The sequence below is a fragment of the Gordonia sp. WA4-43 genome (assembly GCF_020520305.1).
Taxonomy (GTDB): Bacteria; Actinomycetota; Actinomycetes; order Mycobacteriales; family Mycobacteriaceae; genus Gordonia; species Gordonia hongkongensis.
The window spans coordinates 1,267,121-1,324,791 of sequence record NZ_CP084736.1 but is presented as its reverse complement, the minus strand read 5'-3'; the positions used below and the strand labels follow the sequence as shown (position 1 = coordinate 1,324,791).

General features: G+C 69.7%; 49 protein-coding genes (2 of these 49 running past the window's edge). 37 read left to right on the top strand and 12 right to left on the bottom strand.

Annotation, left to right across the window (positions count from 1 at the left end):
• On the bottom strand, nt 1-1,560 hold the 5' portion of the coding sequence (locus LEL84_RS05910; protein ID WP_319005273.1) for a glycosyltransferase 87 family protein. The gene continues 12 nt to the left of window position 1, outside the view; 1,560 of the gene's 1,572 nt are visible here — the first part of the coding sequence; its start codon is at nt 1,558-1,560; its stop codon lies beyond the left edge, outside the window.
• Nucleotides 1,561-1,663: 103 nt separating this feature from the next.
• Here LEL84_RS05910 and LEL84_RS05905 point away from each other — a divergent pair, with 103 nt between their 5' ends.
• Complete coding sequence (locus tag LEL84_RS05905; protein WP_058251695.1) at nt 1,664-2,146, top strand: polyadenylate-specific 3'-exoribonuclease AS; 483 nt, start codon at nt 1,664-1,666, stop codon at nt 2,144-2,146.
• Nucleotides 2,147-2,189: 43 nt separating this feature from the next.
• Nucleotides 2,190-3,581, top strand: coding sequence for a class II 3-deoxy-7-phosphoheptulonate synthase (locus tag LEL84_RS05900; RefSeq protein WP_068970557.1), 1,392 nt, complete (start codon nt 2,190-2,192; stop codon nt 3,579-3,581).
• A 12-nt stretch (nt 3,582-3,593) separates the two neighbouring features.
• Here the strand turns inward: LEL84_RS05900 and LEL84_RS05895 are convergent, their stop codons facing one another.
• On the bottom strand, nt 3,594-4,790 hold the full coding sequence (locus tag LEL84_RS05895; RefSeq protein WP_226513549.1) for a protein kinase domain-containing protein: 1,197 nt from the start codon (nt 4,788-4,790) through the stop codon (nt 3,594-3,596).
• Nucleotides 4,791-4,942: 152 nt separating this feature from the next.
• Between LEL84_RS05895 and LEL84_RS05890 the strand changes: the two genes are divergently transcribed.
• Nucleotides 4,943-5,308, top strand: a complete 366-nt coding sequence (locus tag LEL84_RS05890; RefSeq protein ID WP_058251861.1) for an Rv2175c family DNA-binding protein — start codon at nt 4,943-4,945, stop codon at nt 5,306-5,308.
• Here LEL84_RS05890 and LEL84_RS05885 read toward each other — a convergent pair.
• Together LEL84_RS05885 and LEL84_RS05880 are read right to left on the bottom strand one after the other, a co-directional pair.
• On the bottom strand, nt 5,277-6,920 hold the full coding sequence (locus LEL84_RS05885; protein WP_065632285.1) for an alpha-(1->6)-mannopyranosyltransferase A: 1,644 nt from the start codon (nt 6,918-6,920) through the stop codon (nt 5,277-5,279). The two genes, LEL84_RS05890 and LEL84_RS05885, sit on opposite strands and share 32 nt — an antisense overlap.
• Nucleotides 6,917-8,131, bottom strand: coding sequence for a polyprenyl synthetase family protein (locus LEL84_RS05880; protein WP_226513548.1), 1,215 nt, complete (start codon nt 8,129-8,131; stop codon nt 6,917-6,919). The genes LEL84_RS05885 and LEL84_RS05880 overlap by 4 nt, the downstream gene beginning before the upstream one ends.
• An 11-nt stretch (nt 8,132-8,142) precedes the next feature.
• Here LEL84_RS05880 and LEL84_RS05875 point away from each other — a divergent pair, with 11 nt between their 5' ends.
• On the top strand, nt 8,143-9,120 hold the full coding sequence (locus tag LEL84_RS05875; protein WP_058251700.1) for a methylenetetrahydrofolate reductase: 978 nt from the start codon (nt 8,143-8,145) through the stop codon (nt 9,118-9,120).
• 51 nt (nt 9,121-9,171) lie between these two features.
• On the opposite strand, the gene LEL84_RS05870 is transcribed toward LEL84_RS05875, so the two are convergent.
• From LEL84_RS05870 to LEL84_RS05860, 3 genes are all read right to left on the bottom strand, one after another.
• The gene (locus LEL84_RS05870) at nt 9,172-10,137 is read right to left on the bottom strand and encodes an LppM family (lipo)protein (RefSeq protein ID WP_065632288.1); all 966 of its coding nucleotides are present in this window, start codon (nt 10,135-10,137) and stop codon (nt 9,172-9,174) included.
• 65 nt (nt 10,138-10,202) lie between these two features.
• Nucleotides 10,203-11,822, bottom strand: a complete 1,620-nt coding sequence (locus LEL84_RS05865; RefSeq protein ID WP_226514256.1) for a phytoene desaturase family protein — start codon at nt 11,820-11,822, stop codon at nt 10,203-10,205.
• Between the two features lie 2 nt (nt 11,823-11,824).
• Nucleotides 11,825-12,499 carry a GNAT family N-acetyltransferase gene (locus LEL84_RS05860; protein WP_058251703.1) on the bottom strand — a complete coding sequence of 225 codons (675 nt, stop codon included), beginning with the start codon at nt 12,497-12,499 and terminating at the stop codon, nt 11,825-11,827.
• A 365-nt stretch (nt 12,500-12,864) separates the two neighbouring features.
• Between LEL84_RS05860 and LEL84_RS05855 the strand changes: the two genes are divergently transcribed.
• The 23 genes from LEL84_RS05855 (at nt 12,865) to LEL84_RS05745 (ending at nt 40,915) form a co-directional block, all read left to right on the top strand.
• Nucleotides 12,865-13,338 (top strand): SAV_6107 family HEPN domain-containing protein, encoded by a 474-nt coding sequence (locus LEL84_RS05855; protein ID WP_058251704.1) that lies wholly within the window; start codon nt 12,865-12,867, stop codon nt 13,336-13,338.
• 166 nt (nt 13,339-13,504) lie between these two features.
• Nucleotides 13,505-13,906, top strand: coding sequence for a DUF3040 domain-containing protein (locus tag LEL84_RS05850; protein ID WP_068970560.1), 402 nt, complete (start codon nt 13,505-13,507; stop codon nt 13,904-13,906).
• A gap of 520 nt (nt 13,907-14,426) precedes the next feature.
• Complete coding sequence (gene mraZ / locus LEL84_RS05845) at nt 14,427-14,867, top strand: division/cell wall cluster transcriptional repressor MraZ (protein WP_058251706.1); 441 nt, start codon at nt 14,427-14,429, stop codon at nt 14,865-14,867.
• Nucleotides 14,868-15,141: 274 nt separating this feature from the next.
• Nucleotides 15,142-16,128: a 16S rRNA (cytosine(1402)-N(4))-methyltransferase RsmH gene (rsmH, locus tag LEL84_RS05840; RefSeq protein WP_226513547.1), complete on the top strand. Its 987-nt coding sequence runs from the start codon at nt 15,142-15,144 to the stop codon at nt 16,126-16,128.
• Nucleotides 16,129-16,130: 2 nt separating this feature from the next.
• On the top strand, nt 16,131-16,982 hold the full coding sequence (locus tag LEL84_RS05835) for a hypothetical protein (RefSeq protein ID WP_226513546.1): 852 nt from the start codon (nt 16,131-16,133) through the stop codon (nt 16,980-16,982).
• Nucleotides 16,983-17,091: 109 nt separating this feature from the next.
• Nucleotides 17,092-19,017, top strand: coding sequence for a peptidoglycan D,D-transpeptidase FtsI family protein (locus tag LEL84_RS05830; protein WP_068970563.1), 1,926 nt, complete (start codon nt 17,092-17,094; stop codon nt 19,015-19,017).
• Between the two features lie 276 nt (nt 19,018-19,293).
• Complete coding sequence (locus tag LEL84_RS05825) at nt 19,294-20,940, top strand: UDP-N-acetylmuramoyl-L-alanyl-D-glutamate--2,6-diaminopimelate ligase (RefSeq protein WP_226513545.1); 1,647 nt, start codon at nt 19,294-19,296, stop codon at nt 20,938-20,940.
• Nucleotides 20,937-21,422 carry a UDP-N-acetylmuramoyl-tripeptide--D-alanyl-D-alanine ligase gene (locus LEL84_RS05820; RefSeq protein ID WP_137808486.1) on the top strand — a complete coding sequence of 162 codons (486 nt, stop codon included), beginning with the start codon at nt 20,937-20,939 and terminating at the stop codon, nt 21,420-21,422. The genes LEL84_RS05825 and LEL84_RS05820 overlap by 4 nt, the downstream gene beginning before the upstream one ends.
• Nucleotides 21,423-21,543: 121 nt before the next feature.
• Nucleotides 21,544-22,641 (top strand): phospho-N-acetylmuramoyl-pentapeptide-transferase, encoded by a 1,098-nt coding sequence (gene mraY, locus LEL84_RS05815; RefSeq protein ID WP_058251712.1) that lies wholly within the window; start codon nt 21,544-21,546, stop codon nt 22,639-22,641.
• Nucleotides 22,634-24,217: a UDP-N-acetylmuramoyl-L-alanine--D-glutamate ligase gene (gene murD / locus LEL84_RS05810; RefSeq protein WP_226513544.1), complete on the top strand. Its 1,584-nt coding sequence runs from the start codon at nt 22,634-22,636 to the stop codon at nt 24,215-24,217. The genes mraY and murD overlap by 8 nt, the downstream gene beginning before the upstream one ends.
• Before the next feature lie 5 nt (nt 24,218-24,222).
• Nucleotides 24,223-26,223 (top strand): putative lipid II flippase FtsW, encoded by a 2,001-nt coding sequence (ftsW, locus tag LEL84_RS05805; RefSeq protein WP_226513543.1) that lies wholly within the window; start codon nt 24,223-24,225, stop codon nt 26,221-26,223.
• A 99-nt stretch (nt 26,224-26,322) separates the two neighbouring features.
• A complete protein-coding gene (gene murG / locus LEL84_RS05800) occupies nt 26,323-27,513 on the top strand; it encodes an undecaprenyldiphospho-muramoylpentapeptide beta-N-acetylglucosaminyltransferase (protein ID WP_226513542.1) in 1,191 nt (396 codons plus the stop codon).
• Nucleotides 27,514-27,592: 79 nt separating this feature from the next.
• Complete coding sequence (gene murC / locus LEL84_RS05795; RefSeq protein ID WP_226514255.1) at nt 27,593-29,164, top strand: UDP-N-acetylmuramate--L-alanine ligase; 1,572 nt, start codon at nt 27,593-27,595, stop codon at nt 29,162-29,164.
• Nucleotides 29,161-29,862: a cell division protein FtsQ/DivIB gene (locus tag LEL84_RS05790; protein ID WP_065632300.1), complete on the top strand. Its 702-nt coding sequence runs from the start codon at nt 29,161-29,163 to the stop codon at nt 29,860-29,862. Before murC ends, LEL84_RS05790 begins: the two co-directional genes overlap by 4 nt.
• Before the next feature lie 326 nt (nt 29,863-30,188).
• Nucleotides 30,189-31,355: a cell division protein FtsZ gene (gene ftsZ / locus LEL84_RS05785; protein ID WP_058251716.1), complete on the top strand. Its 1,167-nt coding sequence runs from the start codon at nt 30,189-30,191 to the stop codon at nt 31,353-31,355.
• Between the two features lie 8 nt (nt 31,356-31,363).
• On the top strand, nt 31,364-32,137 hold the full coding sequence (gene pgeF, locus LEL84_RS05780) for a peptidoglycan editing factor PgeF (protein ID WP_137808489.1): 774 nt from the start codon (nt 31,364-31,366) through the stop codon (nt 32,135-32,137).
• Between the two features lie 24 nt (nt 32,138-32,161).
• Nucleotides 32,162-32,914: a YggS family pyridoxal phosphate-dependent enzyme gene (locus tag LEL84_RS05775; RefSeq protein ID WP_137808490.1), complete on the top strand. Its 753-nt coding sequence runs from the start codon at nt 32,162-32,164 to the stop codon at nt 32,912-32,914.
• Nucleotides 32,915-33,027: 113 nt separating this feature from the next.
• On the top strand, nt 33,028-33,744 hold the full coding sequence (locus LEL84_RS05770; RefSeq protein WP_065632303.1) for a cell division protein SepF: 717 nt from the start codon (nt 33,028-33,030) through the stop codon (nt 33,742-33,744).
• 56 nt (nt 33,745-33,800) lie between these two features.
• On the top strand, nt 33,801-34,142 hold the full coding sequence (locus LEL84_RS05765) for a YggT family protein (RefSeq protein WP_068970573.1): 342 nt from the start codon (nt 33,801-33,803) through the stop codon (nt 34,140-34,142).
• Nucleotides 34,143-34,479: 337 nt separating this feature from the next.
• On the top strand, nt 34,480-35,295 hold the full coding sequence (locus LEL84_RS05760; RefSeq protein ID WP_058251721.1) for a DivIVA domain-containing protein: 816 nt from the start codon (nt 34,480-34,482) through the stop codon (nt 35,293-35,295).
• A 33-nt stretch (nt 35,296-35,328) separates the two neighbouring features.
• Complete coding sequence (locus LEL84_RS05755) at nt 35,329-36,204, top strand: hypothetical protein (protein ID WP_226513541.1); 876 nt, start codon at nt 35,329-35,331, stop codon at nt 36,202-36,204.
• Between the two features lie 332 nt (nt 36,205-36,536).
• The gene (ileS, locus tag LEL84_RS05750) at nt 36,537-39,749 is read left to right on the top strand and encodes an isoleucine--tRNA ligase (RefSeq protein WP_226513540.1); all 3,213 of its coding nucleotides are present in this window, start codon (nt 36,537-36,539) and stop codon (nt 39,747-39,749) included.
• Nucleotides 39,750-40,003: 254 nt separating this feature from the next.
• Nucleotides 40,004-40,915, top strand: a complete 912-nt coding sequence (locus LEL84_RS05745; protein ID WP_226513539.1) for a nuclear transport factor 2 family protein — start codon at nt 40,004-40,006, stop codon at nt 40,913-40,915.
• A 67-nt stretch (nt 40,916-40,982) separates the two neighbouring features.
• Here LEL84_RS05745 and LEL84_RS05740 read toward each other — a convergent pair whose 3' ends face one another.
• A complete protein-coding gene (locus LEL84_RS05740; RefSeq protein ID WP_226513538.1) occupies nt 40,983-41,675 on the bottom strand; it encodes a TetR/AcrR family transcriptional regulator in 693 nt (230 codons plus the stop codon).
• A gap of 115 nt (nt 41,676-41,790) precedes the next feature.
• Between LEL84_RS05740 and LEL84_RS05735 the strand changes: the two genes are divergently transcribed.
• Together LEL84_RS05735 and LEL84_RS05730 are read left to right on the top strand one after the other, a co-directional pair.
• Nucleotides 41,791-42,246: a nitroreductase/quinone reductase family protein gene (locus tag LEL84_RS05735; RefSeq protein ID WP_226513537.1), complete on the top strand. Its 456-nt coding sequence runs from the start codon at nt 41,791-41,793 to the stop codon at nt 42,244-42,246.
• Nucleotides 42,247-42,337: 91 nt separating this feature from the next.
• On the top strand, nt 42,338-43,783 hold the full coding sequence (locus tag LEL84_RS05730; protein WP_226514254.1) for a DNA polymerase IV: 1,446 nt from the start codon (nt 42,338-42,340) through the stop codon (nt 43,781-43,783).
• 60 nt (nt 43,784-43,843) lie between these two features.
• Here LEL84_RS05730 and LEL84_RS05725 read toward each other — a convergent pair whose 3' ends face one another.
• On the bottom strand, nt 43,844-44,887 hold the full coding sequence (locus LEL84_RS05725; RefSeq protein WP_226513536.1) for an asparaginase: 1,044 nt from the start codon (nt 44,885-44,887) through the stop codon (nt 43,844-43,846).
• A 336-nt stretch (nt 44,888-45,223) separates the two neighbouring features.
• Between LEL84_RS05725 and LEL84_RS05720 the strand changes: the two genes are divergently transcribed.
• Nucleotides 45,224-45,703 carry a hypothetical protein gene (locus LEL84_RS05720; protein ID WP_175401191.1) on the top strand — a complete coding sequence of 160 codons (480 nt, stop codon included), beginning with the start codon at nt 45,224-45,226 and terminating at the stop codon, nt 45,701-45,703.
• A gap of 71 nt (nt 45,704-45,774) precedes the next feature.
• Here LEL84_RS05720 and LEL84_RS05715 read toward each other — a convergent pair whose 3' ends face one another.
• Nucleotides 45,775-46,722 (bottom strand): hypothetical protein, encoded by a 948-nt coding sequence (locus LEL84_RS05715; RefSeq protein WP_226513535.1) that lies wholly within the window; start codon nt 46,720-46,722, stop codon nt 45,775-45,777.
• Nucleotides 46,723-46,762: 40 nt separating this feature from the next.
• On the opposite strand from LEL84_RS05715, the gene lspA reads away from it, so the two are divergent.
• The 5 genes from lspA (at nt 46,763) to LEL84_RS05690 (ending at nt 54,141) form a co-directional block, all read left to right on the top strand.
• The gene (gene lspA, locus LEL84_RS05710) at nt 46,763-47,416 is read left to right on the top strand and encodes a signal peptidase II (protein ID WP_189340059.1); all 654 of its coding nucleotides are present in this window, start codon (nt 46,763-46,765) and stop codon (nt 47,414-47,416) included.
• Nucleotides 47,409-48,335 carry an RluA family pseudouridine synthase gene (locus LEL84_RS05705; RefSeq protein ID WP_226513534.1) on the top strand — a complete coding sequence of 309 codons (927 nt, stop codon included), beginning with the start codon at nt 47,409-47,411 and terminating at the stop codon, nt 48,333-48,335. The genes lspA and LEL84_RS05705 overlap by 8 nt, the downstream gene beginning before the upstream one ends.
• 61 nt (nt 48,336-48,396) lie before the next feature.
• Nucleotides 48,397-49,968 carry a serine/threonine-protein kinase gene (locus tag LEL84_RS05700; RefSeq protein ID WP_055476138.1) on the top strand — a complete coding sequence of 524 codons (1,572 nt, stop codon included), beginning with the start codon at nt 48,397-48,399 and terminating at the stop codon, nt 49,966-49,968.
• Nucleotides 49,969-50,187: 219 nt separating this feature from the next.
• A complete protein-coding gene (dnaE, locus tag LEL84_RS05695) occupies nt 50,188-53,730 on the top strand; it encodes a DNA polymerase III subunit alpha (protein WP_055476139.1) in 3,543 nt (1,180 codons plus the stop codon).
• Nucleotides 53,731-53,871: 141 nt separating this feature from the next.
• Entirely contained in the window at nt 53,872-54,141 is a 270-nt protein-coding gene (locus tag LEL84_RS05690) for a hypothetical protein (protein ID WP_055476140.1), read from the top strand.
• Here LEL84_RS05690 and LEL84_RS05685 read toward each other — a convergent pair.
• A complete protein-coding gene (locus LEL84_RS05685; protein WP_159371034.1) occupies nt 54,084-55,070 on the bottom strand; it encodes an SMP-30/gluconolactonase/LRE family protein in 987 nt (328 codons plus the stop codon). The two genes, LEL84_RS05690 and LEL84_RS05685, sit on opposite strands and share 58 nt — an antisense overlap.
• Nucleotides 55,071-55,302: 232 nt before the next feature.
• Here LEL84_RS05685 and ilvA point away from each other — a divergent pair, with 232 nt between their 5' ends.
• Both ilvA and LEL84_RS05675 read left to right on the top strand, forming a co-directional pair.
• Entirely contained in the window at nt 55,303-56,679 is a 1,377-nt protein-coding gene (gene ilvA / locus LEL84_RS05680) for a threonine ammonia-lyase IlvA (RefSeq protein ID WP_159371033.1), read from the top strand.
• A gap of 147 nt (nt 56,680-56,826) precedes the next feature.
• Nucleotides 56,827-57,153 carry a hypothetical protein gene (locus LEL84_RS05675; protein ID WP_159371032.1) on the top strand — a complete coding sequence of 109 codons (327 nt, stop codon included), beginning with the start codon at nt 56,827-56,829 and terminating at the stop codon, nt 57,151-57,153.
• 46 nt (nt 57,154-57,199) lie between these two features.
• On the opposite strand, the gene treZ is transcribed toward LEL84_RS05675, so the two are convergent.
• Nucleotides 57,200-57,671, bottom strand: the 3' portion of a protein-coding gene (treZ, locus tag LEL84_RS05670) for a malto-oligosyltrehalose trehalohydrolase (RefSeq protein WP_413466969.1). It continues 1,292 nt past the right edge of the window; only the last 472 of its 1,764 coding nucleotides appear in the window; its start codon lies beyond the right edge, outside the window; its stop codon occupies nt 57,200-57,202.

Genomic DNA, 57,671 nt, shown 5'->3' with positions numbered 1-57,671 from the left:
GCCGACCCGGGTGCCGTCCAGGACGGCGCACAGCTCCGGAATCCAGTCGCGATCTGCCGGGACGATCTCGGCTGCGTCGAGGTGTCGTAGCTCGTCGGCGGAGAACCAGCGCACGGCGAGGTGCTCGAGCGCGGTCGGAGTCCCCGAACGCAACCGCGCAACGTAGGCGTGCAGGGTCAGGCCACCGGGCAGCGCGACCGGGGAGCCGACGCCCTCGCCGGCTTCGACCTCGGCTCCGAGCTCCTCGCGGATCTCCCGAACCAGCGCCGCCGCATGGGTTTCCCCCGACTCGACACGACCGCCGGGCAGTTCCCACAGACCGGCGAGTTCGGCGGGACGGGACCGCTGCGCCAGCAGCAGCCGGCCGTCGGCGACGATCGCCGCGGCGACGACGTCGCGCGGTCGGGTGTCGCGGGGTTCGTCGCGCGCGGCGCGCGTCGCGATCATCCAGGCGAAGGTGACGAAGGTGGCCGCCGGCCACGCGGCCCCGAAGATCGCCTCGAGTGCCGCCGGGGGATGGGGACCGTACTCGATCGTGACCCGGAGCAACCACGGAATCCCGAGGCCCGCGACCACGATCCACATCGCGAGGACCGCCCGCGCGCCCCGGCGCCGCGAACCGGTGCCGTGCACGAGCCAGATTCCCAGCGAGATGATCCACACCCAGTGATGGACCCACGAGATCGGCGACACCAGGAGTCCGAAGAGCTGGACCACCAGCAGGATGCCGAGCGCGTCGGACACCGCGCGGCCGGCGAACACCGCCACCACGACCGCGACCAGGACGCCGACCATCCAGATCCAGCCCGACCCCACGTCGAAGCCCACGAAGCGGGACAGGGTGCCGCGCAGGCTCTGATTGATCACCGCCTCGACGGGGCCGATGCGCTCGGCGTCGCCGAGTAGGGTCCCGTAGTAGGTGCGGGTGACGTCGGGGAAGAGCAGCAGGCAACCGAGGACGGTGAAGACGAAGGCGACCGCGGCGGCCAGGGCGCCCAGGGGTTTGCGGGCGGCGAGATACCAGAGCCCGGAGATCGCCGGGGTGAGCTTGACCCCGGCCATCAGACCGATGAGTGCGCCGCCGGCGAGCACCCCGCGGTCGCTGCGCGCCCAGGTGACCGCCAGCAGGGTGCCCAGCATCAGGAAGACGTTGATCTGGCCGTAGTCCAGGGTGACCCGGACCGGTTCGCACCAGATCGCGGGGGCGGTCCAGAGTGCGGCCACGGCGTAGACGTCGGTCGTCGACCCGCACAGGCGTAAGGCGAGGACGACGCAGGTGTACAGGGCTCCGAACGTCGCGAGCTGCCAGCCGATGGCCACCAGGTCCCATGGCACGAGAGACAACGGGTACAGCACGACGGCCGCGAACGGCGGATACGTGAAGGGCAGGGCGAAGTCGGTCTCACCGGCGTAGGTGAAGAGATAGAGCGACCCGTCGGCGAGACCCGCCGAACCGTCGCGGTAAACGTGCAGGTCCACGAAGTTCCTGCCGTTCACGGTCAGCGTGTCCCAGACGAGCCGCGCGATGATCGACGCCGCCAGGAGAGCGGTCGCCAGCACGGACCTGGAGCGCACGAAATACCAGGGTAGACAGGCGGAGGGCGGTATGGCGAAACGGTGCGCGGTGAGCGGGTCGGCACGAGGGTGTGTGAATACTTGACCCATGCGTTTCTTCTACGACTCGGAGTTCATCGAGGACGGCACCACCATCGAGCTGGTCTCGATCGGGGTCGTCGGTGAGGACGGCCGCGAGTTCTATGCGGTGTCGACCGATTTCGACCCCGGCCGGGCGGGGGACTGGGTGCGGGCCAACGTGCTGCCGAAACTGCCCTCGCCGTCGTCGTCCGCGTGGCGGGACCGTCGACGCATCCGGGAAGATCTCCTCGAGTTCCTCACCGCCGACGGCTCCGACATCGAGCTGTGGGCCTGGGTGGGCGCCTACGACCATGTCGTGCTGTGTCAGTTGTGGGGTCCCATGACCGCGCTGCCGCGCGAGATCCCGCGGTTCACCCGTGAGCTGCGTCAGCACTGGGAGGCCGCGGGCCGCCCGGCGCTGCCGCCCACGCCGTCGGACGCGCACGACGCGTTGAGCGACGCCCGGCACAACCTGCGCCGGTGGGAGGCGATCGAGAAGGCCCGCGTCTGACCCGCGGACGAATCCACGGCCACGTCTCCTCTACCCTGGACGGGTGGTGAACTGGACCGTAGACGTTCCGATCGACGACCTTCCCGAGCTCCCGCCGCTTCCGGGGGATCTCCAGACGCGTTTCGACGACGCGATCAGCCGCCCGGCGGTACAGCAGCCGAGCTGGCCGGCCGACGAGGCGCGCAAGATGCGGACCGTCCTCGAGTCGGTCCCGCCGATCTGTATGCCCGCCGAGGTCCAGACACTCGCCGCGCAGCTGGCCGACGTCGCCGAGGGGCGTGCGTTCCTCCTGCAGGGCGGTGACTGCGCGGAGACGTTCGCCGACAACACCGAACCGCACATCAAAGGCAACATCCGCACGCTGTTGCAGATGGCGGTCGTGCTCACCTACGGCGCCAGCATGCCGGTCGTCAAGGTCGCCCGGATCGCGGGCCAGTACGCCAAGCCGCGATCATCCGACACCGACGCCCTGGGGCTGCCCTCCTACCGCGGCGACATGGTCAACGGATTCGTGGCCGACGCGGCGGTGCGGGCACACGACCCGTCCCGGCTGGTGCGCGCCTACGCGAATGCCGCGGCCGCGATGAACCTGGTCCGCGCTCTCACCCAGGCCGAGGCGGATCTGAGCCGGGTGCACGACTGGAACCGCGAGTTCGTGCGCACGTCACCCGCCGGCGCACGCTACGAGGCCCTGGCGTCCGAGATCGATCGCGGCCTGCGGTTCATGGACGCCTGCGGCGTCACCGATTCGAACCTGAACTCCGCCTCCATCTTCGCCTCGCACGAAGCGCTCGTCCTCGACTACGAGCGCGCCATGCTGCGGCTGGCCGACGACCCCGAGGGTGCCGGCAAGGTCCTCTACGACCTCTCGGCGCACTTCCTGTGGATCGGGGAGAGGACCCGCCAGCTCGACGGCGCCCACATCGCGTTCGCGGAGCTCATCAGCAATCCGATCGGCGTCAAGATCGGGCCCACGACGACGCCCGAGCAGGCCGTCGAATACGTCGAGCGTCTCGATCCGCACAACGTGCCGGGGCGACTCACGCTCGTCGCGCGGATGGGCAACGGCAAGGTCCGCGACGTGCTGCCGGCCATCGTCGGTGCCGTCGAGGCGACCGGACACAAGGTCATCTGGCAGTGCGATCCGATGCACGGGAACACCCATGAGGCGTCGACCGGCTTCAAGACCCGGCACTTCGACCGCATCGTCGACGAGGTGCAGGGGTTCTTCGAGGTGCATCGCGCGCTGGGTAGTCATCCGGGCGGTGTCCACGTCGAGCTGACCGGCGAGGACGTCACCGAATGTCTCGGTGGCGCACAGGAGATCTCGGATCTCGACCTCGGGGGACGCTACGAGACGGCCTGCGATCCGCGGTTGAACACGCAGCAGTCGCTCGAGCTGGCGTTCCTCGTCGCGGAGATGCTGCGCGGCTGAGGGAGCGGGGCGTCAGCCGATCGCCAGGAACGTGCTGCCGACCCAGAATCCGAGGGCGCCGAGGCCGCCGACCAGCACCAGCACGACGACTATCCAGACCAGCGCGCCGAGCCGGCTGCCGCCGATGAGTTCGGGCTCGACGGCCACCGGCCGTGAGGTACGACGGGTCACCGGTCGCGGCGCGGAGCCGACGTCGTCGCGCTCGGCCGCAGGTTGCTCCACGGGTGTCGCTGTGTCCGCGGGCCGCGCCGGGCCGGGCACCGACTGGACCCGGGTGCCATGGCCGCCGGGATCGGGGCCCCGGTAGCGCGACACCGTCTGACGCTCGGCCGACCGGCGCGGAGCGGGCACCGTGAACGGCGGGAGGTCGAGTTCGTCGGCGACGGTGAGCAGGGCCCGTTGCATGTCGAAGCCGTCGGCATATCGATCGGCGGGGTTGCGTTCGGTCGCGCGCAGCACGATCTCGTCGAACTCCTCCGGCACCCCCGGGATCACGTCGCCCGGCGCCGGCACGTCGAAGCTGAGTCGCTGGTAGGCGAGGGCCAGGGGTGAGTCGCCCGAGAAAGGTGTTCTGCCCGTGAGGAGTTCGAACATCATCACACCCATGGAGTAGACATCGCTGCGAGCGTCGGCGTGGGTGGACTCGACCTGTTCGGGGGAGAGGTAGGCAGCGGTCCCGAGGATCACGCTGGCCGAGGTCACCCCGGCCTCGGCCACGGCTCGCACCAGTCCGAAGTCCGCGACCTTCACCTCGCCCTCGTCGGAGATGAGCACGTTCTCGGGTTTCACGTCCCGGTGCACCAGACCCGCGGCATGTGCGGTGCCGAGCCCGCCGAGTACCGGCGCGGCCACCGCGACGACGGCATGGGGTGGCATCGGGCCGCGTTCGCGCAACAGTTCGCGCAGGCTGCCCCCGTCGACCAGTTCCATCACCAGGAACGCGATGCCGTCGTCGATGCCCTGGTCGTACACCGCGACGAGCCCGGGATGTTTCAGGCCGGCGACCGCGCGTGCCTCGAACTCGAAGCGGCGCAAGAACTGTGGGTCTCCCGAGTACCGGGAGTCCATCACCTTCACCGCCACGTCGCGTCCCAGCCGCAGGTCGACGGCGAGGTAGACCGCCGACATGCCGCCGCGCGCGATGGGCGCGTCGATCCGGTACCGGTCCTCGAGGACGGTCCCGAGCATCGTGTCGACGGGGGAGTTCACGCTGCCGAATCTACCTGCAGCCCGGGCCGGTCGAGAGCATCGGCACGATGCCGACCGAGGGTGTCGCCGCCGGGGCGTTCGCGGGTCTCGTTCGTCATGTCGTCGCGACCCGACGGTTTCTCCCGCTCCCGACTACCGGCTACCCTTTCGACGTGGGTTCCCTACCGTTGTCGCCTGACACTCTGCCTTCCGACACCGAGTTCCTGTCGATCGACGATGTCGCCGACCGCCTCGGGGTGTCGACCAACCGGGTGCGGACACTCATCCGTGACCATCACCTGCTCGCGGTCTCCCACAACGGATACCCGGCGATTCCGGCGCTCTTCGTGGACGAGGGCGGCGTCGCGAAACACTTCTACGGGCTCGTGGCGGTCCTGATCGACGGCGGTTACACGCGCGACGAGGTGATGGAGTGGCTGTTCACCGAGCAGGAAGATCTCGGACTCCACCCGGCGGCAGCGCTGCACACGGATCTCGCCCGCGAGGTCATCCGCCGGGCGCAGGCCCAGGCTTTCTGAGCGACGCCCCGGCCCCGAACCCCCGGGGTCCGGACTCCCGGTGCTCGGCCTCGGCGCGCCCCGACTCCTCGACGCCCGTCTCCGCGAGGACATCCGACGCGAGAGTGCCCTCGCCGGCCGGGGTCGCGCCCCACGCCCACCTCCCGAACCGGCCCAGCCGCAACGGGTCCCGACGGGTCAGCGACCAGGCCGCGACGCCGGCCAGTGCGGCCGCCAGCGTCACCTCGACAGGTTTGTAGAAGACGATCGCGTCGTCGGGCTGGAACACGATGAGCAGGAACGTCGAGGCACCGACGACCGAGGCCCGCACCCACATCGGCAGGTCGAAGGCCACCGCGATCACCAGCACCCACGTGTAGTACCAGGGCAGCGTCGACGGCTCGAGCAGGAGTACAGCCAGCATCGCCCACGCCATCCCGGCGACCGCGTCCCGCACGTCGTGGCGGTGGCGCCACCAGAGCGCGACCAGCGTGACCGCGAGGACCACCGAACCGATTGCCCGCGTGACCTCCAGCACCGGTTGCAGATTGAGGGCGACGAACGGCGCCGCGACGAGGGTCACGACATGGGCGGCCAGGGTGGGAATCGTGAACCAGTTGATGATGACGTCGGCCCACCCCAGGCCGGTGAGCCAGCCGAGTCCCAAACCGATCACCAGGGTCCACAGGCCGAACACCGCGACCGCGATCCCGACGATGGATGCGAACACCGTCACCACGTCGCGGACGGTCACCGGTCGCCGGGAACGGATGTGCGACAACCAAATCCACAAGACGAACGGCAGTGCGATGCCGGCGGTGATCTTGATCGACACCGCGAGCGCCAGGACGGCTGTGCCCACCACGTGCCGGCCGTCGACCACCAGGACGATCCCGGTGACGAGGACGCCCATCATCAGCAGCTCAACGTGCGGTCCCGCCACGAGATGGATCAGGACCAGCGGGTTGAACAGCACCAGCCACAGTCCGGCTTGCGGGGAGGCCCCGAACCGCTCCGCCAATCGGGGTATCGCCCAGAGGGACAGGAAGAGTCCGGGCAGCAGCACCAGCCGGATGGCCAGCACGCCGAGGACGACCTGGTCGCCGGTGATCTCGGTGACGACGCGCAGCATGCCCATGAAGAAGGGGCCGTACGGTGCCGTCGTGGTCGCCCAGACCTGCGCCATGCTGTCGACGAGCGGACCGGGCAGGTGGGCGGGACCGTCGGCATACGGGTCGAAACCGGCGCCGAACACCGCGCCCTGGGCGAGATAGGCGTAGACGTCGCGCGAGTACACCGGCACCGCGACGAGCAGGGGAGCGGTCCACACGAGCACCCATCGGCTCAGCGTCCGCGTCGTCGGCGCGGTGTCGGTGGTGGAGGAGATGATCCGACGCCCCAGCCGGACCCACCCGAACACCATGAGGAACACGCCCAGCCAGAACAGCGTCCCGAAGACGTTCTTGCCGTGCCCGTACGTGATCCAGCTCAGACCCAGATCGGAGAGAAGAGCGGAGTTGCGCGGCGGGTCGCCGACCCCGAAGCTGCCGAGACAGACCAGCACGGACCCGATCGCGCCGAGGATCAGATCGCCCCGACCGGCCGTGGCGGCACCTGTCACGGAAGTGCTCACGCCTGACGGTGCGCGACGCGATGGGCGACCGCGATCAGCTCGGCACGGATGTCGTCGCCGATGTCGGCGGCGTCGAGCGCGGTCAACGCCGACCCCAACAGCTCGTCGATCGAGTTCTCCACCTCGGCCACCGCGCCGAGCTCGACCAACAGGTCTCGCGCGGAACCCAATTCGTCGCTGTCGAGCCGGCGGCCGAAGTAGGAGCGCAACCGCGCGCCGAGGGTCGGGTCGGCCGCATCGGCGCGTTGCAGCGCGATCGCGCGCAGGGCCGTGTGCTTGTCCGAGACCAGATCGTCCCCGGACGGTTTACCCGTGCGTTCGGGATCGCCGAAGACGCCGAGCAGATCGTCGCGGAGCTGGAAGGCGATGCCGAGGTCGTGCCCGATCGCACGCAGCGTCCGTACCAGCTGCTCGGACGCACCGGCGAGTCGCGCACCCAGCTCGAGCGGTCGCGCGACGGTGTAGGCGGCGGTCTTGAACTCCATCACCCGGTAGGCGGCCTCGGTCGAGTCGTCGCCGCCGGCCTCGTTCACGATGTCCAGGAACTGGCCGCCGAGCACCTCGGTCCGCATCGCCGCCCACGTCGCGCCCACCTCCGCGGGCAGCGGGTGGTCGCCGTCCCTGCCGGTTGAGCGGTCCCTGCCGGTTGAGCGGTCCCCGCCGGTTGAGCGGTCCCCGCCGGTTGAGCCTGTCGAAACCCCCGGCCGGTGACCGTGGACCAGGTCGTCCGCCCAGGCGAGCGCGAAGTCGCCGGCGAGGATCGCGGCCGCCGCCCCGTGGGCGCCGGAGTCCCCGGCCCACTCCGCGCTCGCGTGCCGTGACTCGAACTCCCGGTGCACGGTCGGGTACCCGCGCCGGGTGTCCGACCGGTCGATGATGTCGTCGTGGATCAGGGCGCAGGCCTGCACGAGTTCGAGTGCGGCGCAGACGCGCAGCGCGTCCCGCGGGCCGGGGGCGTCGTCCTCGGCTGCGGCCCCGACGGCACGGTCCGACGACGACGTCCCGCAGCGCCACCCGGCGAAGGCGAAGACCGGTCGGATGCGTTTGCCTCCTCGCAGCACGAACTCCCGGATCAGTTCGGCCGCCTCACCGACCACCGGTGCGATCGCGGCGGCGGCCGGGACCGCGTCGTCGAAGAAGGCGCGTAATTCGGCCTCGACGGCGCCCGGAACCGCATCGAGCGAGGTGGGCGTGGGGATCGTGGAGGTCACCCTGCCAGGCTATGCGACCTGCTCCGTACACTGTGCGGGTGACCCCAACCGCTCCCGCACCCTCGATCGTCGAACGCCTGTCCGCTCCGCACCGCGGCCCGGTCCCGTTCTCGGTCGAGTTCTTCCCGCCGCGTGACGCCGAGGCCGAGTCCCGGCTGTGGCGGGCGGTGCGCATCTTCGAGCGGTTGTCCCCGGCGTTCGTCTCGATGACCTACGGTGCCGGCGGTTCGACGCGGGATCGCACGGTGCGCATCACCGGTGAGCTCGCCGCACAGACCACGCTGCTGCCGGTGGCCCACCTGACCGCCGTCAACCACAGTGTCGCGGAACTGCGCGCGCTCGTCGGTGCCTACGCCGACCAGGGCATCACCAACATCCTCGCGCTTCGCGGCGATCCGCCCGGCGATCCGCTCGGCGAGTGGGTCGCCCATCCCGACGGCGTCGAGTACGCCGAGCAACTGGTCCGGCTCATCGACACCCTCGGCGACTTCCACGTGGGGGTGGCGTCGTTCCCGGAGACGCATCACCGGTCGCCCGACATCGAACACGACACCCGCACACTCGTCAGCAAGCTGCGGGCCGGAGCCGAGTACTCCATCACCCAGATGTTCTTCGACGTCGAGCATTACCTGCGGCTGCGCGACCGGGTCGCGGCCGCCGACCCCGAGCAGGGACTCAAGCCGATCATCCCGGGCATCATGCCGGTGACGTCGCTGGCCACCGTGCGGCGCATGGTCGAGTTGTCGGGATCGGTGATCCCGCCCGACGTCGAGGAACGCTTCGCCAAGGCCGCGGGCAACGGCGCCGAGGAAGATCGTGCGTCGGTCCGTGCCGTCGGCATCGACTTCGCCACCGAGATGGCACAGCGACTGGTCGCCGAGGGTGCGCCGTGTCTGCATTTCTGCAGTCTGAACTTCGCCAAGGCCACGACGGAGGTCCTGGGCCGACTCGGCGTGGACGTCGACGCCGCGCTGCACGTCCCGGCCTGAACGGCCGAAGCTGTTCCGCCGGACCGGTGTCGGCGCCGGTCCGGCGCGGCATCATGTGCCCGCGGGTGGCTTTCGATCCGCGGGCGGCGTTGCCGATGACGGACCCGACACGGGATCGGCGGCAGCCGCGAGTCCTTCACCCGAGATCGACGAAGGGTTTGTCTTAGCCGCCACCGGACGTCCGGGCCGCGGTCCGCGATACCGCTTGGAGTAGGCGATCCGGACGATCACCAGGACGACCACGACGCACAGCAACGCGACGAACCACGACCAACTGCTGACCGCGGCGGTCGCCGGGTCCGGATAGGTGGCATCGGCGCTGAAGTCCGACGGTTCACCCGGAGCGGGGGTCCAGGTCACGGTGGACTCGCCGACCTGCTCGCCGTTCGTCGCGGTCACCGGACCGCCGAAGGTGACGGTCAGTTGTACGTAGTCGCGGTCCGGGACCAGCTCGGTCAGATCGGCGTCGCCGCGGAACCGCACCACCTCCCCGCTGCGCTTGGCGGTGAGATCCATCGTCAGCGAGGTGTCGCCGTAGGCGTCGGCCACGATGTCGCCCAGTTGGGCGAACTGCCCCGCGGTGAGATCGCTGAACGACGCCCGCGTTCCGACGCGCGTGGCGGGATCGTCCTCGTCGGGGTTCTCGTCCGCGCCGGCCTCGTCGTTTCCGGCGGGCTCGGAGGGTGAGGGGGATTCGGCCGTGTTCTCGGGTCCGGCGCCCGGAGACGACGGCGCGTCGGGACGATCGGGCACCTGTTTGTAGTCGGTCACCGAGACCTGCCCCATCATCGACTCGGGGAGGTCGAACTGCGGTGTCCCGCGCGGATTGTCCGGGGTGGTCGCCACGACGACGCTCCCCGAGTAGCGATCTCCCACCGTCGTCGACCGTTCGAGACAACCGGCCATCAGCGGGGAGAGGGCGACGAGAGCGACGGCCACCGCGGACGGCAACAGGCGCCGGGCTCGGCGGGACCCGGGCGCACCCGGTACGGGATTCGACGAACGCACGGTGCTCATCGTGCCAGACCCCGGCCGGACCGCGGGGCACCCGTCACACCGCGCCGCGTCCGGTGTCGGCGGTGTCAGGGCCGACGGCCGAGACCCCGACGCCCGCGTCGCAGCGCCAGGTGGGCGGCGATGTAACCGCTCGCGCCGGTGACACCTCCGCCGGGGTGAGTCGACGCTCCGGCGAGGAGCAGGCCCTCGGCACCGGGGACGCGGTGTCCGGCGAGGTCGGGGGTGGGACGCCACATGAACATCTGGTCGATGGACATCTCGACATGCATGATGTTGCCGCCGATCAGGCCCAGCTCATCGGCCAGATCTCGCGGCGTCTGGATGTATCGATGCGCGACCGACTCGGCGAAACCGGGCGCGTGGCGGTCCACCTCGTCGACGACGGCCTTCGCGGCGCGGTCCGCCGCGGCCGGCCAGTCGCCGTCGGCCAGCCGGTACGGATGCCACTGTGCCCAGAGATTGATGACGGAGCGGCCCGGGGGCGCGAGCGTCGGATCGATCGCCGAATAGCTCATCGCGACCACGGCCGGGCGCGGCGGGAGCTCGCCCACCGACGCCGCGGCATGGGCTCGGGTGAGGTGGGCGCGGTCGGTGACCAGCAGTCCGAGAGCCGAATGGACGCCGTGCTCGGGCAGGTCGCCGGGCAGCCCCTGGTAGTCGGGCAGGCCGGTCGTCCCCAGGCGAACCGCCATCCCGATCCCGCTGCCCACGACGATGGCGCGTCGCCAGCGGTCGATGACGCCCGCGTCGAAACCGCCGGCGGCGAGGAGGTCGAGCGTGGTGAGCACGTGGCAGGCGTGGATGACTGTTGCGGCACAACGGGATTGACCCGTGCCGGTGAGCACCCGCCAGTGGTCGCCGCAGCGGGCGACGGAGACCGCGGGGTCGCCGCAGGAGACACGGCCGCCGTCCTGGTGGATCCGGTGCACGAGGGCCTCGGTGAGGGCGCCGCTGCCCCCGATCGCGCGTCCGGGCGGGATTCGGTGCATGAGTGCGGCGAATCCGATCATCGGCGCCGTGCCCGGTGCGCTCATGGGCGGTCCGGACTGGGCGCCGAACCACGCGAGTCCGGCCTTGAGCTGTTCGGACTCGAAATACTCGTCGAGGAGGGAATCGCCGGAGGCCATCAATTCGGCGGTCAGGTTCAGCACCCGGCCGCCGCGCCGGCCGAACAACCCCGTGCGTGCCGTGGTGGCGGTGCCGCCGAGCCCGCCGAAGGCCCGGCCGAACTTCCCCATCGTCGCGGGTTGGTAGAACGCATCCATGACCGCCCGCGCCCGCGGCGTCCACGTCTCCACGAACCGTCGATATGCGGCGGCATCGGCTGCACCGCAGGCGTTCTCGATGGAAGCGCACGTCGCGTCGAGGTCGGTGCGGAAGACGATCGGCGGGGCGGTCGCGGTGGCCGGGACGAACGCCCACGGATCGCAGTCGACGTAGCGCAGGCCGTGCGCGGCGAGGTCGAGGTCGTCGAGGACGGGGGAGTGACGGATCATCAGATGCGACGACGACCCCCGGTCGACCCGATGGCCGGGGAACCGTTCGACGGTGGAGACCGCGCCGCCGGGGATGTCGTCCCGCTCGAGTACTTCCACATCCCGTCCGGCCTGTGCCAGGTAGGCCGCGGCGATCAGGCCGTTGTGGCCCGCGCCGATGACGACGGCGTCACGCCGGGTGCCGTGCATCATCAGCTCCCGGTACCGGCGCGGCGGGCGGCGGCCGGGGGTTGCAGTTCCAGGGGGAGCGGACGGCCGAGGAACGCGAACGGACGCGGATCGCCGGTGAAGGTGAAGTGGCGCAGGACGTCGGTGAAACCCATCCGCCGGTACAACGACCACGCGCGGTTGTCCTCGGCGGGGATCTCCGGGGTCGACAGCAGTACATGGCGTTCGGGCCGATCGGCCAGCAGCCGGGCGAGGAGCGCCTGTCCGATCCCACGGCCCTGAGCGGTCGGGTGGACGTGCAGCTCGGTGAGCTCGAAGTAATCGCGCGCGATCGCCTCGACCGTCTCGGGCGGTCGGCCCGTCTGGCGGAGTCCGAGCCGCAGCTGCTGGTTCCACCATTGACCGGTCGCGCCGGTGTAGCCGTAGGCGATGCCGACGAGCAGGTCGTCGGGTCCGAAGCCGACCGGTGGACCGACCCGGCGCCGCGCGGCTGGCATGGTCCGCGCCTCGTATGGGGTCACCGTCTCGACTGCGCCCACCGCACGCCATCCGGGCCGCGCGATGTGTTCGCGCCAGAGCCCGGCCCGATGGATCTCCGTACCGCGCGGATAATTCATCGCGGTCACGTAGATCTCCAGGGCCGGCTCGAGCCAGGCCCGGGCGTCCTGGCCACTCAGGCTCACCAGGCGGATGGTCAACGGATTTCCGTTCTCTGCATCGTTCGTCCTGCGTCGTCGACCTGCAGACGAGGTCGGCTGCCGCTGGGGCGGGCCGCCCTCTGCCGGGGGCATCGCGTCGCAGGCCACCTCCGGGAATTGTCCTATCGATGATGCACACTCGGCAGGAATCGGCCCGCAGGTGGTGGCGTTGTACTCCCCGGCGGGGGTTTCGGGTCACAGATGTCTTGAACGCCGACGCCGGGATAGCTATATTGAACGTGTCGAACGGATGTTCGATGAATGTGCCTCCGCAAGCTGTTCGCGTTCATCCGACGACACGGTCCGGCGGCGGACGAGGGAAGCGTCTGCCGCCGGACACAGCCCATACGCACGAGGAGGACGACATGGCCAGACACCGCAGCGCCACGGCTCTCACCCACGCGGCGCCCGTCGACCCGGTGATGGTCGGTCGAGCGCGCGATCTCCTCGAACGTGCGCACGTGCTCTTCGACAATGCCGACGGCGTCGACGACGACGTCGAGCGGTTCCGCCAGCTGTACCTCGTTGCCCTCCGCGCCTCGGGCGCGGCCCTCGCCGTGCACGAACCGGTCGGGACCGTGCGGCGCAGGACGTCGAACGCCTGGACCCGCATCGGTGTGGTCGCCCCCGAGCTGGCGCCGATCGCCGCCCGGTTCGCCGCACTGTCGCCGGTTCGGATGAAGATCGAGTCCGGGATCATCCGCACGATCGACCCCGACAGCGTCGCCGGCATGCGGCTGCTCGTCCTCGACTTCCTGCGTCGGGTCGAGACGATGGTCATCGCCTACGAGCAAGGAAAACTCGGTGCCGAAGCGCCGCAGATCGGCGCGACGGCGTGAATCCGGCCACACTTTGCGGTTTCTGGCACCGCCCGGTCGTCGGCAACAGCGAGTAATGGTGGTCGCGGTCGATTTCACCTCGTATCATGGGACGATATAGGCGCAGACGCCTTTCCGGTCGCGGGTGACCTTCGTCGGCGTCACGGATCAGTGAGAAGGAGGGTCGGTGCCACTTTCGGAGCACGAGCAACGCATGCTCGAACAGATCGAGAGCGCGCTGTACGCGGAAGACCCCAAGTTTGCGTCCAGTGTCAAGCGTCGGCGCCTTGGGAAGTCGAGCGGTCGTCGCCGCCTGCAGGCGGCAGCGGTCTTCGTCGTCGGCCTGGTGATGCTGGTCGGCGGACTCATCGTCAACATCAACATCGGCGGATTCCCGATCGTGAGCCTCCTGGGCTTCCTGGTGATGTTCGGGGCCGGCCTCTTCGCTCTCTGGGGAGACAACAACACCGCCGAGGCGGGCTCGTCGTCGACCAGGTCCGGCAAGAAGCAATCGGGGTCGTCCGGCGCCAAGCGCAAGCTGTCGGAACGCATGGAGGAGCGATTCAATCGCCGGTTCGAGCAGGAGTGATCCGCTGATCCCGACTCCGCGTTCGTCGATCGGCTGACCGACTCCCGCAACTTCGCATATTCGACTGAGCCGCGTGCCTTCGGGCACGCGGCTCTTTCATGTCCTCGATTGCTCTCCAGAGCACGCTGAACGGATCCGGGCGCACGGTCGACGGGAGCGAACGCCCGGTCAACGGTCCTCGCGCTTCCATGCTGGCGATCCCCACTTCTCCCCACCGGCGATCCCCACTTCTCCCCACCGGGTCACCCCACTTTGCCCCACTAGAGGATTTGCGCCTGGATTTCCCGCCTCTCGGACCTCATCGGTATCTCTGGTCACACGCTGGTTGCCCTTCTTTCCGCCCGTGACGCGCCGGCGACACGCGCGTTCATCGTCATCTTGAGCTCCCTGAACTGGCAATTTGCTGTCAGTGGGTGAATGCGGGGGCGGTGGGGGTGGAAAGTGGTGGAAAGTGGGGTACTGTGGCAGCACTGGGTGAGGCGAGATACGACGCGGAACCCGGTGGGCAGGAGGTGTCGACGTGTCCGTGCGATTCGTCGGTACCTACACGCCCAAATTGGACGACAAAGGGCGGCTCACGTTGCCCGCCAAGTTCCGCGATGCACTGGCAGGAGGGGTAGTGGTCACCAAAGGCCAAGATCACAGCTTGTCGGTGTACCGGACCGAAGAGTTCGACGCGATAGCCGCTCGGATCGTCGAGGCGTCTCGGAACGACCCTGATCTGCGCGCGTTCCAGCGAACGTTCTTCGCCGGTTCGGAAGAGCAGCGACCGGACGGTCAGGGCAGGATCAGCCTGTCCGGCGACCATCGCGTGTACGCGGGGTTGTCCAAGGAGTGCGTGGTGTTCGGCAGCTTCGATCACCTCGAGATCTGGGACTCGGCCGCATGGAACGAGTACCAGACGCGGCACGAGGAGAACTTCTCGGCCGCCAACTCCGCCGCGCTGAACGCGGTGCTGTAGCCGGAGGACCGGCCCGCCACACCGCCGAGACAGCAACACCAACGACAGCAACCGACCAGAAACCGACCGAAGAGACAGCAACCGATGGGCGAGTTCGGTGCCCAGCGGCTTCGGGTGGCACGAGGCCCCGGCCCGGTGGCGACCCTGGCGTACTTCCCCAACGCCAGGTGCGTGATCGGGTCGGGACCCCGCTCCATCCGACCGCCTGCTCTCGCCGACCCGAGGCATCCGCCCACCGCCGATACCGCATACATGCCGATGGGGGGTCTTCATCATGGTCGATGCCGAGGACGAACCGCGTCGGTCCGGCGAGTTCGGTCACATCCCCGTCATGGGTGCGCGCATCGTCGAACTGCTGACCCCCGCACTGGATTCCGACGATCCGCGCCTATTCCTCGACGCCACGCTCGGCGCGGGCGGGCATAGTCAACTGGTTCTCGAGTCGTTCCCGAACGTCCGCGTGGTCGGCATCGATCGGGACGCCTCGGCACTGGAGATCGCCCGCGAGCGCCTGACGTCGTACTCCGACCGGATCTCGCTGCACCAGGCCACCTTTCACGAGATCCGCGACGTGATGGACGCAGCGGGGGAGTCGGTCATCGATGCCGCACTGTTCGATCTCGGGGTGTCGTCGATGCAGCTGGACCAGGCCGGACGCGGTTTCGCCTATGCGGTGGATGCGCCGCTCGACATGCGCATGAACGCCGACGAACCGCTCACCGCTGCCGACGTGCTCAACACGTACTCGCACGGCGAATTGGCCCGTGTGCTCTCCGATTACGGGGAGGAGCGCTTCGCCGGCCGGATCGCCTCGGCGGTCCTGCGGGAGCGGGACAAGGAGCCCTTCTCGACCAGCGCGCGTCTCGTCGAACTCCTCTACGACGCCATCCCGGCCGCCACCAGGCGGACCGGCGGGCACCCGGCGAAGCGGACGTTCCAGGCGCTGCGCATCGAGGTCAACCACGAATTGGATGTCCTGCGTGAGGCTCTGCCGGCCGCGCTGGAAGCGCTCGCCGTGGGCGGACGGATCGCCGTGATGAGTTACCAGTCTCTCGAGGATCGGATCGTCAAGCGCGAGTTCGCGACGCGCACATCGTCCACCTCACCCCCCGGGCTCCCGGTCGAGTTGCCCGGCACGGCACCGGAATTCCGTGTCGTCACGCGGGGCGCCGAACGTCCGGACGAGAACGAACTGGCCACCAACCCGCGCTCGGCGCCGGTACGTGTCCGCGCGATCGAGCGAGTCGAGAAGAAGGGCTGAGCATGACCATCCTGCACGAGGCCCCGTCGCGGTCCGCCGGCGACGAGCGCGATTCGCGACGGTCACGCCGAACCCGCATCGAGTCCGAACGTGCGACACGATCGAGGGCCGCCCAGCGGGCACTCGACCGTCGACACCGACGCTCCGCGGCGGGTCGTGCCACGCCGCCGCGTCGTACCGGCGGCGGACTGTCCATGACCGGGGTGTCCCTGCGAGAGCGACTGCAGCACACCCCGTTTGTCGTGCCGGTGATCGCGTTGCTCGTCCTCGGACTCGGTCTCAGCCTGTGGTTGTCGACCAAGGCGGCGCAGGATTCCTACAAGCTGGGAATCGAGCGGACGCAGAACCAGTCCCTCATCGATCAGCGCGACGCGCTCAAGCGCACGTACGAATCGGGCAACTCGGCGCCTGAATTGTCGGACAAGGCAGCACGTCTCGGCATGATCCCCGCCGACAACCCCGCTCGGATGATCGTCGACGACCCGCGACGCCCGCGCGTGGTGGGCAAGCCGGAGCCCGCGTCCGGGCGTCCGATGGGGAGCCTGAATCCCGATACCGCACCGGATCCCGCGGAATCGATCGACCCGAGCGAGGTCGACGACTCGATCGGGCTGGGCGGCGGATCGGGTTCCGCGGGACCCGAGGCGGGCGGGACGTCCACACCGCAACCCGCACCGTCGCAACCGGCATCCGACGAACCGGCGGCCGGCGGACCGTCTCGGTCGCAGACCGCACCGCCGGGCGCGAATCCGCTCCCGTCCGGTGCGAGTCCGGCTCCCTCCGGGGCCGGTGCCGTGCCCCCGGCCGCGCCGTCGACCCCGACTCCGGCGCCGAATGTGGTGCCCACCCCGTGAGTTCGCCCCGATCCGCGCTTCCGAAGTGCGCTGGATCTCCGGCGCCATCTCCAACCCGCCGGGGTCAAATCCGGGGTAATCACGTTGAAGCGGTGAACAATTGACGACCATGACACGTGCGACCTTCGAGCGGCTCGGCGCCGGCCCGTCGCGTCCGGGACGCCGACCCGGGCGTGGACCCGGAGCGGGGTCGGGAGGATCGGATCGGAAGGGGCCCGGCGGGCGGAACGGCCGTGGGCCGCAGGGTTTCGTCTTCCGTGCGCGCGCGGCGGGCGTGGTGGTCCTGCTGGTCGTCCTCGCCGTCGCGGTCAAGATGATCGTCGTCCACACGGTGCAGGCGAGTTCGATCTCTGCCGAGGCCGCACAGCAGCGCGAGTACACGCAGGTCCTCACCGCCAAGCGCGGTGCGATCCTCGACCGCAACGGGCGCCCGCTGGCCTACACCGACGAAGCGCGGTCATTGACGTTCCTGCCCAAGGCCGTTCGCAAGACGATCGAGGAAGAGCACCGCAAGAACCCCGCGCTTCCCGACGTCGAGACCAGGCTCGAGGAGATCGCGAAGGGGGTGTCGGTGGCCCTCGGTGGTTCGATCAGCGAGGAGGATCTCCTCGAGAAGGTCACCGGCGAGGACACTTTCGTGTACCTCGCGCGGTCCGTGAGCCCCGACGTCGCGTCCCGGATCACCGAGGACTTCCCGGAGGTCGGTGCCGACCCGCAGAGCATCCGCCTGTACCCGGGTGGGTCGCTGGCGGCGAACGTGGTCGGCGACGTGAACTACGACGGCAACGGACTCATCGGGCTCGAGGCGTCGCTGGACTCGATCCTTTCCGGGACCGACGGCTCGCGGACCTACGACCGGGGATCGGACGGGGCCGTCATCCCCGGCAGCATGCGCAACGTGCACCCGGCTCTCAACGGGGCGACGGTGCGCCTCACCCTCGACTCCGACATCCAGTGGTTCGTCCAGAGCCAGGTCATGAAGGCCAAGCAGGCATCGGGTGCGCAGGGCGCGTCGGCCGTGGTGCTCGATGCCAAGACCGGTGAGGTGCTGGCGATGGCGAACGACGGGACGTTCAACGCATCCATCCCGTTGTCCGAGCAGCCCGATGCCGAGCTGGGCAACCCCGCCGTCACGTCTCCGTTCGAGCCAGGCTCGGTCAACAAGCTCATCGCCGCCGCGGCCGCCGTCGAATACGGCATCACCCGGCCCGAGACGGTGTACCGCGTTCCGGGCAGCATCCGGATGGCAGGTGTCACGGTGCGCGACGCTTGGCCGCACGGGGTCGAGCCGTACACCACCACCGGCATCTTCGGTAAGTCGTCGAACGTCGGCACCCTGATGCTCGCGCAGCGGATCGGCGAGGAGCGCTTCGCCGACATGGTCAAGAAGTTCGGTCTCGGTCAGCGAACCGGGGTCGGCCTGCCCGCGGAGAGCGCGGGAGAGGTTCCCGCCCTGAGTCAGTGGTCCGGTGGCTCGTTCGCCAACCTGCCCATCGGACAGGGCCTTTCGATGTCGCTGCTGCAGATGACCGCGATGTACCAGGCGATCGCCAACGACGGCCTGCGCATTCCGCCACGCATCCTGGCATCGGAACAGCGGGACGGGTCGGCGCCCGACGACCGGGCGCGGCCCCAACCCGTCCGGGTGGTGAGCGAGTCCACCGCCCGGACCGTCCGGGACATGTTCCGGTCGGTGGTGCAGGACGACCCGACCGGTGAGCAACAGGGCACCGGGACCAAGGCGGCCGTCGACGGCTACCAGGTGAGCGGCAAGACCGGCACCGCGCAGCAGGTCGATCCATCCTGTGGGTGCTACTCGAACTCGCGGTACAACATCACGTTCGCGGGCATCGCCCCGGCCGACAACCCGCGCTACGTCGTCGGGATCATGCTCGACAACCCACGGCGCAGTTCCGACGGGTCGGGCGGTCAGTCGGCGGCTCCGCTGTTCTCCACCATCACGTCGTGGATGCTCCAGCGCGCCCAGGTGCCGCTGTCCGCGCCGACGCCCCGGCTGACCCTGACCGCACGGTAGCGCCCGCGGAGTCCGTCGCCGATCAGCCGGACACCCGGACAGGTGCGGCCACGGGCGCACCGTGTGCTGTGGCGTCGGGGCGGGTCGGTATCGTGAGTGCGATTCTGCGCCTCCCGACGAGGCACCGACGCACCTCGCGGCACAGCCCGGTCCGACGTCCGAACACCGACACCCGTACCGAGCAGTCCCGCACGACCAGCACAGTCCCGAGGAGCGAGCATGTCCGCTCGCCCGTGGGAAACGCCGAGAGAAGAACCGAGGAGGCGAGGAGCACCGATGGCGTCTCGTCGACCATCACCCGACCGGAGGGGCGGACCCATCCGTCCGCGTGAGGTCGCGCCGACAGCGGTGTCCGTGTTGTCCACCGCCACCGGGGCCCGACTCGACCTGGTCGGCGGCGCCGACGCCGAGACCCAGGTGACCGGGGTCGTCCTGCGGGCGCAGGACGTCCGGCCCGGTGACCTGTTCGCCGCTCTGCCCGGGGCCAGCACGCACGGCGCGAAGTTCGCCGATCAGGCCGTGGCGGCCGGTGCGACGGCCATCCTCACCGACCCCGCCGGCCGGGCCGAACTGGCTCGCGTCCTGCCGCCGGAGACTGCCGTCGCGGTCCTCATCCATCCCGCTCCCCGCACGGTGCTCGGCAATGTCAGCGCCCGCGTGTACGGCAATCCGTCCCAACGACTCAAGCTGATCGGCATCACCGGCACGTCGGGCAAGACCACCACGTCCTATCTGGTCGAGGCCGCCCTGCTGGCCGCCGGGCACTCGGTAGGGCTCATCGGCACCGTCGAGACCCGCGTGAACGGCGTCGCCCAACCGAGTTCGCTGACCACGCCGGAGGCCCCGACCCTGCAGGCCCTGCTCGCGGCGATGCTCGAGGACGGCGTCGACATCGTCGTCATGGAGGTGTCGAGTCACGCGCTGGCACTCGGTCGCGTCGACGGTGCGCATTTCGCGATCGGCGCGTTCACCAATCTCTCGCAGGACCATCTCGATTTCCACCTGACGATGCGCGCCTACTTCGACGCGAAGGCCCAGCTGTTCGTCCCGTCCGCCCCGACGCACGCGGTCCGGGCGGTCGTGTGCGTCGACGACGAGTGGGGTCGGCGGATGGCCGAGCTCGCCCGGCGGCCGGGCGAGGCCGCCCATCTGCAGCCGGTCCTGGTATCCACCGGGCCGACGCCGGCCCACTGGCAGGCGGATGACTCGTCGCTCGCCGACGACGGCTCGTCACGCACCCCGTTCACCGAGCCGGACGGCGAGCACGAGCTCCTCATCCCGCTGCCCGGCCGGTACAACGTGGCCAACGGGCTCCTGGCCGTCGCCGTGGCACACGCCGCCGGCGTGCCGGTGCCCACCGCACTCGAGGCGGTCGCGTCGGTAAGCGTCCCGGGACGCCTACAACGCATCGATCGTGGACAGCCGTTCCTGGCCCTCGTCGACTACGCCCACAAGCCGGGCGCGATCGAGGCGGTGCTGGCAACACTGCGCGGGCAGACGACCGGACGGGTGGCCATCGTCGTCGGTGCCGGCGGCGATCGCGACACCGGGAAACGGCCGCTGATGGGGGAAGCGGCCGCGCGCGGTGCCGAACTCGTGGTCGTGACCGACGACAACCCGCGTACCGAGGACCCGGGTGCGATCCGGGCCGAGGTGCTCGCCGGTGCACAGGCCGTGCCCGGAACCGAGCGCCCCCGCGGCGCGGAACCGATCCGGGAGATCGGCGATCGCGCCGCCGCGATCGAGGCGGCCGTCGCCTGGGCACGGCCCGGCGACATCGTGCTGGTCGCCGGCAAGGGACACGAGGCAGGACAGGAGATCGACGGCGTGAAGCATCCGTTCGACGATCGGGAGGTCGTCGCCCGCGCGCTCGAGTCCCGGGCAGGCGTCGCTCCGGGTGCGGTCGCGGAGGGCGAACGATGACCACCGGAGCGGTCACGGTCATCCGCGGCGATGCGCCGGTGTCGGTCGACGACGCCCGCCGGCTGATCCGGCGCCTCGCCGAGTCCGCCGGCGCCGGCCGCACCTGGGCGGTCATCGCCGAGCTGGCCTCGCCGGCCGACCTGACCGAGAACCAGCGCGTCGTCGAACACGATCTGCTGGGTCGCCTGGCGGTCCGGCTGGCCGTCGACAAGACTCTCTGCGTGGGGGATTCACGATCGGTGCACGCGCTGCACCAGGGCGCGGTCATGGAGGGTTCGTGGGGTGACGAGGCGCGCATCGTCGAGTCCGTCGACGCCGCCGCCCGACTCGCCGACACCGAACCGGACTGGCGGCCCGCCGCCGGCGACGTCATCCTGCTGGCCGCGGCCGGCGCCGATCTCGACTCGGTGATCACCGCGTGGTCCGAGCGGGGCGGATGGCGGGTCGTCGACGCCCCGGCCGGCGACGAGGCGGCGCCATGAGCGCTCGGGTGCGGGTGAAGGGGCCGACGATGCTCCTCCGCCTTGGGGTGCCAGGCAGGTTCGGGAAGATCGCGGCCGGGAACAGACCGGTCGCGTACGGAGAGGATGCGGGGGCAACGCGGTGACACAGATACTCCTCGCGGGGGCGATCGCGATCGCGGTGTCGATCCTGCTGACGCCGGTCCTCATCAAGGTGTTCTCCCGGCAGGGCTTCGGGCAGGAGATCCGGGTCGAGGGCCCGCAGAGCCACCAGACCAAGCGCGGGACGCCGTCGATGGGCGGCGTCGCGATCCTGGCGGCACTCTGGGCCGGCTATTTCGGCGCCCACCTCGTCGGGGTCTTCACCGACGCCGGGAACGGCCCGACCGCCTCCGGACTGCTCGTCCTGGGGCTGGCGACCGCGTTGGGCGTCGTCGGGTTCCTCGACGACATCATCAAGATCCGCAAGCATCGCAACCTCGGTCTGAACAAGACCGCGAAGTCGATCGGGCAGTTCATCGCCGCCATCCTCTTCGGCATCCTGGTGCTGCAGTTCCGCAACGACTACGGCTACACGCCCGCGAGTACGAACCTGTCCTACGTCCGCGACATCGATGCGATCACGCTGGGGTCGGTCGTGTTCGTGGTGTTCTGCTGGCTGGTCGTCGCGGCCTGGTCGAACGCGGTGAACTTCACCGACGGGCTCGACGGCTTGGCCGCCGGCTCCATGGCGATGGTCCTGGGCTCCTACGTCCTGGTCACCTTCTTCCAGTTCGTGAACGCCTGTGCGGGCGGCGCGAAACCGCCGAGCGAGATCCCCACCGGCTGCTACCAGGTCCGTGACCCCCTCGATCTCGCGCTCATCGCCGTGGCCGGCGGTGGAGCGTGCCTCGGCTTCCTCTGGTGGAATGCGGCGCCCGCCAAGATCTTCATGGGCGACACCGGCTCGCTCGCCCTCGGCGGCATGCTCGCCGGTCTGTCGATCACCACGCGGACGGAGTTGCTGGCGGTCGTCATCGGCGCGCTGTTCGTCGCCGAGATCATGTCGGTCGTGATCCAGATCGCCTTCTTCCGGACCACCGGTCGTCGCGTGTTCCGGATGGCCCCGTTCCATCACCACTTCGAACTCGGTGGCTGGGCGGAGACCACGGTGATCATCAGATTCTGGTTGCTCACCGCCATCGCCTGTGCGCTCGGCCTGTCGCTGTTCTACGGCGAGTTCCTGACCACCAATGGCTGATCAGCCGGAAGCGAGTCCGACCCCCGGGGGGCCCGACCCGCGCGCCCTGGCCGGCCGGACCGTCGTGGTCGGCGGGGCCGGGACCGCGGGGTTGTCCGCCACCCGGTTCCTGGTGACGCTCGGCGCGCATGTCCTGCTCGCCGACGACCGGTTCGCCGGTGCTGACGCGCCGCCCGTCGACCGGAACGCCGCGGCCGCGGCGGTCGCCGGGGTCACCGAACTGATGTCGCAGGGCGTCGAACCGGTCGCCGTCGCGGATCTGCTCACCGGTTCCGGGCGACTGGCGACGGCCAAGGTCGTGATCGTGTCACCCGGCTTCGCGCCCACCCACCACCTGGTGGCGGCCGCGGCCGCCGCCGGCGTACCGGTCTGGGGCGAGGTCGAACTGGCCTGGCGCGTGGACGTCGCGGGACTGCTGGGCGAACCACGCACCTGGCTTGTCGTGACCGGCACCAACGGCAAGACGACGACCACGTCGATGCTCGCCGGGATCGTCGAGGCGTCGGGCCGCAGGGGTGCGGCCTGTGGCAACATCGGGCTCCCGGTGCTCGACGCGATGCAGGCCGAGCCCAGGGTGGACGTGCTGTGCGCCGAACTGTCGTCATTTCAGCTGCATTGGGCGCCGTCGGTCCGTCCGCATGCGGGAGTCGTGCTCAACGTGGCCGAGGATCACCTCGACTGGCACGGGACCTTCGAGGCGTACGCACTTGCCAAGGCGGGAGCGCTGCGCGGTGCGGTGAGTGTCGTCGGACTCGACGACCCGGTCGCGTCCGGCCTGCCCGCCGCGGGCCGCCGCATCGGTTTCACGCTGCGCGAGCCGCAGCCCGGACAACTCGGCGTCGCGGACGGTGTGCTGATCGACCGCGCCTTCGACGCGGGCCGGTTGTACGACGCCGACGAGGTGCGCCCGGCCGGACCGTCGGGTGTCGCCGATGCGCTGGCCGCGTCGGCTCTCGCGCTCGCGGCCGGCATCGGGCCGGAGGCGATACGGGCGGGGCTGGCGTCCTTCCGGCCGGCCGGTCATCGCGGCGAAGTCGTCGCCTCGCGGGACGGGATCGACTTCGTCGACGACTCCAAGGCCACCAACCCCCACGCCGCCCAGGCGGCGGTCGCCGCCTTCGACCGGGTCGTGCTGATCGCGGGCGGTCTGCTCAAGGGTGCGTCGATGGACGAGATGCTCACCGCGGTGGGCAGTCGGCTGGCCGGGGTGGTCGCGATCGGCCGTGACCGAGACCTGGTGATCGAGGCGATCGCGCGACACGCCCCAGAAGTCCCAACAGTCACAGTATTCACAGGGGACGATGGCACGGTGAACGTGCATCGTCCGGGACAGGCCGGTCCCCAAGCCTCAGCAGTTGATCTCCCGGGGACGGGCTCCTCGACATCGGTGGCGGTCATGGACCGGGCCGTCGAGGAGGCGTGGGTGCTCGCGGAGTCGAGCCCGTCCGCGCCCGACGCCGTGCTGCTCGCCCCCGCGGCGGCCTCGCTGGACATGTTCGCCGGATACGGCGCGCGCGGTGACGCTTTCGCCGCCGCCGCGCGTCGGATCGCCGGCTCGCCCGACACCGGACGCTGAGTCGGATGAGCAGCCGCAACCCGGCCGCGGACAACGACCCCGTCGACGATGCCGACGACCGCAGCGGTCTCGACGGCGTCGGAGACGATGGTGTCGCTGCCGACAACGGGAGCGCTGATGTCGAGACCGGCGGGGACACCGGTGGCCGGACGCGCACGAGAGACGAACGGTCGGGCGTGAAGCGCGGCACCGGCGCCAGGTCGGCACGGGACGACGCCTCGGGCCGCTCCGCGGGTGCGGCAGCAGCGACTGCCGCGTCGATCCCCGCGATCGTGCTCGACGCCATCCGCAACCTGTTGGCGCGTCCGCTGGCGTCCTATCAGCTGATCCTCACGATGTCGTTCCTGCTCACCACATTCGGCCTGGTGATGGTCCTCTCGGCGTCGTCGGTCGAGGGGTATTCCAAAGAGGGATCGGCGTACGGGCTGTTCGCCACGCAGGTGATCTTCGCCCTGCTCGGCCTGGTGGTCTTCTACTTCATGCTGCGGATTCCGGTGCGGTTGCTCCGACGGTTCGCCGCTCCCGCGATGTTCGTCGCGGTGGTGCTCCTGGCGCTGGTCCTCATCCCCGGCGTGGGCACGCTCAGTCAGGGCGCACGCCGCTGGTTCGTCATCTACGGCCTGTCGGTGCAGCCGTCGGAGCTGGTGAAGGTCGCGTTGTGTATCTGGGGTGCGCACCTGCTGGCCTCGCGCCGGCGGGACAACGCCTCCCTGCGCGAGCTGCTGGTCCCGCTCGTCCCGGTGGCCATGCTCGTGTGCCTGCTCATCATCCTCGAGCCGAACCTGTCCACGACGATCACCATCGCGATCATCGTCGGTGCGCTGTTGTGGTTCGCGGGACTGCCGGTCAAGGTCTTCGTCTCGTTCGCGGTGTCCGGCATCGCGCTCGCCGTGATCCTCGCCCTGGCCGAGGGCTACCGCTCGCAGCGCGTGATGAGCTTCCTCGGCAACGTCGACGACCCGCAGGGCGCCGGCTACCAGGCGCGCCAGGCGACCTACGCGCTCGCGAACGGCGGGGTCTTCGGCGTGGGCCTCGGCCAGTCGAGTGCCAAGTGGAACTATCTTCCGAACGCGCACAACGACTTCATCTTCGCGATCATCGGCGAGGAGCTCGGGCTGCTCGGCGGGCTCATGGTGGTGTTCCTGTTCGTCGTCCTCGCCTACATCGGCTTCCGGATCGCATCCCGGTCGACCGATCCCTTCCTGCGCCTGATGTCGGCGACCATCACGGTGCTGATCACCGCGCAGGCGTTCATCAACATCGGCTACGTCATCGGATTGCTGCCGGTGACCGGAATCCAGCTGCCGCTGATCTCGGCCGGTGGCACGTCGACGCTGACCGTCCTCGCGATGCTCGGTCTGCTCGCCAACGCCGCGAGGCACGAACCCGAGGCGGTCGCGACGCTGACCGGCGGGTCGCCGAGCCGCGTGGCACGGTGGCTGCGCCTGCCGACGCCGGTGGCCTACCGGCAGACACGGGCGGAGTCGCTGCGCGATCGACTGGACCAGCGTCGCACGGCCGGTCCGCGTCCGACGGCCGGTGCGGGTCGCGGCGGCCGAGGGCCGCAGTCGCGTCGCCGTCCGCCGAGCGGGCCCGCGCCGTCGGCCGATGCCGGACGTGGCCGTCGACGCTTCCCGTTGCCCTGGCGGCGTGCCGCCGAGACGTCGCAGCGGCGTGCCGCCCCGTCGTCGCAGTCCGCGCGGGACGATCGGCGGCAGGGCCGGTCGTCGACGCGATCCGGTGCCGGCGACACCCGAGGGGCCCGGTCGGCGGCCTCCGGCCGGGCGGGTGTCCCGCGCGGGCGGGTCCGGCCGGGGACTTCTTCGCGGAGCGGCGTCGACTACGGTGTCGGGTATCGGGGGAGCGGGTCGTATGTACGCGGCGCCGGGAGCGGAGCGAGCGGGCCGTATGTACGCGGCGCCGGGAGCGGAGCGAGCGGGCCGTATGTACGCGGCGCCGGGAGCGGAGCGAGCGGGCCGAATGTACGCGGCGCCGGCCGTCGGTGACCGGCGGTGGGAGCGGCTGAGGTGCGGGCCCACGACGGGAGATCTCCCGGCCGGGAGCCCGCGAATGAGATCGAAAGCTGAAATGGAGTGACGACGCCGGTGAGTTCGGGTGCGGTACAAGCTGATACGACCGGACGGCCGAGCGGCCGGCCGTTGTCGGTGGTCGTCGCGGGCGGCGGCACGGCCGGTCACATCGAACCCGCCCTCGCCGTCGCCGACGCGGTCAGCCGCATCGATCCGACGGCCCGTATCACGGCGCTGGGTACGAGTCGGGGCCTCGAAGTCGATCTCGTCCCGGAACGCGGATACGACCTGCAGCTGATCCCGCCGGTGCCGTTGCCGCGCAAACCCGGCCTCGACCTGGCGCGCACCCCCGGTCGTCTGCTGGGTTCGGTGGCCGCCACCCGCAAGGTTCTCGACGAGGTGGACGCCGACGTGGTCATCGGTTTCGGTGGTTACGTCTCAGTGCCGGCGTACCTCGCGGCGCAGATGCACCTGCGCCGACGCAATCGGATCCCGATCGTCATCCATGAGGCCAATGCCTCGGCCGGCATCGCCAACAAGGTCGGTGCCCGCTTCGCCGATCGGGTCCTGGCGGCGGTCGACGGTTCCGGGCTCGATGCGACGGTCGTCGGAATCCCGGTGCGCGGTGTCCTCGCCGAACTGGACCGGCCCGCCCTGCGGGCGAAGGCGCGCCACTACTTCGGACTCGACGACGACGCTCCGACGCTGCTCGTCTTCGGCGGCTCGCAGGGCGCGCAACGACTCAACGACGCCGTGTCGGGCGCGGCGAAGACATTGGGTGAGGCCGGCATCGGCGTGCTGCACGCATACGGTCCCAAGAACTCGATCGACCCCGCCGTCGTCGATGACGGGCCGCCCTACCGCGCCGTCGGGTATCTCAAACGGATGGATCTCGCGTACGCCGCCGCGGATCTCGTGATGTGCCGGTCCGGCGCGATGACCGTCGCCGAGGTGTCGGCGACCGGGTTGCCCGCGATCTATGTCCCGCTGCCGCACGGGAACGGCGAACAACGACTGAATGCGCTCCCGGTCGTGGAGGCGGGCGGGGGACTGCTCGTCGACGATGCGACGGTGGACGCGGACTGGGTTGCCCGCGAAGTGCCTGCGCTGCTGACGGATTCGGCTCGGCTGCACGAGATGTCGATCGCTGCCGCGGGCACCGGGCATCGGGACGCCGCGGCGGCGGTGGCCACCGCCGCCATCGAACTCGCGCAGGATTTCCGGGCTGGACGTCGTCGCGGTGGGAGGTCGGCCCGTGAACGATGACGCCGTGAGCGAAGCGACGGAGAGGGACGAGGCGGCGTCGGCTCCGGGGTCGCTGCCCGATGAACTGAGCCGCGTCCACATGGTCGGCATCGGCGGCGCCGGGATGTCGGGGCTGGCCCGGATTCTGCTGGCCCGCGGGGGACAGGTGTCGGGGTCGGATGCCAAGAACAGTCGCGGCATCCTCGAACTCCGGACCCGCGGCGCCCGGGTGCAGGTCGGGCATGATCCGTCGGCGCTCGACCAGATCCCCGGTGGCCCGTCTGTCGTGGTGACCACTCACGCCGCGATCCCCAAGACCAATCCCGAACTCGTGGCGGCACGGTCGCGCGGTATCCCGATCCTCCTGCGGCCCCGCGTCCTGGCCCAGCTGATGGCGGGTCAGCGCAGCCTGCTGATCGCGGGCACCCACGGCAAGACCTCCACGACCTCGATGGCGGTCGTCGCGCTGCAGCATGCCGGGACCGACCCGTCGTTCGCGATCGGCGGCGAGCTGAACGAGTCGGGGACCAACGCCCACCACGGTGGAGACCCGATCTTCGTCGCCGAGGCCGACGAGAGCGACGGCTCCCTGCTGGAGTACACACCCGACGTCGTCGTCGTCACCAACATCGACGCCGACCACCTCGACTTCTTCGGTTCCATCGAGGCATATGTCGAGGTGTTCGACCGGTTCGTCGCGCGCATAGCGGGCGGCGGGTCGCTCGTCGTGTGCCTCGACGACCCGGGCTCGGCCGCCCTGGCCGGCCGCGTCGCCGAGTCGCTCACCGCGCGCGGGGTGGAGGTCCTCGGTTATGGACGGGGGACCCACGCCGCGCTGGCGCCGACCGTCCGCAACGTCGCGACCATGACGTCCTGGCAGCCGCGCGGAGGCGGCGGAGCCGCCACGGTCCGGTTCACCTCGCCGCTCTGCCCGGATGTCGAGGATCGACCGATCGTCCTCCCGCTCCCGGGCGAGCACATGGCGCTCAACGCGATCGCCGCGGTGATCGGTGCCGCCCGGGTGGGTGCGCAGCTCGGCGTCGCAACATCCGACGCATCGACCGGGGCCGGGCGGCTCGATGGCATCGTGGCCGGGATCGGCGCGTTCGGCGGTGTCCACCGCCGCTTCGAGTTCCGCGGCCGGCGCGGCGGCGTCGAGGTCATCGACGACTACGCCCATCATCCGACCGAGGTGCGGGCCGTGCTCTCGGCGGCGCAGGACATGGTGTCCGCCCGCGGCGGGCCGAGCGGTTCGCGCGGGCGCGTGATCGCGGTGTTCCAGCCGCACCTCTACTCGCGGACCGTCGAGTTCGCCGACGAGTTCGCCGCTGCTCTCGACCTCGCCGACGCAGTCGTCGTCGCCGATGTGTACGGGGCCCGTGAGGCCCCGATCCCGGGAGTCAGCGGGCGCACGATCTCGGACAAGCTGACCGTGCCGGGGATTTTCGCCCCGGACCTGTCGCGGCTGGCCGCGCAGGTCGCGCGACTGGCGCGGTCCGGGGATGTCGTGCTGACCCTGGGGGCGGGCGACATCACCATGCAGGGTCCGGAGATCCTCGACGCCCTGGCCTCGGCCTCGACGACCGCCGACACCGCCACCGTGACCGGTTCGGGCGCGACTCCGACCGACGGCCCGGCGGACTCCGACGGCCGGACGGGGCGGGTGTCGTGATCCGCTGGCCGCAGCGCCGCCGGTCGCGCGTGGTCCTCGGCACGCTCATGGTGGTCGCGGCCGGCGTCGGATTGGTGCTCATCGCCTACCTCACGCCGCTGATGTCGGTGCGCGGCACCGACGTCCGCGACAACGGGTCGATTCCGGCCGACGAGATCCTGCGGGTCGCGGCAGTGCCGTCGGGCACCCCGCTGCTGCAGGTCGACACCCGGGCGGTCGCGCAGCGCGTCGCCACCATCCCGTCCGTCGAATCGGCGCGCGTGCAGCGGAGTTACCCCTCGTCGCTGACCATCACCGTCGTCGAGCGGGTCCCGGTCGTGATCGTGAACAACGGCGACGACGTCCACGTGCTCGACAAGTCCGGGGTGGCGTTCCTCGACTACGACCGCACGCAGGGCGTCCCGCCCGAGGTGCTCAAGCTCCCGGTTCTCGACACCCCGAACCCGGGGCCGGCGGACCCGACCACCAGGGAGACCATCGCGGCGGTGGCGGGCTTGCCCGAATCGCTGGCGCGGCAGGTCATCCGGGTGACCGCGACCTCGCCGGTCGACATCGAGTTCACGCTGTCGGAGAAGCGCACCGTGGTGTGGGGGGACAGCGACCGCGGCGCCGAGAAGGCCCGCACACTGACGCATCTGCTCACCCGCGAGGCGCGGATGTACAACGTGTCGAGTCCCGAGTTCCCGGCCTATCGCTGACCGCACGCGGATCCGGCCGACCCCGAATTCTCCGGTCGGGGTGGCGCGGACCCGCGTGACGGAACCGGACGACCCCCGTGGGGCGGCGAAAAGCTGAGGGTTCCGGCGGATTTCGCCACGACTTCCCGACACGCCGAGCGCGGATCTGGATACCGGGGCCCGCGATGCCTAGCGTCATCACCACAACGAGTTACTTGACATAACTCTAAATCTATGGTTCAGGTTTAGGGTTTGTCGCGAGCGGGACGTGGACCGGCCGGTTCACACAGGACATATCGAGACCAGAACTCGAACAACGAGATCGACCACACAAGGAAGGCGAGCGCATGACGCCACCGCACAACTACCTGGCCGTCATCAAGGTCGTCGGCATCGGCGGTGGCGGCGTGAATGCCGTCAACCGCATGATCGAACAGGGACTCAAGGGAGTCGAGTTCATCGCGATCAACACCGACGCCCAGGCGTTGTTGATGAGCGACGCCGACGTCAAGCTCGATGTCGGGCGCGACTCGACACGGGGTCTCGGCGCCGGTGCCGATCCCGAGGTCGGTCGCCGCGCCGCCGAGGACGCGCGCGACGAGATCGAGGAACTGCTCAAGGGCGCCGACATGGTCTTCGTGACCGCGGGCGAGGGCGGCGGGACCGGAACGGGTGGTGCACCCGTGGTCGCGTCGATCGCGCGGAAGCTCGGTGCGCTCACCGTCGGCGTGGTCACCCGGCCGTTCGCCTTCGAGGGCAAGCGGCGCGGCGGACAGGCCGAGGCGGGCATCACCGCTCTGCGCGAGTCCTGCGACACGCTGATCGTGATCCCGAACGACCGTCTGCTGCAGCTCGGTGACGCGCAGGTCAGCCTGATGGACGCGTTCCGCAGTGCCGACGAAGTGCTCCTCAACGGCGTGCAGGGCATCACCGACCTCATCACCACGCCGGGCCTGATCAACGTCGACTTCGCCGACGTCAAGGGCGTCATGAGCGATGCCGGCAGCGCGCTGATGGGCATCGGTTCGGCCCGCGGCGAGGAGCGTGCGCGCAAGGCCGCCGAGTCCGCGATCAACTCGCCGCTGCTCGAGGCCTCGATGGAAGGCGCCCGTGGTGTGCTGATCTCGATCGCCGGTGGCAGCGACCTGGGTCTGTTCGAGATCCACAACGCCGCGACCCAGGTGCAGGAGGCCGCGCACGAGGACGCCAACATCATCTTCGGCACGGTGATCGACGACAACCTCGGTGACGAGGTCCGCGTCACGGTCATCGCCGCCGGTTTCGACGGTGGCTCACCCAAGAAGCGGACCGACGTCCCGGCCGCCGCGGGGCGTTCCGCGGTCGGTCAGGGCCAGGCCGGCGCCGTGGCCTCGCCGCCGAAGAACGATCCGCTCTTCGGGGACATGCCGAAGGGTGCGGGCGATCCGTTCGAGCAGGAGCCGGAGCCGCCCCGCCGCAACACCGTTCGGCTCGACGACGACGATGTCGACGTGCCGTCGTTCATGAAGCGCTGAGCCCGCGCATGCGGGTGCGTCGTGTCATCACCACCCGTGCCGGCGGGGTCTCGGTGTCACCGTACGATTCGTTCAATCTCGGTGATCACGTCGGAGACGATCCGGAAGCCGTGGCGGCGAACAGGATTCGGCTGGCCGAGCAGATCGGGGTGGCGGCCGGGTCGGTGGTCTGGATGGAGCAGATCCACAGTCGCAACGTCACCGTGGTCGACGGACCGGTTCCCGAGCCGGTGCCCGCCACCGACGCGCTGGTCACGACCACGCCCGGTCTCGCCCTCGCCGTGCTGTCCGCCGACTGCGTCCCGGTACTCCTCAGCGACGACGACGCCGGTGTGATCGCGGGGGTCCATGCGGGCCGCGTCGGCGCCCGGATCGGCATCGTGCCCGCCACCCTGCGCGCAATGGTCGAACTCGGCGCCCGGATCGGGTCCATCGGCGCCTTCCTCGGTCCTGCCGCGAGCGGAGACCACTACGAGGTGCCCGCCGACATGCAGGCCGACGTGGAGAAGCATCTGCCGGGCAGCGCCGTGCGTACCAAGAAGGGCACGGCCGGTCTCGACCTGCGTGCCGGCTTGCGGCGGCAGTTGCTCGAGGCCGGCGTCGCCGGAGTCGCGGTCGACCCGCGGGACACCATCGCCGACCCGAGCCTGTTCAGCCATCGCCGGGGCGCACCCACGGGCCGCCTGGCCTCGGTCATCTGGATGGACCCCGATGGCGATGCACACGGCGACGATGCACACGGCGACGATGCACCCGGTGAGCGGCGCCCGCTCGGGGAGTGACCCGGTGGCGAGAAGGATGGGGACATGACCGGGTCATCTGATGCGCGCACCGCCGAGCTGGGGGAACGGTTGGCCGCGGTGCGTCGGCGCCTCGACGCCGCGGTCGAGGCCGCCCATCGGCCGGCGGGCTCCTGTCAGCTCCTCGTGGTCACGAAGTTCTTTCCCGCGGATGACGTCCGTCGGCTGCTGCAGCTGGGGGAGCGCGCGTTCGGCGAGTCACGCGAACCCGAGGCCGGCCGGAAGGTGGCGGAGGTGCTGGGGGACTGGGAGTCCCCGGAGCCCGGCGACGTCCCCGTCTTCGACATGATCGGTTCGGTGCAGTCCAAGAAGGCCCGGTCGGTGGCGCGGTGGGCGCGCGCGGTGCACTCCGTCGACCGCCCGAAGGTCGTCGACGCCCTGGACCGTGCCGCGGTCGCAGCACTCGACGAGGGGGAGCGCGCCGATCCGCTCGGCATCCTGCTTCAGGTCAGCCTCGACGGCGATCCGCAGCGCGGCGGCGTCGTCGAAGACGATCTCCCGGCTCTGGCCGAGCGGGTCGTCGAGGCCGACTCACTGCGGTTGCGCGGGCTCATGGTGATCGCCCCGCTGGCTGGCGAACCCGGGCACTGGATGGCCGAGGCCGCACGCATCCGCGAGGCGTTCCGCGGGCGATTCGACGCCGCCGCCGAACTGTCCGCGGGCATGTCAGGGGACATGGAGGAGGCGGTCGCCGCGGGCTCGACATGCGTGCGTGTCGGAACCGCGATCATGGGCGATCGGCCGCTAATCTCTCAGTAATCACATTGGTAACACCAGAACCAAGTGACACACGAAGCGCAGTTAGCTCACTGACCACAGATGCACCATCCGGCACGGCAGCAACCGGCGTCGCACTACCAGAGAGGCCGTCAATGACCACGATGCAGAAGTTCAAGGCTTACTTCGGCATGGTGCCGCCCAGCGAGTACGAGGACGACTACCTCGAGGAGTCGGCCCCGCCGCTGCGAGAGCGGTCTCGTGAGCGCGCCTACCGTGACGACTACTACGGTGACTCCTCCTACGATCCCGGATACGAGCCGTCGTTCCGGGACGCCGGCTACCGCGACGAGATCGCGTACCGCGACGAGCTGTCCGACCGCCACTACGACGCCGGCTTCGACCTGGCCCCGGAGTACGCGGCGGAGTTCGCCTACGCCGGCAGTCGCGCGGTGGGCGAGGGGCCGATGCGGGCGCCCGCCCGCCTCGAACCGCTGCAGCGTTCGTCGAGCGCGGCCCTGCGCGCTGCCACCGCGCCGCGGTCGATGGGTGCCGACCCCCGCGAACTCGAGCGCGTCTTCGCCGACAGCCCGCTGCAGAAGATCACCACGCTGCGCCCGTCGGACTACAGCGAAGCCCGTACCATCGGGGAGCGTTTCCGCGACGGCAACCCGGTCATCATGGACCTCGTCGACATGAGCAACGACGACGCCAAGCGCCTCGTCGACTTCGCCGCGGGTCTTGCGTTCGCGCTGCGCGGATCGTTCGACAAGGTGGCCACCAAGGTGTTCCTGCTGTCGCCCGCCGACGTCGACGTGTCGCCCGAAGACCGCCGCAAGATCGCCGAGACGGGCTTCTACAACCACTCCTGACCGGCGTCGGGTACCTCGGTTCGCCGTCGTCCGAGATGTTCAGGCACTCTTGACGCGTGGCTGCGATTTTGTTGAGCGTGTTGTACTACCTCCTGCTGATCTTCTGGTTGCTCCTCCTGGGCCGGCTGGTGGTCGAACTGGTCCGGACCTTCGCGCGTGAGTGGCGTCCCACCGGGATCGCGGTGGTCGTCATCGAGATGGTCTTCACCGTGACCGACCCCCCGATCAAGGCGCTGCGTCGCGTTCTCCCCCCGATCCCACTCGGTCCCATCCGGCTCGACCTGTCGCTCATGATCGTGATGCTCGTCGTGATCATCGGCATGAACATCGTCAACGGCCTGCGCGCCGACGCCCTGGCCGAGTCGCTCGCGATCGCCGGCCACCTCGTCCGCCCCTGATCCCCCTGCTCCCTGAGGAGCGCCCGAGCTTGCGGAGGGCGCGTCACGAAGGGTCCGTCCCCGGCGGGCGCACCCGATCGGGCGGCGGGTACCCCGCGTTAGGCAGATGGTCTACGGTTATAAGTCATCTTCGGATGACTGTTTCATTTCAACAGCGCATCGCAGAGATGCGACCAACGGTTCGCGTGTGACAGGATTGGACGCCAGTTACAATTTTTGACTGGTATGAATAGTTAGTGACAACCTGTATCGGTCGAACGACTCACCGTCGCGCGATCCGGGTTGGACGGCCCGCCAACTGAACACAAGTTCACCACCAGACATGAGGGGAACCGACATGCGGCTGACTCCAGCTGATGTGCACAACGTCGCGTTCAGCAAACCGCCCATCGGTAAGCGCGGTTACAACGAGGACGAGGTCGATCAGTTCCTCGACTTCGTCGAAGCCGAACTCGCACGGCTGATCGAAGAGAACACCGACCTCAAGCAGCGCGTCGAGGAGCTCGAGAGCGAGCTCGCCGATGCCCGTTCCGGTGGTGGCGCCCAGGCGGACGACCGGACCCAGATGTTCGCCAAGCCCGCCGCGGCACCCGAGCCGCCCGCCCCGGCGCCGACGCCGGCACCGCAGGCGACCAACGACGACGCCAACGTGCGTGCCGCACGCGTTCTCGCGCTCGCCCAGGACACCGCCGACCGGCTCACGGGCAGCGCACGCGCCGACGCCGACGCGATGCTGTCCGACGCCCAGACGCGCGCCGACACGCTGGTCTCCGAGGCGCAGACCAAGTCCGACGCCATGCTCGCCGATGCCCGGCAGCGCTCGGAGGCGATCCTCGCCGACGCCCAGACGCGATCGGAGGCGCAGTTGCGGCAGGCACAGGAACGTGCCGATGCCCTGCAGAGCGACGCCGAGCGCAAGCACAGCGAGATCATGGGCACGATCAACCAGCAGCGCGGTGTGCTGGAAGGCCGGATTGAGCAGCTCAAGACCTTCGAGCGCGAGTACCGTACGCGTCTGAAGACCTACCTCGAATCCCAGCTCGAGGAACTCCAGCAGCGTGGCAGTGCGGCGCCTGTCGAGGGCGGCCGACCCGATCAGTCGTTCTCGAACGATCCGGGTAATGGTGGATTCAGCAGCTACTCACCCAGCTGACCTGGGCGGATCGGTGCGCACTAGGCTGGTGATGTGCTGACCTTGGCGCTGGCCGCGACCCTCCTGGGGTTCGTGCTGCTCATCCTCGGTCTCATCACCGGGACCGTGTGGCTGGCCGTGGCCTGCATCGTGGTCTGTCTGGTGGGCCTCGGCTTCCTCCTGGCGGACGTGTTCGCCGGTCGCAAGGGCGAAGCGGCCCGGTCACTGGAAGACATGGTCCCGGGCGCCGGTCGCGACACCGATCCGTCGCACGACGCCGATGACGACGCTGTCACCGGGCACGACTCGGACGGCGATCGCGGCGCCGATGCACCGACGCGTCGGTACCCCGCCGCCGACACCCCCGGTGTCGGCGATTCCGAGTCCGCCGGCTATCGGCCCGGGGCCTTCGACCCCGGAATGGCCGCGCCCGCTGGTTCGGTCCCGCCGAATCGACCTGCTCCCGAGCGTCGTGAGGGCAACCTCGAGGACTATCTGCGTTCGGTCGGCGGCGACAGTCCGAGTGGTGACGGGCCGCCCCGCGGGGCCCCTCCCACCGGTGTCGATGTCGCCGGTGGTCGCGCCGGTCCGCCGCCGGGTTCCCGTCCGCCCGGCGTGGGACCGCAGAGTCGCCAACCCGGTGTCGGTCAACAGTCGTGGACTCAACAGCAGGCCCGGCCGCAGCAGGGGCAATTCGGTCCTCCGCAATCCGGCCCGCCTCCGACCAGGGGCCAACGGCCTCCGGTCGGCCCGCCGTCGGCTCCGCGTCCGTTCGACCCGCAGTCCTCGGGGTGGGCCCCCGACGACGTGCCGGGCGGCGACGCCGCCGGCCCGGACGACTGGGCAACAAGTCCCGACGAGTCCGCGCCGCGTCGTCGGCGTGCGGATTTCGATCCGCTTGATCCGAACTGGCATCCGCCGCCGGACTGAGCGCACCCGGGTGGCCGCGCACCGGTCGAGAACCCATTGGCCCGGCCGGGTCGGTCGTCGCTACACTGGTTCACGCGTTGATCCGGCCATCACCGGGGAGCACCCGGAAGAACAGTGTCATCGAGTGTGGCGTCCAGTGGACGGTGCGAATGCGTGACTCCCAGTAGAACCGGGCGGGCGTGGCCCGTGACAGCCACAGGATCGTACGGTCATCGACCGTCGCGATTCGTCGAGTGGCGTCGAATCTCCGACGCAAGCGGGGTGGTACCGCGCAGACCTCTGGTGTGCGTCCCCGTGCCGATGAGACATCACCAGGCACGAGGAGACGAGCCGTGAGCGACGCGACCGACCCCACCCAGTCCGCCCCCACTGAGTCCGGGCGGGTGTATCCCAGGGTCGACATGACCGGGGGCACCGGGCGCAGCGCCCCCGACTTCCCGTCCGTGGAACAGCGGGTCCTGCAGTACTGGGACTCCGATTCGACCTTCGCCGCGTCGATCGCGAACCGGGCCGACGCCGAGGAGTTCGTCTTCTACGACGGTCCGCCGTTCGCGAACGGTCTGCCGCACTACGGTCACCTGCTGACCGGTTACGTCAAGGATCTGGTACCCCGGTACCAGACCATGCGTGGCAAGAAGGTGGACCGCCGATTCGGCTGGGACACACACGGTCTGCCTGCCGAGCTGGAGGCCGAACGCCAGCTCGGGATCACCGACAAGTCGGAGATCGAGAAGATGGGCATGGCGAAGTTCAACGAGTACTGCCGCGACTCGGTGCTGCGGTACACGGGGGAGTGGCGTGACTACGTGACCCGCCAGGCCCGCTGGGTCGACTTCGACAACGACTACAAGACACTCGATCTCGACTTCATGGAGTCGGTGATGTGGGCGTTCAAGGCGCTCTACGACAAGGGGCTCATCTACCAGGGCTATCGAGTGCTGCCCTACAGCTGGTACGAGCAGACGCCGTTGTCCAACCAGGAGTCCAAGCTCGACGATGCCTACCGGATGCGGCAGGACCCGGCGGTCACCGTCTCGATGCCGCTGCGGGTGCCCGACGGTCCGCTGGCCTCGCTCGACGGAGTCAACGCGCTGATCTGGACGACGACGCCGTGGACCCTGCCGTCCAACCTCGCGATCGCGGTCAACCCCGAGGTCACCTACGTTCATGTGAAGGCCGCCGACGGCCGGGAATACCTGCTGGCCGAGGCGCTGCTCGGTGCGTACGCCAAGGAGATCGCCGATCCGGAGGTGGTCGGCACGCACCGCGGTGCGGATCTGGCGGATCTGTCGTACGCGCCTCCCTTCGACTTCTTCGCCGGCCATCCGAACTCCCATCGCGTGTTGCTGGGCGACTACGTGACCACCGACAGCGGCACCGGGATCGTGCACCTCGCACCGGCTTTCGGCGAGGAGGACATGGACCTCGCGACCGCCAACGGCATCGAGGTGGTGCAACCGCTCGACCCGGGCGGACGCTTCACCGCGCAGGTCCCGCCGTACGAGGGTCTGATGGTGTTCGACGCCAACCCGGTGATCATCAAGGACCTGAAGGAAGCCGGCCGGATCCTGCGCCATGAGACCATCGAGCACTCCTACCCGCACTCCTGGCGGTCGGGCCAGCCGCTGATCTACATGGCGGTGCCGTCGTGGTTCGTCGCGGTGACGCAGTTCCGCGACCGCATGGTGGAGCTGAACAAGCAGATCACCTGGGTGCCCGAACACATCCGGGACGGGCAGTTCGGCAAGTGGCTCGAAGGCGCCCGGGACTGGAACATCAGCCGCAACCGGTACTGGGGGGCGCCACTGCCGGTCTGGGTGTCCGACGACCCGGAGTTCCCGCGCGTCGACGTCTACGGTTCGCTCGACGACCTCGAGCGCGACTTCGGGGTGCGTCCGGACAACCTGCACCGGCCGTTCATCGACGAACTCACCCGGCCCAATCCCGATGACCCGAGCGGGAAGTCGACCATGCGTCGGGTGCCCGAGGTCCTCGACTGCTGGTTCGAGTCGGGTTCGATGCCGTTCGCCCAGGTGCACTATCCGTTCGAGAATCGCGACTGGTTCGACGGTGGTGACTCCGCGCACGCCCCGGCCCACAACCCGGGCGATTTCATCGTCGAGTACAACGGGCAGACCCGTGGCTGGTTCTACACGCTGCACGTGTTGGCCACCGCGCTGTTCGACCGGCCGGCCTTCAAAACCGTTGCTGCGCACGGGATCGTGCTGGGTGACGACGGGCAGAAGATGTCGAAGTCGAAGCGCAACTACCCCGACGTCAACGAGGTCTTCGATCGCGACGGATCGGACGCGATGCGATGGTTCCTGATGGCCTCGCCGATCCTGCGCGGCGGCAACCTCGTCGTGACGGAGCGAGGCATCCGGGAAGGGGTGCGTCAGGCGCTCCTGCCGCTGTGGAACGCCTACAGCTTCCTGCAGCTCTACGCCGAGCGCCCGGCGACCTGGCGGACCGACTCGCAGCATGTGCTCGACCGCTACATCCTGGCCAAGCTGGCGACGACCCGCGACACGATGACCGCGGCGCTCGACACCTACGACATCGCGGGGGCGTGTGACGCCCTCCGTGAGTTCGTCGAGTCGCTCACCAACTGGTACGTGCGTCGTTCCCGGGCACGCTTCTGGGCCGGCCAGGACGAGGACACCGACGCCTTCGACACCCTCTACACCGTGCTCGAGGTAGCCTGCCGGCTGGCCTCGCCGCTGCTCCCCCTGGCGACCGAGGCCATCTGGCGGGGTCTCACCGGGGAGCGTTCGGTGCACCTGACGGACTGGCCGACGAGCGATGAGCTGCCGGCCGATGCCGACCTGGTCATCGCGATGGACCAGGTCCAGGCGGTGTGCTCGACGGCGTCGAGCGTCCGCAAGGTCAACAAGCTGCGGGTCCGGCTGCCCCTGTCAGGTCTGACGGTGGCCTCGCCGACCGCGGCCGCGCTCGAGCCGTTCGTCGACCTGATCAAGGACGAGATGAACGTCAAGGACGTCACTCTGGCGACCGATGCCAGCGAGTACGGACGTTACGAGATCGCGGTCAACGCGCGTGCCGCCGGCCCCCGCTTGGGCAAGGACGTACAGCGTGCGATCAAGGCGGTGAAGTCGGGCAACTGGACTGCGCGCGAGGGCGCCGACGGGTCCGAGGTCGTCGTCGCCGACGGCATCGAACTCCACGACGGGGAGTTCACCCGGCGGCTGGTGGCCGTCGAACCGGACTCGACCGCGGAGCTGCCGGGCGGGAACGGCCTGGTCGTCCTCGACACGGCGGTCACGCCCGAACTCGAGGCCGAGGGGTGGGCGAAGGACCGGGTTCGCGAGCTGCAGGATGCGCGCCGCACCCTGGGACTGGACGTCTCCGACCGGATCACGGTGCGACTCGTCGTACCGGCCGAACGTCTGGACTGGGCGAGGACGCACGCCGACCTGATCGCCGGCGAGGTGCTCGCGGTGCGGTTCGACGTGACCGGCGATGGTGACGCGGGCAGCATCGAACTCGGCGATGGTGTGACCGCCGACGTGGCGAAGGCGAACTGATCCGCTGACCCGGGCACCGCGCGGACATCCCGGCCGGGTGTCCGCGCGGTGTCGTCGTCGGCTGGGCTGTCGTCGTCGGCTGGGCGGGGAGGCGTGGTCGGACGAGACGATCTGGGACACCGATCGCAACAGTCGCATCTGGTGGTGCTGCGCCACGTACGGTGTGGAGACTGCCGCGACATGGCCCCGCGGGGTGAGCACACACCCGAGCGCGCCGTTCGCCGCCCGAACCATCTACGAGGGGGCAGACCCCGATGACCCGCATGGACGTGGACCCGATCCCGGCGCGATCCGCCGCGTTCGAACCGCTGCTGTTCACGGTGGCCTACGAGATCCTGGGCTCGGCTGTGGACGCCGAACATGTTGTCCGACACTGCCTCTGGGATCATTCGGCGAGCGCGCCGGTGGACGCGTTCGGCCCCGGGTCGGCCCGAGCGCACCTCATCGCGCAGGTCGCCCGGCGCGCGCTCGAGACGCTCGCCGCGCGTCGACGTGTTACCGGGGACTACGTCGGACCGTGGCTGCCCGATCCGATCCGGTTCGACGGCGACGTCCTCGCCGACGCGGGTCTCGCGGAATTCGCGTCGACCGCGATGCTGCTCGTTCTGGAGGAACTCGAGCCCGCTGAACGGACGGTGTACGTCCTGCGTGAGATCTTCGGATTCGCCGACGACACGATCGCCATGATGCTGTCCTGGACGCCCGACGAGGTGGGGACGCTCGCGGAACGAGGCCGGTCGTTCGTCGAGCGTCGGCGCCTCCGGTTCGATCCGATGGACCGCGCCCGCGCCGCGGACATCGTCGAAACGTTCCTCGACGCGGCCGAGTCGGGTGACGCCGACGCGCTTGTCGCCCTCATGACACCCGACGTCGTGCTGACCTCGGACAGCAACGGCAAGGCCACCGCGGTACGGCAGCCCATGCGCGGGGCGCCCGCGGTGATGCAGGTGCTGTCGGGGTTCGCCCGGATCGGTGCCGTGCTCGAGGATTACCGCGCCGAGTTCGTGGTCTTCAACGGCCAGCCCGGGATGATCCTCTACTTCGACGGCCGGCTGCAGACCGCGATCACCCTCCGCGTCGTCGATGGCCTGATCGTCGACATCTACGTGATGCGCAATCCCGACAAGCTCGTCGGGGTCGAGCTCCGTCGGCCGGTCACCCGCTGATCCACCCACCGCGCGGAGTGCGGGACCTGTACCGGAAACCGGTACGAATACCGCACTCTGTCCGATCTCAGGCGAACAGGCCCGACAGTGTCTGCTCGATCTGGAGCCGGAACAGCTGCTCGGGATGCGCGAAGGTGTCGGTCCCGTACTGGCCGAAGGTCTCCAGGCTGATCGCGCCGACGAGTACGGCCCACAACGTGGTGGCCGCGGCCAGGACCGCGGCGGGTGTGTCGAGGTCGAACTCGTCGCGGATCGCGTCCATGTCCGCGGCGACATCCGTTGTGGGAGAGGGGAGGTCGGCGCGTAGCAGGCCTTCGGCGTGGGCGGCCGAGCACTCGCGGAGGAGCCGCACGGGAATGCGTGTGCCGGGCCCGATGGTCCGCTCGCCGGGGGCGGAGTAGCCGGGCACCGGGCTTCCGTAGATCAGCGCCCATCGGGATGGCTCGGCGAGAGCCCAGGTCCGCGCTGCCCCGGCCGCGGCCGCGAGTCGATCGCGCCGTCGGGAGGTGGCAATGGAATCGGCCGCGGCGTCGACGGCGTCCGCGACATCGGTGTAGGCCTCCACAAGCAACATGGTCAGCAATTCGTCGCGGCTCGGGACGTACCGGTACACCGCCGAGGAGACGACGCCCATGTCGCGGGCGATGGCGCGCAACGAGAGCCCGGCGGCGCCGTAGGTGGTCAGGTGTTCGCGTCCCAGTCGACGGATCTCGTCGGTCATCATCGCGCGGTTCTCCGCGCGGGTTCGTCCGGTGGCCATGGCGACGATCCTGCCACAAACCGAGAGCGGTGCTCTTGATTTCCTGGCGGCGTGGCTGCATACTCGATTTCGAGAGCACTGCTCTCGAATGTGCCACCGCGACGAAAGGCCCATCATGACCGCGACCACCCACTACAAAGCCCCCAGCGGATTCGACGCCGCCTTCAACCGCGCGGTGCGCTGGCTCGCCGACCGCGGGGTCAACCTGGCCGGGGCGCAGACACTCACCGTCGTCGGCCGCAAGACCGGCACGCCGCAGCGAGTCTCGGTCAACGTCCTGCGGCTCGACGGGGCGGAGTACCTGGTGGCCGTCCGGGGCGACACGCAGTGGGTGCGCAACGCGCGCGTGGCCGGCACGGTGGAACTCCGCCGTGGCCGACGTCGGGCCGTCGTCACCCTCACCGAAATCGACCCCGCCCTTCGGCCGCCGGTCATCCGGGAGTACCTGCGCCGCTGGGGGTGGGAGGTCGGGCGGTTCCTGCCCGCGGGCCTCGCGCTCGCCTCGTCGGACGAGGATCTCGCCGCCCACGCCGGGCTGATCCCCGTCTTCGCCGTCACCGCTGCTCACTAGACTCGGTGAGGTGTCACGCCTCGAACCCGAACCGCCGCGCCCGGTCGGTGCGGTGTCGGGGCGGGGGTCCGAACGCAGCCCGCGCTGGGTGATGCACCTCGACATGGACGCGTTCTTCGCCTCCGTCGAACAGCTCACCCGCCCGACGCTGCGCGGCCGCCCGGTACTGGTGGGCGGGTCCGGTGGGCGCGGGGTGGTCGCCGGCGCCAGCTACGAGGCACGCGTGTTCGGGGCCGGCTCGGCGATGCCGATGCACCAGGCGCGTCGGCTCATCGGGCCGACCGGCGTGGTCATCCCGCCGCGCGGATCGGTGTACAGCACGGTCAGCAAACGTGTCTTCGCCATTGTGCGCGAAGCGGTTCCGGTCATCGAGACGCTGTCGTTCGACGAGGCGTTCGGCGAGCCGGAAGAACTCGCGGGGGCGACCGTCGACGCGGCCGGCGAGTTCGCCGAGGAGCTCCGATCCCGGATCCGGAGCGAGGTCGGACTCGCCGCGTCGGTCGGGCTCGGAAGCGGCAAACAACTCGCGAAGATCGCCTCGGGGATGGCCAAACCCGATGGGGTGATGGTGATCCCACCGTCCGGCCAGCTGGAGTTCCTGCATTCGCTCCCGGTCCGCAAGCTGTGGGGCATCGGGCCCGTGTCCGGCGATCGGCTGGCGCGGCTGGGGATCGCGACCATCGGTGACCTCGCGGCGATGTCGCCGGTCGAGGTGGCCTCCGTGCTGGGCGCCACCGTCGGTCCCGCGCTGCATCGCCTTGCCCACGGCATCGACGACCGGCCGGTCGCCGAACGTGCCTCCTCGAAGCAGATCAGCGCCGAGTCCACCTTCGCCGAGGACATCGTCGAACTCGACGCGCTGCGTCCCGCCATCCGCAAGGCCGCCGCCGGCGCTCACCGCCGACTGCTCACCGACGGCCGGGGAGCGCGCACCGTCGTACTGAAACTGAAGAGATCCGACATGTCGATCCTGACGCGCTCGGCGACGACCGCGGCGGCCACCACCGACTTCGACGACCTCGAGCGGACGGCGCAGCGGCTCGCGCTCGATCCGCGTTCCATCGGGGCGATTCGCCTTGTCGGCGTCAGCTTCTCGGGGTTGACCGCGGTGCAGCAGTACGCCCTCTTCGACGAGCTGGGCAGCGAGGGACCGGCCGATGTCGAGACCACCCACCACGACACCGCCGCAGGCCACGGTGCGGAGGAAGGGGGTCGCGCCGAGGTGGCGACGTCACCGGACCCGGCCGGGGCCGAGGCGTCGGCCGTCCAGATAGCTGACTCGGCGCCCGAACCCCCGCGGTTCGCGCCGGGAGGGAGTTCGATGCCGGTCGGCCGCTTCGGCCCCGGCGCCGACGTGACCCACCCCGACCACGGGCACGGCTGGGTTCAGGGGAGTGGACACGGGGTCGTGACCGTGCGATTCGAGACCCGCACGAGCGGGCCGGGGCGCACGCGCACGTTTCCGGTCGACGATCCGAACCTCCGTCCGGCGGATCCGCTCGACAGCCTCGAATGGGATCTTCCCGGCGACGGTTGACCGATCGGGCACGGTATCGACCGGCCGTGACCGCCGCCCGGCGGGTGCCGGTGGCAGCACTCAGTCCTGTTGTGCGACAAAGAAATCCGTGATCGATCCGGGATCGTGGCCTGAGGTCAGCAGTGCGATGAGCGCCATACGCGCCTGCGGTGCGCGCAGCCAGGGTGACACGATCGCTCCGGCCCGCCGCAGATCGACCGCGCCGCCGCCCCCGCCGTAGGTCGCGGTCACCTCGCCGTACGGGACACGGCTGGTGACGACGACGGTCGCCCCGCGCTGGACGGCGAGTGCCACCTCGGCGGTGATGTCCGGGTGGGTGTTCCCGGAGCCGGTGGCCGCGAGGACCACGCCGGCGGCATTCTGCGCGACGGACGCGGCGATGAGTCCCGGTGACACGCCCGGGTAGAGGGTGAAGGCATCGACGCGTGCTGGCCGGCCCACCGGTACCGGTCCGGCGAGCACTCGTCGCGGCACCGGCGGGTCGTCGGCCCGACCGGTGCCCTGCACGGTGTCGAAGGCCGCCGGGTCGGTGGTGGAGACCTTGAACAACCCGCGTGCCGGCAGAAGCCGGCCACCCATGGCCACGAGGACTCCTCGACCCCGAGTGGCCGGGTCGTCGATCGCGGCCAATGCGGCGGCGAGATTCGACGGCCCGTCGGCGCGCGGAGAATCAGACGGCAGCATCGCCCCGGTGAACACGACCGGCCGCTCGTCGGCGGCGTACAGGTCGGCGAGGTAGGCCGTCTCCTCCATCGTGTCGGTTCCGTGTGTGATCACCACACCGCGGACGGCGGGGTCGGCAAGCGCGTCGGCGATCGCGCGGACCACCGCGAACTGTTCGGCGACGGTCATCGCCGAACTGTCCACCGACATGAGGTCGACGGTGCGGATGGCCGACGGAGTGCGCGACGTCCCGTCGTCCCCGGCCCTCTCGTCCCCGGTCCCGATGTCCCCGGTCCCGGTGGTGATCGTCCCGGCGGCGGAGAGGAGAGCGGCCGAGCCGAGCGCCGGGACCGCGCCGTCGTCGGTGGTCTGGGCGGCGATCGTGCCTCCGGTGCTGATCAGCACGGTGACTCCGGTGGCCGCGGGCGGGGTGCCTGTCATGGTGCCCAAGGGTCACCGGAACCCTGTCGGCCCGTCAAGCGTTGCCTGCTCGGCGCCGCCGGCCGGGCGGATCGTCGTCGCGTGTCGCCGGGCACCGGGGACCCCTGGTGCCCGCCGTTTGGCATAGTGGTGTGGGCCGTCGCCGGGGGACCCGGCACACACGTCCGGCTGGGGGTACACCCCGGCAGACACGTCTGGTCGGGTCGAACCCGGCAGACACGTCCGGCATCGCGGTACGAGAGCGCCCGCCGGCGCACCCCATGCCCGAGAACACAGTGAGGGAGATCGTTGAAGTATCGGAAATTCCTGGGCGCGACCATGATCGCGGCCGCGTTGATGACCACCGTCGCGGCTTGCGGGAGTGACGACGCAGACGCGCCGCCCGCACCGACGCTCACCAGCACCGACACCGCAGCCGCGAGCGGCGACGGCTCCGAGATCACCGACGGCAGCAACCCGCCGTCGATCGCCGCGCTCAACGAGATGGTCGATCAGGCCGTCGACCCCGACATCCCGCGGGCCGAGAAGGTCGAACTGGTCGAGGGTTCGGAGAAGGACCCGGCGATCTTCGACGAGCTGGTCAAGGCACGTGCCGAGAACTCCGACGTCGACTGGGTCCTCGTCAACCCCGTGATCAGCGCCGGACCCAACAAGGCCCGCGTCAAGGTCCGGATCGAGACCGCGGGCAACCCGCCGACCAACGCCGAGTCGACCATCGTCTTCGACGACGGGCGCTGGAAGCTCTCGAACGAGACCGTGTGCAACCTCCTCGGCCTCTACCAGGTCGAGAGCGCCATGTGCGCTCCGGCGAGCTGACCACTCGCCGCACAGCATGATCCGCGGCCCCGCGTCGCCGACCGTAGTCGGTGACCCGGGGCCGTCGGCGTTCAGCGCCAGGTGACGGACAGTCCGGTCCGCTGTACCAGCGGCCGGTTCGGGTCCGCACCGACCAACTCGCGGGCGCCCCGATAGGTGGCCTCGCCGGCGATGGGCAGCCCGCGGGTCAGGTCGACGGTCACCGACCCCTGACCGGTGTAGCTGTAGCGGCTGATGGTGAGGCTGTCACTGCCGCCGGGGATCGCGAACACCGAGTTCACCGGGGTCTCGTCGGCGGTGTACTCGATGGTCAGCCGGGTGTCGTCCCAGCCGGTGAGCCGTGCCTCGATGGTCTGGGTGACGGTCGCCGCGGCCGCGATCACCCGCTCGCTCCGCCACGTCGCACCCACCGCGATCGGTTCGGTCGGGAGCACGACCGCCGCGTTGAACGCCGACACCAGCGTCTGCTCGACCGCCAGTCGCGCCTCGCCGCCGGCCGGCTCCGGCGGCGCGATCCGCAGGGACACCGGCGCCAGGCCCGGACCGAGCGTGAGACCGGCTTTTGCGCCGGCCATCGCCGACAGTTCGTCGTTCAGGGTCGTGTCGGCGGATGTGACCGTGCCCACGTCGAGTTCGAGGTCGGTGGGATCGGCGCACCCGAACCGCGCGGTCAGTGGCATCTCGACGGTCTGGGCGTCCGAGGTGCCCGGTGACGCCACCTCCGAGGTCGTCACCAGGGTCACCGACTGGGCGGTGGCGACGTCCGGCGCAGTCGTCGGCACGCGGCGCTCCCCGGTTCCCGCGTCGACGATCGTCACCGTCGCCGGTGCGATCGGGACCGGCGCCGCACCGGCGGCGCGGGACGGCGAGTCGGTGCTGCAGCCCGCCGATGTGCTCGCCGCCGGAGCGCCGGGCGTCTCGTCGGGACCCGATGCGCATCCCGCGACCAGTACGGACAGCGCGGTCACCGCCCCGATGGACGAGACGACGGACCGGAGGCGACGGGGATGCGGGGACACGGGTAGCCAGCGTATTCGACGTGTCGTGGACAATGATGCTGTGGATGACCAACCCCTGACGGATCGAGAGCACGTGGACCCGCACGACCGTGTCGAACCCGGGGCCGACCGCGGACCCGACGACACCGACGCCGCCGCACGTCCCGGCCGTCGGGTGCCGACGGCGACGATCGTGGTGCTCGGCGTCGCGCTCGTGGTCCTGGGACTCGACCAGCTGACGAAATCGATCGCGGTCGCCGCGATCGACCCGATGCGCCCGGTGGAGATCATCGGCGACTTCGTCACGCTGCGTCTGGTCCGCAACAGCGGCGCGGCCTTCTCCATGGCCACCGGATACACCTGGGTGCTGTCGATCATCGCCCTGGTGGTCGTGCTCGTGATCATCCGCTACAGCAGCCGGCTGCGCTCCTGGTGGTGGGTGGCGGGTCTGGCCCTCGTGCTCGGTGGCGCCATCGGCAATTTGACGGACCGCATCTTCCGTGCCCCGCAACCACTTCAGGGCCATGTCGTCGACTTCGTGTCGGTGGGCTGGTGGCCGGTGTTCAACGTCGCCGACTCCGCGGTGGTGTGCGGTGCGATCCTCCTGGTCGTCCTCTCCGCGCTCGGTTTCGACTACGACGGCACCCGCACAGGCTGGGCGGCCCGTCGCGAGCAGCGCGATCCCGCCGGCACCGAGGGCGGCGCGCATGCGTGAATCGCGGTTCCTGCCGGTGCCCGACGGCCTCGACGGGATGCGCGTGGACGCCGGTGTCTCCCGGATGCTCGGGCTGTCGCGCACCGTCGTCGCCACCCTGGCCGAGGAGGGCGACGTCGTCGTCGACGGCGTGGCGGTGGGGAAGTCGCACAAACTCGCCGCGGGCACGATGCTGCACGTCACGCTGCCCGAACCGGACGAACCGCTGCGCGTCGAGCCGACCCCGGTCGAGGACCTCGAGGTCATCTACCACGACTCCGACATCGTCGTCGTCGACAAGCCGGTGGGTGTCGCCGCGCATCCCTCGCTGGGCTGGAGCGGCCCGACGGTCATCGGGGCCCTAGCGGCTGCGGGTTTCCGGATCTCGACCTCGGGAGCGCACGAACGTCAAGGGATCGTCCACCGTCTCGATGTCGGCACGTCGGGGGTCATGGTGGTCGCGGTGTCCGAACGGGCGTACACGTTGCTCAAACGGGCGTTCAAACAGCGCACCGTACACAAGGGTTACCACGCGCTCGTCCAGGGGCACCTCGATCCGCCGTCGGGGACCATCGATGCGCCGATCGGCCGCCACCGGGGCAACGACTGGAAGTTCGCGGTGACCGCGAACGGCAAACCGAGTGTCACCCACTACGACACCCTGGAGATGTTCGCGTCGGCGTCGCTGCTGGACGTTCACCTCGAAACCGGTCGCACGCACCAGATCCGGGTTCACTTCTCGGCCCTTCACCATCCGTGCTGCGGTGATCCCACGTACGGCGCCGATCCGGTGCTGGCCAAGAAGCTGGGTCTGGAACGCCAATGGCTGCACGCGCGGTCGCTCGGGTTCGCCCATCCGGCCGACGGCCGACAGGTGGAGTTCACCTCGTCATACCCCGAGGACCTGCAGCACGCGCTCGAGGTCCTGCGCGCAACCTGATGCCTCGCGCGACCAGGCCGTTCGATCGACTATTTCCGAGACACACCGCTAGATTGGGGGAGTGCTCGAGCCGGGAACCCTCGTCGCCGGGTACCGCGTCGAACGGGTACTCGGCAGCGGCGGCATGGGTGCGGTCTTCCTCGCCCGGCATCCGGAGCTGCCCCGGTACGACGCCCTGAAGGTGCTGAAGGCCTCGGCCGGGCTCACGGACAGCAACTTTCGCCGGCGGTTCCTGCGTGAGGCGGAGGTCGCGGCCACGCTCGACCACCCGAACATCGTCACCGTGTTCAACCGCGGACGTGCGAGTGTGCCGGTGGCGTCGAGGCCGGACAAGTCGGCGGAGGCCGATCTGCTCTGGATCGCCATGCAGTACGTCCCGGGAACCGACTGTGCGCGCGAACTCGCCGGACGCGGCCGCCTCGCCCCGCGTCGCGTGGTGCACATCGTGTCGGAGGTGGCGCGGGGGATCGACCACGCCAACCGGCGCGGACTGCTGCACCGCGATGTGAAACCCGCCAACATCCTGCTCGCCGAGGTCGACGATGATTCGTCGTTCGACGAGCAGCGGGTCCTGCTGACCGACTTCGGGGTCGCCAAACTGTCCGACGAGACCGAGGCGCTCACCTCGGTCGGCACGGTCCTCGCCACGCTGTCGTACGCGTCCCCGGAGCAGCTGACGGGTCGTCGACTCGATGGCCGGACCGACCAGTATTCGCTGGCGGCCACCACTTTCCACCTGCTCACCGGGCGCGTGCCCTTCGACGACCGCGACAACGGCGCCGTCATCGGAGCACATCTGAAAGAACCCGTACCGCGGGTTTCCGAGCTCGTGCCCGGACTCTCGCCCGACGCCGACGCGGTCATCGCGCGTGCGATGGCGAAGTCCCCGGACGAGCGCTTCGCCAGCTGCCGGGAGTTCGCCGACGCGCTGGCGACGGGTCTGCGGAACGTGCGGCCGAGGTCGGCCGCCGACCTCGACGCGGAGACGGTTCGCGGCCTCCCCGGTCGGATGGCCGGCGGCGCCGTCCCGGGTCCGCGCGCGCCGGACATGCCCGGACGGTCCGACCGGCCGACACCGCCGCCCGCCGGTCGCGCCGCGACCCCCGACCGACCACCCGCGGAACGTCGATCACGGCCGGGGCCGGCCGAGCCCCGCCGACCCGGGCCCGGCCGTCCCGCGGCGAACGTTGACCCGGCACATGAAGCGACGCAGCGCGCGGCCCCGGCGCGCGGCGGTCCGCCGAACGCCCCACCGGGTGCCGCCACGCCGCCCTCCGGCCCCGCGCCGGGCTCGCGGGTGCCCGGGCGCGGCCCGAGATCGAGGCCGACGACCGGTGCCGATCCGGCGGTGTGGCAGCATCCGCCGTCGAATCCGTTCCGGCAGAGCAACGACCACCTGCGGCCCGACCGGAGCCGCCTGGGCGGCGTCGGCCCGACACCGGCCGGCACCCCGCCGCGCGGCCTGGATGCCGCGGGACCCGGCGGGCTGCCCGGTCAAGGTCCCCGGGGCTGGGCCGGGCCGGCGGGTCCGACTTCATCGACGCCGTCGTCGTCGAACCGGTTGCCCATCGTGCTGGCGATCGTCGCCGCGGTGTTGCTGGTCGCGATCGTCCTCGTGTTCATGGCCCTGTGAGCGCGGTGAGCGAACCGGCTCCGCTACCACAGCTGTCCCATCCGTCACGACGCGGAGTGGGAGCCCGGCGGTGTCGGTGCACGCGCCTAGAGTGGACCCGGACTCGGACCCGCCCGACCGCCTTCGGGCGCACTCTCCCGGGTGCCGATGACCGCCGACCGAACCGACATCTGACGACTGACCCGACATCTACCGACTGATCTCGACAGAAGAGGCGCCGTGACGGACTCGTTTGTACACCTGCACAACCACACCGAGTACTCCATGCTCGACGGTGCGGCGAAGGTGTCCCCGTTGTTCGCCGAGGCCAAACGTCTGGGAATGACCGCGATCGGCATGACCGACCACGGAAACATGTTCGGCGCCAGCGAGTTCTACAACACTGCGGTCAAGAACGACATCAAGCCGATCATCGGCATCGAGGCCTACATCGCCCCCGGCTCACGATTCGACACCAAACGAATCCAGTGGGGCACCCGCGATCAGAAGAGCGACGACGTCTCCGGCTCGGGTGCCTACACCCATATGACGATGGTCGCCGAGAACGCGACCGGGCTGCGCAACCTGTTCAAGCTGTCGTCCCTCGCGTCGATCGAGGGGCAGCTCGGCAAGTGGTCGCGGATGGACGTGGACCTGATCGCCGAGCACGCCGAGGGGATCATCGCGACGACGGGATGCCCGTCCGGTGAGGTGCAGACCCGGCTCCGGCTCGGCCACGACCGCGAGGCGCTCGAGGCCGCGGCGAAGTGGCAGGAGATCTTCGGCAAGGACAACTTCTACCTCGAACTCATGGAGCACGGGCTCGAGATCGAGCGGCGTGTGCGCGACGGTCTGCTCGAGATCGGTCGCAAGCTGGGCATCAAGCCGATCGTCACGAACGACTGCCACTACGTGACCAAGGAGCACGCCGCGGCGCACGAGGCGCTGCTGTGCGTGCAGACCGGCAAGACCCTCTCCGATCCGACCCGGTTCAAGTTCGACGGCGACGGTTACTACCTGAAGTCCGCGGCCGAGATGCGCGAGCAGTGGGACTCGATCGTCCCCGGGGCGTGTGACAACACCCTGGAGATCGGCGAGCGCGTCGAGTCCTACAAAGAGGTCTTCACCCACCGCGACCGGATGCCGGTCTTCCCGGTCCCCGACGGCGAGACGCAGCAGACGTTCCTGCGCAAGGAGGTCGCGAAGGGACTCGCGGAGCGCCGTTTCGCCGGCACCGAGGTGCCCGAGGAATACCTGCAGCGCGCCAACTACGAACTCGACGTCATCATCCAGATGGGGTTCCCGGCCTACTTCCTCGTCGTCGGCGACCTCATCCGCCACGCTCTCGAGGTCGGCATCCGGGTCGGCCCGGGCCGTGGCTCGGCGGCCGGTTCGCTCGTGGCCTGGGCGCTGGGCATCACGAACATCGACCCGATCCCGCACGGCCTGCTCTTCGAGCGGTTCCTCAACCCCGAGCGGGTGTCGATGCCCGACATCGACATCGACTTCGACGACCGTCGTCGAGGCGAGATGGTGCGGTACGCGACCGACCGGTGGGGCAGCGACAAGGTGGCCCAGGTCATCACGTTCGGCACCATCAAGACGAAGGCCGCGATCAAGGATTCGGCGCGCGTCCAGTTCGGTCAGCCGGGATTCGCGATCGCCGACCGCATCACCAAGGCGCTGCCGCCGCCGATCATGGCCAAGGACATCCCGGTCTGGGGTATCACCAACCCCGAACACGAGCGCTACAACGAGGCCGCCGAGGTCCGCACGCTCATCGAGACCGATCCGGACGTCAAGAAGATCTACGACACCGCGATCGGACTGGAGGGTCTGATCCGCAACGCCGGTGTGCACGCGTGTGCGGTGATCATGTCCTCGGAGCCGCTGACCGACGCGATCCCGGTGTGGAAGCGCGCGCAGGACGGCGCCATCATCACCGGCTGGGACTACCCGTCGTGTGAGGCGATCGGCCTGCTGAAGATGGACTTCCTGGGTCTGCGCAACCTCACCGTCATCGGTGACGCCCTGGAGAACATCAAACTCAACCGGGGAATCGATCTCGACCTCGACTCGCTGCCGCTCGAAGACGAGAAGACCTACGAACTACTCGCCCGTGGCGACACCCTCGGGGTGTTCCAGCTCGACGGCGCCGCCATGCGCGAACTCCTGAAGATGATGCAGCCCACCGGGTTCGAGGACATCGTCGCCGTGCTCGCGCTGTACCGTCCCGGGCCGATGGGTGTGAACGCCCACACCGACTACGCCAAGCGCAAGAACGGTCTGCAGGAGATCAGGCCGATCCATCCCGAGCTGGAGGAGCCGCTCAAGGAGATCCTGTCGGAGACCTACGGCCTCATCGTCTACCAAGAGCAGATCATGCAGATCGCGCAGAAGGTCGCCGGGTACTCGCTCGGACAGGCCGACCTGCTGCGTCGCGCGATGGGCAAGAAGAAGAAGGAGATCCTCGACGAGGCCTACGACGGCTTCGCGGAGGGCATGCGCAACAACGGTTTCTCCCAGGCCGCGATCACCGCGCTGTGGGACACCGTCCTGCCGTTCGCCGGCTACGCGTTCAACAAGTCGCACGCCGCCGGCTACGGGCTGGTGTCCTTCTGGACCGCGTACCTCAAGGCGAACTATCCCGCCGAGTACATGGCCGGCCTCCTGACCTCGGTCGGCGACGACAAGGACAAGGCCGCGATCTACCTGGCCGACTGTCGCAAGCTCGGGATCACCGTGCTGCCGCCCGATGTCAACGAGTCCCAGCGGAACTTCGCCGCGGTCGGCAAGGACATCCGATTCGGTCTCGCCGCGATCCGCAACGTCGGCTCCGGCGTCGTCGGTTCGATCATCTCGGCGCGCGAGGAGAAGGGGAAATTCACCAACTTCTCCGACTACCTCGGCAAGATCGACGTCACCGCCTGCAGCAAGAAGGTGACCGAGTCGCTGATCAAGGCCGGCGCCTTCGACTCACTCGGACACCCGCGCAAGGGTCTGTTCCTCGTACACGGGGAGGCCGTCGAATCGGTCATCGGAACCAAGAAGGCCGAGGCGATCGGACAGTTCGACCTCTTCGGCGACGCCGGCGGTGCCGACGACTCGATGGCCGAGGTGTTCGCGGTCAAGGTGCCCGAAGAGGAATGGGACACCAAGCACAAGCTCGCCATCGAGCGGGAGATGCTGGGGCTCTACGTGTCCGGCCATCCGCTCAGCGGCGTCGAGCACGCGATCGCCGCGCACACCGACACCTCGATCTCGACGCTCCTCGAGGGCAACGTCGCCGACGGCGCCCAGATCACCATCGGCGGCATCATCTCCTCGGTGACCCGGCGGGTGAACAAGAAGGGCGAGCCGTGGGCCGCGGTGACCCTCGAGGACATGGTCGGTGGAGTCGAGGTGTATTTCTTCCCGCGGGCCTATGTCGCGTACGGGATGGACATCGTCGCCGACAACATCGTCCTGATCAAGGCGCGCGTCAACCTGCGCGACGACAGCATGATGATCAGCGCGAACGATCTCGCGGTGCCGGATCTGGAAACCGCGGGGGCGACCAAACCGGTGGCCCTGACGCTGTCGGCGCGACTCTGCACCCCCGACCGCGTGGCGGCGCTCAAGCAGGTGCTGACCCGGCATCCCGGCATGGCCGACGTGCACGTGACGCTCGTCAGCGACAAGCGGCAGACCCAGCTGAAACTGACCGAGTCGTTGCGCGTGGCCCCGAGTTCGGCGCTGATGGGCGACCTCAAAGCCCTCCTGGGGCCCAGCTGTCTGAGCTGACGCGGCTGAAGTGAGGGACGCCTGCTCGACCGACTTCACCCGGCCGTGACGCAGGATTCGGGTACCCGAACATTTTCCTTCGCCTTCCGCTACACTCGACGTCACGTCCAGCGCACCCGGCCAGTGAGGGAGTGATCCGACATGGCGACTCTGATCGACGTCGACCCCGGTCGTCCGGCATCGCGGCAGCCCCGCACCGTCGATGTCCTGGGTGCGCAGTGGCCGGTCCACAAGGCGCACGCCGTCGCCGCCGCGGTCGTGGTGGCACTGGTCAGCCTCGTTCTTCTCGGCTCACTCGCGGTCACCGCCTGGGCGAGCGGACTGACGCTGCTCGCGGTGTGGTGGGGCGAGCGCTACCTGCCGGGGACGGCGGCCGTCGCGCCGGCATCGAACCCGCCGGGGATCTCGTAGATCCGTCCGTCGAATCCGGCGCGGAAGAGACGTCCGGCCGAGAACCCGCGGTCGCCTCGTCCGTAGGACACGACGCTCGAGGTCGGTAGGCCCGTCGCGAGCACGCAGTAGCTTCCGGGCGCCGTCACACGCACGATCTCACCCGTCGCGTTGAACGGCACCACAGGTCGGTCTCGTGAATCGAGGGTCAGTCCGTCCGGCGTCGACGGCGCACCCACGTTGAGCAGGTTCTGCACGACGCGCGGATTCGCGGTGGAGATCCGGCTGACGCCCGGGTTCACGAAGGTCCTCGACACGTACAGCCACCCGTCGCCGCGTCCGAGAACTGCTCCGTTCGCGCTCGGCAGCGCTCCCCAAGCCGCCTGCACGGCGCCGGTGGGGCTCACCCGACCGATGAGATTGCCGAAGTCGTTGGTGGCGTACACATTTCCGCGCGCCGACACATCCATCCCGTTGGCCGCCGAGAGTCCCGTCACCCAGGGCCGCAGTGCGCGGGTGTTGACGTCGAGACGGGCGATGGATGCGTGTCGCAGCGCGTCGCCCACGAAGACACGCGGGTCGGCGCCGTATCCGACCAGCAGGGTGCCGCCGGGGGTCCACGCCAGCGCGCCCGCTCCGCTCCCGCCCGGCACGCGTGCGATCGGAACGGCTGGTGCGCCCGGTCCGGCGAGGCGATACACACGACCGGTGATCAGGTCGGTGGTGTAGAGGCGTCCGGCGGCGTCGACGGTCAGGCCCTCGAGCGCTGCGCCGGACACCGACCCGACGAGTCGCGCCGGCTGCCCGGCACCCGCACACACGGGGGCGGCCGCGGCCGGGGCGGGGTCCACGGCGGCTCCGAGTCCGACCGCCAGAGCGGCGGCCGCGCCGAGCGCGGCCAGTCGCGACAGGCGTCGGGTGCGGGGTGGGAAGGTTCGACGAGCTGTCATGGCTGCTCCCTGGTCGGTGAGGCTGGTCGCCGTCGGCGATGGCTGGGCGAGACGGTTGTCGGGAAGATTCCCGTCCGGCTCGCTGTCAAACGCACCCGTCCAGTGTTACGCCATCGGGTGCGCGAATGTGCCGCGATGCGATTCATCCGGCGCCGCGAGGCCACCACCCACGACGCGGTCGCGGACGGGCGTCGGAACCCGCGACATCGGATCACCGGCAGACAGTGAGAACATGGCTGTCGTGAGTACGCACCACGTCCCGGTCCATCAACAGGCGTTGTCGGTAGACGCGATCGAAGCCGCATCGATCCGTATCGCCGACGCGGTGGCGCGTACCCCGCTCGAGATCTGCCCGCGGCTGTCCGCCGACACCGGGGCCGAGATCTTCCTGAAGCGCGAGGACCTCCAGGCCGTCCGTTCCTACAAACTGCGCGGTGCCTACAACGTGATGGCGCAGCTGTCGGCCGAGGAGCTGTCGCGTGGCGTCGTCGCGGCCAGCGCCGGCAATCACGCCCAGGGGGTCGCGTTCGCATGCCGGAGCATGCAGGTGCCCGGACGCATCTATGTCCCGACCACCACGCCCAAGCAGAAACGAGATCGAATCCGTTGGCACGGTGGTGACTTCGTCGAGCTCAGGGCCGTCGGCGACACCTACGACGCCGCCGCGGCCGCTGCTCAGGACGACGTGATGCGTACCGGGTCCGCGTGGATTCATGCATTCGACGACCCGCGGACCGCGGCCGGTCAGGGGACCATCGCGCACGAGATCGTCGAACAGCTCGGTCGTGTTCCCGACGTCGTGGTCGCACCGGTCGGCGGCGGGGGATGCCTGGCCGGGATGGCCACCTATTTCCGCGGCCTGTCCGAGGACGTTACGATCGTCGGTGTCGAACCGACCGGCGCGGTGTCGCTGAGCGCCGCCCTCGTCAACGGGGGACCGGTGACCCTCGCCGAGATCGACCCGTTCGTCGACGGGGCAGCGGTGAAGCGCATCGGGACCATCGGGCACCGGGTGTTGTCGGAGATGGGCGCGACCGTGACCGATCACCCGGTGCTGGCGAGCATCACCGACGCCCCCGCCGCACGCGTGGTACCCGACGAGCGTCAAGCGCCCGTGCCGGGAACTGCGCATATCACCCACGTCGATGAAGGCGCCATCTGCTCGGCGATGCTCGAGCTCTACCAGAACGAGGGCATCATCGCCGAACCCGCGGGGGCGCTCGCCGTCGCGATCCTCGACAAACTGCAGCTGCCCGCGGACTCCACGGTGGTGTGCCTGGTCTCCGGCGGCAACAACGACGTGTCCCGGTACGGCGAGATCATCGAGCGCTCGCTGGTGCACCGGGGACTCAAGCACTATTTCCTGGTCGACTTCCCACAGGAGCCGGGTGCGCTGCGGCGATTCCTCGACGAGGTTCTCGGACCCGACGACGACATCACGCTGTTCGAGTACGTGAAACGCAACAACCGGGAGACCGGCGCCGCCCTCGTCGGCGTCGAGCTGGGACACCGCGACGGGCTCGGCGACCTGATGGACCGGATGGCCCACTCCCGACTCCACTGCGAGCGGCTCGAGCCGGGTAGTCCGGCGTACGCCTACCTGACCTGAGAATCGGGGCCGCGAAACTCCGGCGTCGACCATTCGGATGACTCACCAGACCACGGGAACATTCGCGTCCGGTGCCGCCTCCAAGTACATGAACCGCCCAGAGGCACTGCACCACCACAGCGCCTCGTCACTTGGAAGGACAACCCCATGAGCACCGAGATCCCCGCCGACGCCGTTCTCATCGACACCGATGGCGACGGAGCCACCGACGCCGCACTCACCGACGTCGACGGTGACGGCACCACCGACGCCATCCTCGACACCGACGGCGACGGCCAGGCCGACTCGATCGCCTACGACACCAATGCCGACGGCGAGATCGACGTCATCGAGGCCGACACCGACGCCGACGGCTACACCGACATCGCGGTCGCCGACACCGATTGCGACGGCACCTTCGACACCGCGGTCGACGACGAGGGCAACGTCGAGGTCGGCGACTTCGGCAGCATCGACGGCGGCGACGCCGTCTGAGCACCTCGATTCCATAGCCCGGAGCCGCGGTACACCCGGCTTCGGGCTATGAGACGTTCCGGCGGCGGCCGACGATCACGTTGTGTCCCGGTGAAGCGAGTCCGGAGTCCTCGGAACTCGGTGACTGCCAGGCCAATTCGACGTCGAGCGAGATCGGGACGGTCACCGGTGCGGCGCCGGGAACACACACCACCGACCAGTCACCGCGATGCATCGCGAACCATCCGGCCGCCTCGTCGAAGTCGACGGACACCGACGAGAAGGCCGGATCGGACAGCGCGGCTTCGGCTTTCCGCAAGGCGATGAGGGTTCGATAGAAGTCGAGCACACGCGCGTGCGCGGGATCGTCGAGTTCGGTCCAGTCCAGCTTCGACCGTTCGAACGTCGCCGGGTCCTGCGGATCGGGCACGTCGTCACTGTCCCAGCCGTGTTCGGCGAATTCCGATTTGCGCCCCTCCGCGGTGGCCCGGCCCAGTTCGGGCTCCGGGTGGGAGGTGAAGAACTGGAACGGTGTCGCG

Coding starts and splice junctions, on each gene's coding strand:
- LEL84_RS05770 (WP_065632303.1), top strand. CDS start 33,028: ATGACCACGATGCAGAAGTTCAAGGCTTACTTCGGCATGGTGCCGCCC.
- LEL84_RS05730 (WP_226514254.1), top strand. CDS start 42,338: ATGCACCTCGACATGGACGCGTTCTTCGCCTCCGTCGAACAGCTCACC.
- LEL84_RS05745 (WP_226513539.1), top strand. CDS start 40,004: ATGACCCGCATGGACGTGGACCCGATCCCGGCGCGATCCGCCGCGTTC.
- LEL84_RS05820 (WP_137808486.1), top strand. CDS start 20,937: ATGACCACCGGAGCGGTCACGGTCATCCGCGGCGATGCGCCGGTGTCG.
- LEL84_RS05855 (WP_058251704.1), top strand. CDS start 12,865: ATGGCCAGACACCGCAGCGCCACGGCTCTCACCCACGCGGCGCCCGTC.
- LEL84_RS05740 (WP_226513538.1), bottom strand. CDS start 41,675: ATGGCCACCGGACGAACCCGCGCGGAGAACCGCGCGATGATGACCGAC.
- ilvA (WP_159371033.1), top strand. CDS start 55,303: ATGGCTGTCGTGAGTACGCACCACGTCCCGGTCCATCAACAGGCGTTG.
- LEL84_RS05720 (WP_175401191.1), top strand. CDS start 45,224: ATGACCACCGTCGCGGCTTGCGGGAGTGACGACGCAGACGCGCCGCCC.
- ftsZ (WP_058251716.1), top strand. CDS start 30,189: ATGACGCCACCGCACAACTACCTGGCCGTCATCAAGGTCGTCGGCATC.
- LEL84_RS05705 (WP_226513534.1), top strand. CDS start 47,409: ATGCGTGAATCGCGGTTCCTGCCGGTGCCCGACGGCCTCGACGGGATG.
- LEL84_RS05830 (WP_068970563.1), top strand. CDS start 17,092: ATGACACGTGCGACCTTCGAGCGGCTCGGCGCCGGCCCGTCGCGTCCG.
- pgeF (WP_137808489.1), top strand. CDS start 31,364: ATGCGGGTGCGTCGTGTCATCACCACCCGTGCCGGCGGGGTCTCGGTG.
- LEL84_RS05735 (WP_226513537.1), top strand. CDS start 41,791: ATGACCGCGACCACCCACTACAAAGCCCCCAGCGGATTCGACGCCGCC.
- ftsW (WP_226513543.1), top strand. CDS start 24,223: ATGAGCAGCCGCAACCCGGCCGCGGACAACGACCCCGTCGACGATGCC.
- LEL84_RS05725 (WP_226513536.1), bottom strand. CDS start 44,887: ATGACAGGCACCCCGCCCGCGGCCACCGGAGTCACCGTGCTGATCAGC.
- LEL84_RS05865 (WP_226514256.1), bottom strand. CDS start 11,822: ATGCACGGCACCCGGCGTGACGCCGTCGTCATCGGCGCGGGCCACAAC.
- murC (WP_226514255.1), top strand. CDS start 27,593: ATGGTCGGCATCGGCGGCGCCGGGATGTCGGGGCTGGCCCGGATTCTG.
- LEL84_RS05870 (WP_065632288.1), bottom strand. CDS start 10,137: ATGAGCACCGTGCGTTCGTCGAATCCCGTACCGGGTGCGCCCGGGTCC.
- LEL84_RS05835 (WP_226513546.1), top strand. CDS start 16,131: ATGACCATCCTGCACGAGGCCCCGTCGCGGTCCGCCGGCGACGAGCGC.
- LEL84_RS05690 (WP_055476140.1), top strand. CDS start 53,872: ATGGCGACTCTGATCGACGTCGACCCCGGTCGTCCGGCATCGCGGCAG.
- murD (WP_226513544.1), top strand. CDS start 22,634: ATGGCTGATCAGCCGGAAGCGAGTCCGACCCCCGGGGGGCCCGACCCG.
- LEL84_RS05905 (WP_058251695.1), top strand. CDS start 1,664: ATGCGTTTCTTCTACGACTCGGAGTTCATCGAGGACGGCACCACCATC.
- LEL84_RS05675 (WP_159371032.1), top strand. CDS start 56,827: ATGAGCACCGAGATCCCCGCCGACGCCGTTCTCATCGACACCGATGGC.
- LEL84_RS05825 (WP_226513545.1), top strand. CDS start 19,294: ATGGCGTCTCGTCGACCATCACCCGACCGGAGGGGCGGACCCATCCGT.
- LEL84_RS05685 (WP_159371034.1), bottom strand. CDS start 55,070: ATGACAGCTCGTCGAACCTTCCCACCCCGCACCCGACGCCTGTCGCGA.
- LEL84_RS05875 (WP_058251700.1), top strand. CDS start 8,143: ATGCGACCTGCTCCGTACACTGTGCGGGTGACCCCAACCGCTCCCGCA.
- rsmH (WP_226513547.1), top strand. CDS start 15,142: ATGGTCGATGCCGAGGACGAACCGCGTCGGTCCGGCGAGTTCGGTCAC.
- LEL84_RS05760 (WP_058251721.1), top strand. CDS start 34,480: ATGCGGCTGACTCCAGCTGATGTGCACAACGTCGCGTTCAGCAAACCG.
- LEL84_RS05775 (WP_137808490.1), top strand. CDS start 32,162: ATGACCGGGTCATCTGATGCGCGCACCGCCGAGCTGGGGGAACGGTTG.